The following is a 56,440-nucleotide window of genomic DNA, read 5'->3' as shown; positions in this document are numbered from 1 at the left end:
GAGGCGCTGCGGGAGGCTCTCGGCCATCGAAGCTACCTCCTGCTGACCGCCGGCTTCTTCGTCTGCGGTTATCAGGTGGCTTTCATCACCGCGCATTTCCCCGCTTATATCGGCGATATCGGCATCGACGCCCGCTATGCGGTGATCGCGCTGGCGCTGATAGGCTTCTTCAACGTCATCGGCTCGCTTGCCGCCGGTTTCATCGGCCAGCGCTATTCGAAGCCGTATTTCCTGGCGTTCATCTATCTGGCCCGCTCCGTGGCGGTGGCGGCCTTCCTGCTGCTGCCGCAGACGCCGGCCTCCGTCGTCGTTTTCGCCATCGTCATGGGACTGCTCTGGTTGTCCACGGTGCCGCCGACCAATGCGCTCGTCGCCATCATGTTCGGCACGCGCCATCTCGGCCTGCTGGGAGGCGTCGTCTTCCTGTCGCATCAGGTGGGCTCCTTCCTCGGCGTCTGGATGGGCGGCTATCTCTACGACCGTTTCGGCACCTACGATCCGGTGTGGTGGCTCGGCGTGGTGCTCGGCGTCGTCGCGGCGGTCGTCCACTGGCCGATCGAGGAGCGCGGCGTCCTGCGGCCGGCGGCGGCCTAAAAAATGATCGCCCTTTGCGATCTTTTCGGACGCGGCTGCTTGAAAACCGTCACAAAAGTTTTTAAATCGAAGCCACCGGCAGAGCCGGTTTTGTTTTACCGCTATTATGCTCATTTTGAGCAAAATGGCGCAGCCGCCTGAAATGCGGTGAAATGGAGGGCTCCATGACTACCCTGACCCAATCGCCCGCAACGGCCGGACGCGGCCATCCGCTCACGGCGGCGGAACGTTTCGGCGTCGTCGAGAAGCCCGATCTTTCCTTCACGCCGGCTGTCGCGCGCGAGACGGAGCATCTCTACGAGCGCGTGAAACAGTTCATCCCGGCTTTCGAATGGCCGGTCTACGCGCCTTATGTCCACGCCATCAACCGGCTGAAGAAGGAGCGCGGCGCGGTGATTCTGGCGCATAACTACCAGACGCCGGAGATCTTCCATTGCGTGGCCGATATCGTCGGCGATTCGCTGCAACTCGCCCGTGACGCCACCAGGGTCGACGCCGAGATCATCGTCCAGTGCGGCGTGCATTTCATGGCCGAGACTTCCAAGCTGCTCAACCCGGAAAAGACCGTGCTCATCCCGGACGCGAAGGCCGGCTGCTCGCTGTCCGATTCGATCACCGGCGCGGATGTGCGGTTGCTCAAGGAGCGCTATCCCGGCGTTCCGGTGGTGACCTATGTCAACACATCGGCCGAGGTGAAGGCGGAGACGGATATCTGCTGCACGTCCTCGAACGTTCTGGCGATCGTCGAAAGCCTGGAAAGCGACACGGTGCTCTGCATCCCGGACGAATATCTGGCGCTGAACGTCGCCCGCCAGACCAACAAGAAGATCCTGACGTGGAAGGGCCATTGCGAGGTGCACGAGCGCTTCACCGCAAACGAATTGCTCGCCTACAAGGAATCCCATCCCGGTATCGAGATCATCGGCCATCCCGAATGCCACCCGGATGTCATCGCCGTCTGCGATTTCTCCGGCTCCACGGCCGGCATGATCAACTACGTCAAGGACAACAGGCCGCAGCGCGTCCTGCTCGTCACGGAATGCTCCATGGCGTCCAACATCCAGGCGGAACTTCCCGGCGTCGACTTCGTCAAGCCGTGCAACCTCTGTCCGCATATGAAGCGCATCACGCTGCCGAAGATTCTCGACAGCCTTGTGACGATGACGGAGGAAGTCACGGTCGACCCGCTCATCGCCGGTCGCGCCCGGCTTGCCGTCGAGCGGATGGTGAACCTGAAGCAGTGATGCGGCATATTCCGCAGGCGATTTGGTAAGAGGCGGCGCGACGAAACAGCCGGTTTGCGATCAGGCATCTTTCGGCCTCTCCTTCGCCTCCTTGTGGGGAGAGGATGCGGCAAGGCGGCCGGAGGCGAGGCGGAAGACCGACGAGCGCCGGAGGAGAACGACATGCCCATGGAAAGTTTCCGCCCTGAATCCTGGAACGGCATCGACGATATCGTCATCGTCGGCGGGGGGCTTGCGGGTCTCTTCTGCGCGCTGAAGCTGAGCCCCCGCCCGGTGACCATTCTCGCCGCCGCACCGATCGGCCAGGGCGCGTCCTCGGCCTGGGCGCAGGGCGGCATCGCCGCGGCGATGAGCGCCGGCGACACCTTCGAAAAGCATGTGGCCGATACGCTGGAGGCGGGCGCCGGCATCGTCGACCGCAAGATGGCCTATTCTCTCGTCGCCGAGGGGCCTGCGCGCATCCACGACCTGCTGGAATACGGCGTGCCCTTCGACCGCGACCTCGAAGGCAAGCTGCTGCTTTCCCGCGAGGCCGCCCATTCCGAGCGCCGCGTCGTGCGGGTGAAGGGCGACATGGCCGGCAAGGCCATCATGGAGGCGCTGATCGCGGCCGTGCGAAAGACGCCGTCGATCCGGGTGCTGGAAGGCTATGTCGTCGAGGAACTGGTGCGCGAGGGCCGTTTCATCTCGGGCGTCGTGGCGCGTCCGGATGCCGGCCAGTCGAAGAAGCGTGTGCATTTTCCGGCCCGCGCCGTCGTTCTGTGCTCCGGCGGCGTCGGCCATCTCTATGCCGTCACCACCAATCCGTGGGAAGCCTGCGGCCAGGGCGTCGGCATGGCAGCGCGCGCCGGCGCGATCATCGCGGATCCGGAGTTCGTGCAGTTTCATCCCACCGCTATCGATATCGGCCGCGATCCCGCGCCGCTGGCCACCGAGGCATTGCGCGGCGACGGGGCGCATCTCGTCGATTCCGCCGGCCGCCGCTTCATGCTGGATATCCACCAGGACGGCGAGCTTGCGCCGCGTGACATCGTCTCGCGCGGGGTCTTCGCGCAGGTCCAGTCCGGCGGCGGCGCCTTCCTCGATTGCACCAAGGCGGTCGGCGCGCATTTCCCCGAAATGTTCCCGACCGTCTACGCCTCCTGCATGGCTGCCGGCATCGATCCGGTGACGCAGCCGATCCCGGTGGTCCCCGCCGTGCATTACCATATGGGCGGCATCCTGACCGACGGCGAGGGCCGCACCTCCATCGACGGGCTCTGGGCGGCCGGCGAGGTGACCTCGACCGGCGTGCACGGGGCCAATCGCCTCGCCTCCAACTCGTTGCTGGAGGCGGTGGTCTTCGCCGGCCGCATCGCCGAGAACATCAAGGGCATCCTGCCCGAGCCGAAGACCAACGACTGGGGCAAGAATGCCGGCGAGAGCGACGACCTTGTGACCGTCGAGGACAGCCCCGCGCTCACGCATCTGCGCCGGGTCATGAGCGATAACGTCGGCGTCATCCGCAATCGCCAGGGCCTGCTCTACGCGATCCGTGAAATCGCCGCGCTGGAGCGCGACAACAGCCGCATGCGCTTCCACAATATCGTCACGACCGCCAAGCTCATCGCCGTCGGCGCACTCTTGCGCGAGGAAAGCCGGGGCGGCCATTTCCGTTCGGATTTTCCCGAGCAGAAGGCCGGCTGGCAGCACCGCACCTTCCTGACGCTTGCCGACGCCGACCGTATCGTCGCCGAACTGGCGGAGACGGCGGCGGCCTGAGCCGATGACGACGATGCGGCCGACGGCGTGGGGCAGAAGATTGCGCCATGCCGCCGCCATGCCGGAGACAGGTCCGGCGCTTTCGCCAACCCGAAAAGGATCGATCCGATGACAACCTCCTACCGTCCCGTTCTTTCCCCGATCATGATCGAGGAACAGGTGCGCGCGGCGCTGGCCGAAGACCTGGGGCGGGCGGGCGACATCACCAGCCAGGCGACGATTGCGCCGGACATGCAGGCGCAGGCGGATATGAACGCGCGCGAGGAGGGCGTGCTTGCCGGCCTCGATCTCGCCCGCGCCGCCTTCCGCCTGATGGATCCGACGATCCGTTTCGAGGCCTTCGCCGAGGATGGCGACCGGCTTGCGCCCGGCACGGCGATCGCCCGGGTTTCCGGACCGGCGCGCGCGGTGCTCTCGGCCGAGCGCGTGGCGCTCAATTTCCTCATGCATCTGTGCGGCGTGGCGACGCATACGGCCCGTTTTTCCAGCCGCATCGCCGATACGCCGGCAAAGGTCTGCTGTACGCGCAAGACCATCCCCGGCCTTCGGGCGCTTGAAAAATACGCCGTGCGCATGGGTGGCGGCTCGTCTCACCGATACGGCCTCGACGATGCGATCCTCATCAAGGACAACCATATCGCGGTCGCCGGCGGCGTCGGCGGCGCCATCCGTGCGGCCCGCGCCTTCGCCGGCCATCTGGTGAAGGTCGAGGTCGAGGTGACGACGCTCGACGAACTCGAACAGGCACTGGAGGCGCGCCCGGACGTGATCCTGCTCGACAACATGGGGCCGGAGCTATTGCGCCGCGCCGTCGAGATCAACCGCGACTGCGCCGGCCTCGATGACGCGGCCTATGCCGCCGATCCGCGCCGTGTGAAGCTTGAAGCATCCGGCAACGTCGACCTCGATACCGTTCGCGCCATTGCCGAGACCGGCGTGGACTATATCTCCACCTCGAAGATCACCATGGCCGCGCCGACGCTGGATATCGGCCTTGACGTGGTGGTCGGCTGACGGGGCGGGAACACCGCGCAGGGCGACGCGTTCGGCTTCCATGGACAATGGATGACCGGAAGGACGCATCATGAAGAGGATGGTTATGCTCACCGTGGCGATTGCGACGGGAATGCTGGCCGGCCCGGTTCCGGCCGCCCTCGCGCAGCAGAAAAGCGATACCGCGCGGGCGGATTTCATCGGCCGCGACGGCAAGGAGACCGGTCGCGCCCAATTGACCGCCGGCAGCAACGGCGTGTTGTTCGAAGTGGAGATTTCGGGCCTGGAACCGCGCAAATGGATGGCGCTCCACATCCACGAGACCGGGACGTGCGATGCGGCGCACGGCCACGAATCGGCCGGCGGCCATTTCAATCCGGATGGCCGGGAGCATGGTTTCCTTGCCGCCGACGGTCCCCATGCCGGCGATCTGCCGAACCAGTATGTCGGCGACGATGGCGTGCTGCGCGCCCAGATCCATAGCGCGCTCGTCCGTCTCGACGATGCCGAACGCGGCATTCGCGGCCGGGCGCTGGTCCTGCATGCGGGATCGGACGATTATCGCACGGGGCCGGCGGGCGGGGCGGGCGATCGTGTCGCCTGCGCCGAGATCCGGTAGGAACCCGCCGCCAGCCTATCGCGCGCCGACCTTCAGGCCCGGCGCGGGCCGTTCCTCGAGGATGCGGCGGCGGAAGCGGAAAAGCGCGGCGGGACGGCCGCCGGTGGCGCTGGTCGTCGCCCCCGTCGGCTCGACGAGCTCCGCTCCCTCGACGAGGCGGCGGAAATTCTGCTTGTGCAGATGGCGGCCGGAAATTGCCTCCACGGTCGCCTGCAATTCCGTCAGCGTGAATTCGGGCGCCATCAGTTCGAAGATCACCGGGCGATACTTGATCTTCGCCCGCAGCCTCGCCATCGCGGTCGCCACGATGCGCCGGTGGTCATGCCGCATGGCGACCCCCGGCGAGGGCTGGCCCGGCTGCGCCCAGCCGTCGTTCACCGCCTCTTCCGCCAGACCGGCCTCGTAGAGCAGTTCGTAACGTTCGAGCACCCGTTCCTCGTCCCAGGGAAAATCGTCGAGGCCGAAGGCGAGGCGAAGCCGCCGCCGGCGCGCTGTGAGCGGGCCGGCCGGGTCCTCGCGCGAGGGGTCGGCGACCCAGGCGGCAAGCGCCGGCAGGATGATCTGGTCGATGACCGCAGGCCGTCCCTGCCGCCAGTCTTCCCAGGGCAGATAGGCGTACCAGTCGCGCCAGTGCGCGCCGGCGTCCTCCAGCCGTCGGCTGGCCTCGGCGTCCGTGCGGGTCAGCGCAAGATAGCCGACCGAGACCATGTGCGTCCCGGCCTCGTCGGGCAGCTTCTGGCGGCCCCGGTCGCCAAAGGTGTAGAGCTGTTCGATATAGCCGAGTTTCAACGCGGTCTGCGCCTCGACGCTCGCTTGAAGGCTCGTTTCGAAGGTGCGATGGTGGTACGGATCGAAGGGTCCGAAGGGCAATGCGTCGCGGGTCGCGTCCCCGTCGCCGATCGCCAGGATGCAGGGGCTGCGGCCACGAATCGCGACGATCGCCGCGTTGAGGCCGATTTCGACCGGCGGCCTGCCGGCGGCCTCGTTCATTTCACCGGCCCTTCCGGCAGGATGGAGAAGGTGAAGGGGCTGTCTCCCCTGTAGTCCGCCCCCCGGCCGATTGTCCTGACGGCGGCGACCAGCCGTCCGTTGCGGTGGAGCAGGTGATCGCCGATCTCGATCAGCCGGGCGTTGGGGGTGGCCTGCGGCGAGGCGCGGCGCAGTCTTTCGGCAAGCGCCCCCTCGTCCTGCTCCGGCGCGACGGCAAGGGCGGCGATCAGCGCCGCCGCCGGCGAGCGGGATACGCCCATCAGGCAGTGGACGAGCAGCGGCGAGCCCTGCTGCCAGCCGCACGCAAAACCGATGATCGCGTCCACATGTTCTTCTCCGGGGGCGACGAGGTCGCCGGTGCCGGCAAAGGTGATGTCGTTGACGCCGAGAATCAGGTGCCGGCCGGCGTCGATGACCGCCGGGCGGTGGAAATCCTGCTTCGGCGCGATGAGGCTCACCATTTCACGGCAGCGATGGCGAACCGCCAGTTCCGCGATCTTGCCGAGCGGGGAAACGACGATCGTCGCCATGGTCACACCTCCGCCACGGCGGGACGCGGCCCGCGCTCCCGGTCGAGGGCCATGAAGCGCGCCACGAAGCATCGTTCGGCCTCGACGGCCGGCAGCGGCGCGATTCCGATCATCTCCAGCGTGACGCCACGCGGCGCGCCGAAGAATTTCGTCGCCTCCTCGCGGGAAAAGCCGGCCAGTTCCGTCGCCTCGAAGAAGGCGGCCACCTGATCGGCTTTCTTGATCTTCGCCTTGAGCGCGGCCGGCGTGATGGCCGGCAGGCCGAAACGCAGATGCACCGCGGCTTCAAGCCGCTTCTCGACCGCCTTGTAGCCGCCGCCGACCACGGTCTTGAAGGGCGAGATCATGTCGCCGATCACATATTCCGGGGCGTCGTGCAGCAGCGCCATGAGGCAGTCCCCGGCGTCGCAGCGGTTCTGCCGCCGGAAGATCGTTTCGACCAGCAGCGAGTGCTGCGCCACGGAAAACGCGTGGTCGCCATGGGTCTGGCCGTTCCAGCGGGCGACGCGGGCAAGGCCATGGGCGATGTCGGACAACTCGACGTCGAGCGGCGAGGGATCGAGCAGATCGAGCCGGCGGCCGGACAGCATGCGCTGCCAGGCGCGCGGTGCGGCTTTCGGGCGGCTCGCTCCGCTCATGGCGTGGAGGTCTCCTCCGCCGCCGTGTCGGGAAAGGCAAGCCCTGTCCAGTCGGCAAGCGCAAGCCTCACCGGCGCGCCGTCTGCGGTGATCGGCGTGCCGGACTGCCGGGCGTCGGCCACGCGGTCGAGGCGCACCAGCGCGATGCCCTTTTCGCCGTGAACCGTGCCGAGCGTTCCGACGGGCTTGCTGCCGGCCAGCAGCTCCGTTCCGCCCGGCGCAAGCGCCGTCTCGCCGGTGACGATCACCGGCCGGCGGCGGGCCGTGCCGCGATGCTGCATGCGTGAGACGACTTCCTGTCCGACATAGCAGCCCTTGCGGAAGGAGAGCCCCTCCGTCAGATCGAGCAGGACGTCATGCGGGAAGGCGTCGGCAAGGGCGAAGTCGCGTCCGGCTTCCGGCAGGCCGGCCTCGATGCGCAGGGCGTCGTAAAGCGCTGCATCCTGCGCGCCGCCGCCGCCCGGCCGGCGCGTTACCGTAAGACCGGCGCGGCTGAACCGGGCGTCGCGCGGGCTTTCCGCTTCCGCAGGCTCCCAGCATATGGTGACCGTGTCTCCTTCGACCGGCGCGATCTCGACGGCGGCGCGCAGCCTGTAGAGCGTCAGGCGTCTGGCAAGGCCGTCGCGATCGCCTTGATCCGTCTCGATCAGGAAGGCGTCCGGCCCGTCGCGGCGGATCAGGAAGGAAAAGAGGATTTTTCCCTGCGGCGTGAGCAATGCGCCGGGCCGCAATTCGTCGACGGGCATGGAGGGGAGGTCCGTGGTGATCAGCGATTGCAGCAGGCTTTCGGCATCCGTGCCGGAAAGACGAAGAAACGCGCGGTCGGAAAGCGTGACGGAGGGCATGGTTCGGTCCAGGTTCTCGGCCGCAGGTGGTCCGGCGGCGGCGGCGCATGAAAGCGCCCGTTGAAACAGAGGTAGAACGCCCGGTCCGCTTTCGCAAGGTCGGAGGACCATGCCGCTTCAGCCGTATGCGGCGGGCCTGCTTCAGTCTCCGGCGAAGAAGAATTTCCACTGCCCGTCCGGCGTGATGCCGACACGGTAGAAATTATAGGCCCCGAGTTCCTGCATGTCGGCGACGTCGCCGGCTGTGACGATGCGCAGAAGCTCGACCTTTTCCGGCGGCGTCAGGGAGGCAAGCGGCTTTTCGGCGAAATAGGGCCAGACATAGAGATCGTCGGGCGTGCCTTCGCCGACATGCACGAAACCTGTCGCCAGGACGTCGAGCAGGATGGCGAGGATCTCGATTCCCTCGGGGTCGCCGGAAAGGCCTTTCAGCGTGTCGACGGGACTCTCGTTCGTCTCCACGCCGGAAACCTGCGTCTCGGTCAGGCCCTTGCCCAGCAGCGGTTCGAGACGCTGGATGTCGCCGGATGCGGCGGCCTCGACGATGAGCTGGCGCATGCGGCGCACCGGCTCGGGGGCCTTCTCGATGTCGTACAGCACCTCGACCGGCGTTTGCGGCTGGTCGGCGTCGTCACCCTCCGCGTCCGGCGCATCCTCGACGGGTTGCTGCGCCGATCCTTCCTCCCTGCGAATGAGCGGATCGGGCATCGGCAGCTGAAGGGGGTCGGAAGAGGCGTCCGGGGGAGCGGTTTTGCTTCCGGCGTCGGGATTTCCGGCCGTCTCGCCGGGGATCTGCTGGAGTTCGCTGAGCGCAAGGACGGGAGCCGGCGTCAGGGGAAGCGCCGCCCCGGCCAGAAGAAGGCACAGGATGAGGCTGCCGCGTCGCAGCCTTTTTGCGCCAGACATGACCATCGTTCCGTCTTCCTGCCTATTGCAGCTTGCGCTCGGGAGAGAACTCGCCGGTCAGCATGCGCTCGCGCAGCGATTCCAGCATTGCTTCCGCGCCGCTCTCGCCGTGGATGCGGATGGTTTCGCGCATGGCAAGAGCGATTGCCGCGTCGGCGATGATTTCCGGCTCGATGCCGTCCGCCATACCGTCGGCCCAGGCTTCGTTCTGGTACTCCAGAGCGGCCTGCATCTTCTCGTGCACGATCATCTCGTCGATATCGGTCAGAGTGGGTTCCATCGATCGGTCCATGAGGGCATCAAACCTTACTGCACTGTTAACGACCTTAGCAGCCTTTTCCCAAAACGGCACCGGCTCCCGCGAAAAGAGGTTAATTAACCCCTAATTTCCAAAACGGGTGGTAATTTCGAGGGCCAGTGTTGCTCCTTCGTTACGGTATCTGTCTTCTGCGACAACCGCCGATTCCGTGCAAGCGGTATAGATGGCGGCGAAGGAGCGATAGCCGCGGTTGAAGGACGCCGTCAGCCGCTCCTGCCGCGCCGGTTCGCCGGCGGTCTCCAGATCGAGGAGTTTCTGCATGGAGACGCGCCAGTCGTTTTCCTCGCCGCCGGCGCACAGGTTGCGCAGATAATGCACCGCTCCGAGGATTTCCGAAAGCCGCTCCAGGCGGTCGTCATAGGGGGCGGGGGGAGGCGCGGGAGCCTCGGCCGTCTCGCCCGGCGTCTGGGCAAGCGCCGGCGGCGCGGCAAGGACCGACAGCGGTATCATGCAGGCAAGGGCGCGAATCATCCTCATGAGGCGATTGTCACCCGTGCCTCTTCCAGGCGGCGAATGCATTCGCGCACGCTTTCGGGGGCGGGCAGGCGGGCGATCTCGTCGGCGGTGTACCAGCCGGCCTCGACGGCATCGTCGGCGGCCACGGCCTGCGCCGAAGCGTCGGCTTCGACCCGGAATACCGACAGGAAATAGGTGGGGGCTGCCGGTCCGTCCTTGCGCCGTCCGGGCAGCAGATAGGTTTCGAAGAGCCGCGGATTGGAGGCCTTGATGCCGGTTTCCTCGAAAAGTTCGCGCAATGCCGTCTCGGCTGCCGTTTCGCCCGCCTCGCCGCGTCCGCCGGGGAAGGCGTACATTTCCGCGGCCGGCGGATTGCGCCGGAGGACCAGCAGGTAGCGCCCGTCGCGTTCGACGATGGCGGAGGAGGCGGGCTTGGCGTTCTTGTGCGGCATCGGGGCTCCCGTTTGCATGGCTCGATTGACCCTTTATAGGCAAAGTGCGATGACGACGCCATGTGTGGACGGTTTGCACTGGTGGCGAAAACGGATGCGGCGCGCGATTATTTCGGCGGTGTCGATTTCGGCGACTTCGCGCCCCGCTACAATATCGCGCCCACCCAGCCGATTCTCGTGGTGGTTGCCGGCGAGCGGGCCGATCCCCGCAGCAACCTGCCCGAGCGCCGGGCCGTTCTGGTGCGCTGGGGTTTCCTGCCGGGCTGGGTCAAGGATCCGCGCGACTTTCCCCTTCTCATCAACGCCCGCGCCGAAACGGCGATCGGCAAGGCGTCGTTTCGCGCGGCCATGCGCCACCGCCGCATTCTGGTGCCGGCGTCCGGCTTCTTCGAATGGCGTCGGCCGGAGGGAAAGGGAGAGGGCAAGGGCGCACGGCCGCAGCCCTATTGGATTCGCCCGCGCAAGGGAGAGATTCTCGCCTTCGCCGGCCTGATGGAGACCTGGTCCTCGCCCGATGGCTCCGAAGTGGACACCGGCGCGATCCTCACCACGGCCGCCAGTGGCGATATCGCCCCGATACACGAACGCATGCCGGTGGTGATCCATCCGGAGGATTTTTCCCGCTGGCTCGACTGCAAGACGCAGGAGCCGCGCGATGTCGCCGATCTCATGAAGCCGGCCGAAGAGGGCTTCTTCGAGGCGATCCCGGTCTCCGACAAGGTGAACAAGGTCGCAAACATGGGGCCTGATCTTCTGGAGCCGGCAGAAGAACGCTCACGGGAGGTTCCCGCTCCCGCAAAGGCGGACATGAAGAGCCAGCCCGATCCCGCCCAGCTTTCGCTGTTCTGATCGCCGGCATGCCGCCCGGCGGCTTGTCTCTTATTTGGGAAGAGGACGCAGGATAGCGGGAAGTTCGTGCTTTCCGGCCTCGGTCTCGCGGCGTGGAGCCTTCTTGGCCTGCAAGGCGGCGGCCACGACGGCCCGCAGAGCGAGCGGCTTGTAGCGGTCCTCCAGCTTCGGAGAAATCTCGGCCGGCTGCCTGATTGGTTTCTTCCCCATGCGCTTCATTTCGATCCTCCTGACCAGTGTCTGCGCTGCCCGCCCATTCCCGCATTTTTCCCCTTGCGCGGCGGACGACGGGCTTATGCCTGCGACACTGGTCCAAACTATGCCGGAAAGGTGGTTTCAAGGGGGCAAAAACCGTGCTTTTCCGGCCGCTTGCGATCAAGAATTGTGACGGTCTCTAACAATCCCGTTCCTGGCCGTCACAAGGATTTCGCGTTTGCGGTGGGCAAGCCGGCTTGACCGGGCGCGCCGGCGGCGCGATAAAGCGGACATGAAAACGGTACTCTGCATTTGCCGGAGCATTATTCGCTAGCGCCCGCGCTGGCCCGGCCGTTTTCGTCCTTCAAAATCCCCGGATGACAAACGCCCCGGCCAGCCGGGTCTATGCATTTCGGGAGATTCCTATGGCCGACACGCCGGTCCTGACGCTTTACAACACACTGACGCGGACGAAGGGGCCGTTCACGCCGATCGATCCGCAAAACGTGCGCATGTATGTCTGCGGGCCGACGGTCTATGATTTCGCCCATATCGGCAATGCCCGGCCGGTCATCGTCTTCGACGTCCTGTTCCGGGTGCTGCGCCATGTCTTTGGCGAGACCGCCGTCACCTATGCGCGCAACATCACGGACGTCGACGACAAGATCAACGCGCGGGCGCTGCGCGATTTCGGCGCGGAGATCGAAAGCGGCAGGCTCTCCCTCAACGCGGCGATCCGCCAGGTGACGGAGAAGACGGCGAACCAGTTCCACGCCGATGTCGCCGCCCTCGGCTGCCTTGCGCCGACCCATGAGCCCCGCGCCACCGAATTCGTGCAGCCGCGCGACGACGGCAAGGCGGACATGATCACCCTCATCGGCCGCCTCGTCGAGCGCGGCCATGCCTATGAGGCGGCCGGAGAAGTGCTGTTCGACACGGGCTCCATGGCTGACTATGGCCAGCTGTCGAAGCGCAATCTCGACGAGCAGCAGGCCGGCGCGCGCGTCGCCGTCGACGGACACAAGAAGAACCCCGGCGACTTCGTGCTGTGGAAACGCTCTTCGCCGGAGGAACCGGGCTGGGAGTCTCCCTGGGGTCGCGGCCGGCCGGGCTGGCACATCGAATGCTCCGCCATGTCCGCCGCCTATCTCGGTGAAACCTTCGATATCCACGGCGGCGGGCTCGATCTCATCTTCCCGCATCACGAAAACGAGATTGCCCAGTCGCGCTGCGCCCATGGCACCAGCGTCATGGCCAATGTCTGGATGCACAATGGCTTCGTGCAGGTCGAGGGCCGCAAGATGTCGAAGTCGGAGGGCAATTTCGTCACCATCCATGAACTTCTGCACGAAGACAGCTTCGGTGCGCGCCAGTGGCCGGGCGAGGTGCTGCGGCTTGCCATGCTGATGACCCATTATCGCGAGCCGATCGACTTCAGCGTCAAGCGGCTGGAAGAGGCCGAGCGGCTGCTCGCCCGCTGGCCGGCGGAGGGCAGGGCGGAGCGCGGCCGGGTGGACGACGCCGTGCTTGCCGCGCTTTGCGACGATCTCAACACGGTGGCCGCCGTGCAGGCGCTGCACGGACTGGCCGGCCGCGCCGCCCAGGATGCCGCGCTGCTCGACGATTTCGCCGCCAGCGCCGCCCTGCTCGGCGTCGTGCCGCGCAAGGTCGAGGTCTCCGGCGCGCTGGAGGCGGAGGTGGAGGCGGCCATCGCCGCCCGCCTCGCCTTGCTCAAGGCCCGCGATTTCGCCGCGGCCGACCGGATCCGCGACGATCTCTCGGGCCGGGGCGTCCAGCTTAAGGACGGCAAGGACCCGCAGACCGGTGAACGGGTGACGACCTGGGAGGTGAAGCGGTGAGCACGCCCCATTATACCGGCGGCTGCCAGTGCGGCGCGGTGCGCTTCCGGGTGGAAGGCGCGCTCGGCGACGCCTCGGTCTGCCATTGCCGCATGTGCCAGAAGGCGAGCGGAAATTTCTATCTGCCGCTCGTGTCGGTGCGTCAGGCGCGGCTGATCTGGACGCGCGGCGCGCCGAAACGCTTCCGCTCCTCCAGTATCGCCTTTCGCGGGTTCTGCGCGGAATGCGGCACGCCGCTGACCTACGAAGCGCCCGACGGGCTGGCGCTGACCATCGCCGCCTTCGACGATCCCGCCGGGATCGCGCCGCGCATCCAGTGGGGCGTCGAGGCGAAACTTCCCTATGTGGACACGATCCATCGTCTTCCGGGCGAGGACACGATGGCGGATGCGGAGGCGGCGTCCTTCCTTGCCGATCTCGTTTCCTATCAGCATCCCGATCACGACACCGACCAATGGCCTTGCGAGGGACCGACATCATGAGCGAAGACTTGCGCACCCTTTATCCCGAAATCGAGCCCTATGCTCGCGGCCATCTCGACGTGGGCGACGGTCATGCGGTCTATTGGGAGCGCGTCGGCACGCCGGGCGGAAAGCCGGCGGTCTTCCTGCATGGCGGACCGGGCGGCACGATTTCACCGAGCCATCGCCGGCTGTTCGATCCGGCGCTCTACGACGTCCTGCTCTTCGACCAGCGCGGTTGCGGCAAATCCACGCCGAACGCCTGTCTCGACGCCAATACGACCTGGCACCTCGTCGCCGACATCGAGCGTTTGCGCGAGATGGCGGGCGTGGAGAAATGGCTGGTTTTCGGCGGCTCCTGGGGTTCGACGCTGGGGCTGGCCTATGCGGAAAAGCACCCCGAGCGGGTTTGCGAACTGGTCCTGCGCGGCATCTATATGCTGACGAAGGCGGAACTCGACTGGTATTACCAGTTCGGTGTCTCGGAAATGTTTCCCGACAAATGGGAGCGTTTCGTCGCGCCGATCCCGCCTGCCGAGCGCCACGAGATGGTGCTCGCCTACCATCGCCGGCTGACGAGCGAAGACCGGGCCACACGCGTCGCCGCCGCCCGGGCCTGGAGCCTGTGGGAGGGCGAGACGATCACCCTGCTTCCCGAACCGTCGACCAGCGACCCCTTCGGCGAGGACGATTACGCCCATGCCTTCGCCCGTATCGAGAATCATTTCTTCGTCAATGCCGGCTGGCTGGAAGAGGGGCAACTGCTGCGTGACGCCCACCGGCTCGCCGGCATCCCCGGCCTCATTGTCCACGGCCGCTATGACATGCCCTGTCCGGCCAGACAGGCCTGGGCGTTGCACAAGGCCTGGCCGGACGCGGAGTTCCATCTCATCGAGGGGGCGGGCCACGCCTATTCGGAACCGGGGATCCTGGATCGCCTGATCCGTGCAACCGACACGTTCGCGGGAAAACAGTGAGCCTCGTGCCCGCCGCTTTCACCCCCTTTGGCTTTTGCGCCGCAGGCGGCAGGGCCGCCGCCATGAATGACCGTCCGCCGGGAGAGACGACATGAAAAAAGACCGGATCCACCTTTTCGACACCACGTTGCGCGATGGCCAGCAGACGCCGGGTATCGATTTTTCCCTTGAGGACAAGATCGCCATCGCCGCCATGCTGGACGACATCGGGCTCGACTATGTCGAGGGCGGCTATCCGGGGGCCAATCCGACGGATACGGCGTTCTTTCAGCAGAAGCGGACGCAGCGTGCCCGCTTCGTCGCCTTCGGCATGACGAAACGGGCCGGCGTCTCGGCGTCCAACGATCCGGGGCTGGCAGCGCTTCTCGCCGCAAGGAGCGATGTCATCTGTCTCGTCGCGAAGAGCTGGGATTATCATGTCAGCGTCGCGCTCGGCTGCACCAATGCGGAAAATCTCGAATCCATCGCCGAATCGGTGAAGGCCGTCACGGCTTCGGGGCGGGAGGCGATGGTCGACTGCGAGCACTTCTTCGACGGTTACAAGGCGAACCCGGACTATGCACTCGCCTGCGCCAAAACCGCCTTTGCGGCCGGCGCGCGCTGGGTCGTTCTCTGCGACACCAATGGCGGCACCCAGCCCTCGGAGGTCCGGGCGATCGTCGCGGCGGCGATTGCCGCCGGCGTGCCGGGAGACTGTCTCGGCATCCATGCCCATAACGATACCGGACAGGCCGTGGCCAATTCGCTTGCCGCCGTCGAGGCGGGCGTGCGTCAGATCCAGGGCACGCTGAACGGCATCGGCGAGCGTTGCGGCAACGCCAATCTGGTGACGCTGATCCCGACGCTGGCGCTGAAGGACACCTATCGCGACCGCTTCGAGATCGGCATCGATCGCGATGCGCTTTCCGGCCTGACGAAACTGTCCCACACCTTCGATGAACTGCTGAACCGCCCGCCGGAGCAGCAGGCGCCCTATGTCGGCGCCTCGGCCTTCGCCACCAAGGCGGGTATCCATGCCTCGGCGCTCCTGAAGGATCCGCGCACCTATGAGCATGTCGAGCCCGAAAGCGTCGGCAACCTGCGCAAGGTCATGGTGTCCGATCAGGGCGGCAAGGCCAATTTCATCAATGCGCTGAAGCTGCGCGGCATCGCGGTGGCCAGGGACGATCCGAAGCTCGACCGCCTGATCCAGATCGTCAAGGAGCGCGAGGCGACGGGCTATGCCTACGAAGGAGCGGATGCAAGCTTCGCGCTGCTTGCCTATCGCACCCTCGGCAGCGTGCCGGAGTTCTTTCACGTCGACAGCTTCCGCGTGATGGTCGAGCGGCGCTATGACGCCAACGGCAATCTCAAGACGGTCTCGGAGGCCGTGGTGAAGGTGATCGTCGACGGGGAGACGATGATGTCGGTGGCCGAAGGGCAGGGCCCGGTCAACGCGCTCGATCTGGCGCTGCGCAAGGATCTCGGCAAATATCAGGGCGAGATCGCGGATCTGGAATTGAGCGACTACAAGGTGCGCATCCTCAACGGCGGCACCGAGGCCATCACCCGCGTCCTGATCGAATCGACCGACGGCAGCGGCGCGCGCTGGTGGACGGTCGGGGTGTCCGACAATATCATCGACGCGTCCTTCCAGGCGCTGATGGACTCCATCGTCTACAAGCTGCTGAAGAATCGCGGCGCGGCGGGCAGGATCGCCGCCGAATAGGCGCATCCTGGCCGTCCGGCCGGATTTGATCCAACCTTCACCGGAATGAATTGGTCTATTCACGCCCCTTGGGATAGAGGCATGGACGGATGGAGAGGCCGGCGACCGCCGCCGCCTTCCGGAAACGACGGAATGACCCATGGCTGATCAACTCCCGACCCCAGCGCCGGAAAACGGTGACACGCCGCGCGGCTTCGCCTTCGCGCTGACGGCCTATCTGCTGTGGGGCTTCCTGCCCTTCTTCATGAAGGCGGTCGCCCATATACCGGCGGCGGAAGTGGTGGCGCATCGCATCGTCTGGTCGGTGCCGATCGCCGCCGCCGTGCTTTTCTGGTTCGGGCGCACCGGTGACATCAAGGTGGCGCTGCGCTCGCCGCGCATGCTCGCCATGGCCACGCTGACCGCCGTGCTGGTCACCATCAACTGGGGCATCTACGTCTGGGCGATCGCCGCCGACCGGGCGATCGAGACGGCGCTCGGCTATTATATCAATCCGCTTTTCTCGATTTTCCTCGGCGCGGTCCTGCTCAAGGAGATGCCGACCCGCGCCCAGATGGTGGCGATCGCTCTGGCGGCCTGCGCCGTGGCGATTCTCGCCTTCGATGCCGGCGGCCTGCCGTGGGTGTCCATCGGCCTTTGCTTCAGCTGGGGTTTTTACGCTTTCTTCCGCAAGACGCTGCCGATCGGCCCCAACCAGGGCTTTTTCCTTGAAGTCCTCCTGCTCAGCATTCCGGCGTTCTTCTATATCGTCTGGCTCGAGGCCACGGGGCAGGGCCATTTCGGCGATACCGGGGCGGGCGACGTGGCGCTGCTTTTATCCTGCGGCCTCGTGACGGCCGTGCCGCTGATGGTCTACGCCAACGGCGCCAAGCTGCTGCGCCTTTCCACCATCGGCATCATGCAATATATCGCGCCGACCATGATCTTCCTGATCGCGGTCTTCGCTTTCGGCGAGCCTTTCGGCACGATGAAACTCATCGCCTTCACCTTCATCTGGGCGGCGCTCGTGCTTTATTCCGGTTCCATGCTCCATTCGGCGCGCCGGCGTCGCTTGTCCCGGGTCGAGGCGGCGCAGTAGCGCCGCCGGCCGGGGATTCGCCCCGGCGGTCAAGCCCGCGCCGGCGGCCGTCGCCGATTTGTGGGGCTTGTGGCCTTTCGACGTCTGTGGAAAAGTCTAACAACGCGCTTAACCCGTTTCAGCCGGACGAAGCGCTTGACCCCCGTCGGCAAACGGTCGAAACCGGCGTCTTTCGAGACAGGGCAGGGAGAGATTCGGAACCATGAACGAGGCCGCGCGAAAACTCAGCCAGCCGCAGCGTGACGCCGCGGAGCCGCATCATCGCGAAGCCCCGAACAACGTCGAGGCCGAACAGGCGCTGCTGGGCGCCATCCTCGTCAACAACGACGCCTATTACCGGGTCTCGGATTTCCTCAAGCCGATCCACTTCTACGAGCCGCTGCATCGCAAGATCTTCGAACTGGCGGGCGATACGATCCGCATGGGCAAGATCGCCACGACGATCACCCTCAAGACGCATCTTCCGGCCGACGGGCGGGTAGGGGATCTGACGATCCCGCAATATCTGGCGCGGCTGGCCGCCGAGGCCGTGACGATCATCAACGCGGAGGACTACGGCCGCGCGATCTATGACCTGGCGCTGCGCCGCTCGCTGATCACCATCGGCGAGGACATGGTCAACATCGCCTATGACGCGCCGCTCGACATGCCGCCGCAAAACCAGATCGAGGACGCCGAGCGGCGCCTGTTCGAACTGGCCGAGACCGGCCGTTACGACGGCGGTTTCCAGTCGTTCAACGATGCGGTGGCGCTGGCGATCGACATGGCCGGCCAGGCGTTCGAGCGCGACGGCCACCTGTCGGGCGTGTCCACCGGCATCCATTCGCTCGATTCCAAGATGGGCGGCCTGCAACGGTCGGACCTGATCATCCTTGCCGGCCGTCCGGGCATGGGCAAGACGTCGCTCGCCACCAATATCGCCTATAATATCGCCGCCTCCTACGAACAGGAGGTCCAGGCGGACGGCTCCTATAAGGCGAAAAACGGCGGCGTCGTCGGTTTCTACTCGCTCGAAATGTCGTCGGAACAGCTCGCCACCCGTATCATTTCCGAGCAGACGGAGGTTTCCTCCTCGAAGATCCGCCGCGGCGACATCTCCGAGGCCGATTTCGAAAAACTCGTCGCCTGTTCGCAGATGATGCAGAAGGTTCCGCTCTATATCGACCAGACCGGCGGCATCTCCATCGCCCAGCTTGCCGCCCGCGCCCGCCGGCTGAAGCGCCAGCGCGGCCTCGATGTGCTGGTCGTCGACTACGTCCAGTTGATGACGGGCTCCAAGAAGTCCGGCGAGAACCGCGTGCAGGAAATCACGGAAATCACCACCGGCCTCAAGGCGCTCGGCAAGGAATTGAACGTGCCGATCATCGCGCTTTCCCAGCTCTCCCGTGCCGTGGAAAGCCGCGAGGACAAGCGTCCGCAGCTCTCCGACCTGCGCGAATCGGGCTCGATCGAGCAGGACGCCGACGTGGTGCTCTTCGTCTTCCGCGAGGAATACTATGTGAAGAACATGGAGCCGCGCGACGAGTTCGATCCGAAATACGAAGAATGGAAGATGCAGTTCGAGAAGGTCAAGGGCACGGCCGACGTGATCATCGCCAAACAGCGCCACGGTCCGACCGGTACGGTGAAGCTCTCCTTCCAGTCGGAATTCACCCGCTTCAGCGATCTGGCCGATCCGTCGTTCGTCCAGTACGAACATTGAACCGGCCGGCCGGCCGCGCCGTCACCCGGGCTGTAGCGCCGTGATCCGGCAGGTCCGGCCGGCGGCGGCAAGAGCCGCGCGGCCGCGGGCGCGCTGCTCCTCGTCGATCATGGACAGGTCTATGCGATCGCCGCATGTGGTGCGGCTTGCCCCTTCGTCATTGGCAAGCGGAATGCGGCTGCCGCAATAAAGGCCGTCGCCCGTCAGCACGACCTGCGCGGCGCGCGGATCGTCGTAGCGCAGCGGATTGCGCTTGCGGATCATGTCGTCCACCGAGGCATAGGCGGCAACGCCGGTGATGCGGCGCAGGTCGGCGAGCGCCAGCGTAAGGCCCGCCCACTGGCCGGGAAATTGCAGCGCCGCGATGGTCCGCGACCGGCAGGGATCGATGGCGACCTCCAGCCGCGTCACCAGTCGCGGGGCGGCGGGGTCGTCGAGGACTGACGTATAGATATCGGCCGCACCGTCCGGCAGCGGCGTCTCGCCGTCGATGGCAAGGCCGAGAAGGATGGCGTGGACCTCGCGCATGTCCGGCCGGGATGCCGTTTCCTGCGCTGCGGTCGGAGCCGATGTCGCGGCGAGACCGGCCGCAAGCAATATCATTGTCGTCCACAGCATCGTTCCGCCCCCTGTCGGGCGCGAACCATATCCGCGACAGCCCGCCGCGACAACGGCCGGCTCCATATTGCTGCCGGAAAGAACTGGCTGTATCTGAAGGTCATGACGAAGAGCCACACCTTCTCCCGCGCCACGCTTCCGGTTGCCGGCGAGCAGCATGCCCGCCTGACCGTCGATCTGGCGGCGCTTTCGGAGAACTGGCGCACCATGGCCCGGCGTTCGGGCGCGGCGCGGGCCGGCGCGGTGCTGAAGGCCGATGCCTATGGCGTCGGTCTGGAACCGGCGGCCCATGCGTTTTATCAGGCGGGTGCGCGCGACTTCTTCGTGGCGACCCCCGGCGAGGGCGCGGCGCTGCGGCCGCTGGTGCCGGACGGGCGTATCTTCGTCCTGTCCGGCCTGTGGGCGGGGGCCGAGCGGCTGTTCTTCGATTTCGATCTGGTGCCGGTGCTCGCCTCCGAGGAACAGATCGCCGTCTTCATGGCCGCGGTCGCCGACGGGCGGGAGCACCCCTGCGCGCTGCATGTCGATACCGGCATGAACCGGCTCGGGCTTCGTAGCGAGGATGCCCTGGCGCTGGCGGGCGATCCGGCGCGGCCCGCCGGTTTCTCGCCGGTGCTGCTGCTCAGCCATCTTGCCTGCGCCGACGACCCCTCCCATCCCCACAACCGCCAGCAACTCCAGCGCTTCCGCGCCGTCGTCGCGGCCTATGACGGGATCGAGGCGAGCCTTGCCAATTCGGCCGGCGTCTTTCTTGGTGAGGATTATCATTTCGACCTCACCCGGCCGGGCATTTCGCTTTATGGCGGGGCCGCCGTCAACGGCGTGCCCAATCCGATGCGCTGCGTCGTCACGGCGGAAGCGCGCATCCTGCAAGTGCGCGAGGCGAAGGCAGGCGAAAGCGTCGGCTATGCCGCCGCCGCGGTGCTGACGCGCGACAGCCGCATCGCCATCGCCGCGATCGGCTATGCGGACGGCTATATGCGCAGCCTCTCCGGGGCGGGCGTGCCGCTGCGGCGCACCGGGCTTGCCGGCGCGAGCGCGGTGCTGCACGGCCGGCCGGTTCCGCTGATCGGCCGGGTGACGATGGATCTCACCCAGTTCGACGTGACCGATCTGCCGCCGGGCAGCGTGCGCGCCGGAGACTTCATCGAGCTGTTCGGCCCGAACATGCCCTTGCAGGATGTCGCCATCGCCAGCGGCACCGTCGATTACGAACTGCTGACCGGGCTCGGCCGGCGCTACGAACGCTATTATCAGGCCGTTCGGAAATAGGCGGCGTTCCTGTTTTGTGCTAATGGCTTCGGAGCGATTCCCCCATACGCGCCGAAAGCGAGATCCAATGGCGAAAGCCCGCACCCAATTCGTCTGCCAGAACTGCGGCACCGTCCATTCCCGCTGGGTCGGGAAATGCGAAGGATGCGGCGAATGGAACACCGTCGTCGAGGAGGACCCGATGGGCGGCATCGGCGCCGGTCCGGGCCGGGTGCCGAAGAAGGGCCGGCCCGTCGCGTTGACGACGCTGTCGGGCGAGACCGAGGAAGCGCCACGCATCCATACCGGCATCGCCGAACTGGACCGGGCGACCGGCGGCGGCTTCGTTCGCGGTTCGGCGGTGCTGATCGGCGGCGATCCCGGTATCGGCAAGTCGACGCTGCTGATGCAGTCGGCGGCCGCTCTTTCCAGAATGGGGCATCGCGTCATCTATGTCTCGGGCGAGGAGGCGGTGGCGCAGGTGCGCCTGCGCGCCCAGCGTCTCGGCGCGGCCGAGACCGACGTTCTGCTCGCCGCCGAGACCAATGTGGAGGATATCCTCGCGACGGTCGGGGAGGGCCGCCGGCCCGATCTCGTCATCATTGATTCGATCCAGACGCTGTGGAGCGACACGGCCGAGGCGGCGCCCGGCACCGTGACGCAGGTCCGGACCGGCGTGCAGGCGATGATCCGCTTTGCCAAGCAGACGGGCGCGGCGATGGTTCTGGTCGGCCATGTCACCAAGGAAGGCCAGATCGCCGGCCCGCGCGTCGTCGAGCATATGGTCGACGCCGTGCTTTATTTCGAAGGCGATCGCGGCCACCATTACCGTATCCTGCGCACCGTCAAGAACCGCTTCGGCCCGACCGACGAGATCGGCGTCTTCGAAATGTCCGATATCGGCCTGCGCGAAGTCAGCAATCCGTCCGAGCTCTTTCTGGGCGAGCGCAATGCGAAAGCGCCCGGTGCCGCCGTCTTCGCGGGCATGGAAGGGACCCGGCCGGTGCTGGTGGAGGTGCAGGCGCTGGTCGCTCCCACCTCGCTCGGCACGGCGCGGCGGGCGGTGGTCGGCTGGGATTCGCCGCGCCTCTCGATGATCCTTGCCGTGCTGGAAGCCCATTGCGGCGTGCGGCTGGGCAGTCACGACGTCTATCTCAACGTTGCCGGGGGCTATCGTATCTCGGAGCCGGCGGCCGATCTTGCCGTTGCCTCCGCGCTCGTTTCATCGCTTGCCGGTCTTGCCCTTCCGGCGGATTGCGTCTATTTCGGCGAAGTCAGCCTGTCGGGCGCCGTCCGACCGGTTGCGCACACTGCCCAGCGTCTCAAGGAGGCGGAAAAACTGGGGTTCTCGCAGGCCGTTCTGCCTGCCGGTGCTGCCGATCTGCCCAAGGGCGGCGGCGGCCGGTGGACCGAGATCGAAGGCCTGCCGGATCTGGTGGCGCGCATCGCCGGTTCGCGCGGCGCTCTCGGGAAGAGCGACGAGGACGTTTGACGCCGCCGCCGGTTGGCGGTTCCGTGGAAACGGCGTCCGCCGGGGAATTCTGTGATCGGGTGGAAGCATCCGGCCGTAGACAGGATACCCGGATTGAAGGAGGTAGAGCGTCCTTTGCGCGTCGGGACCGGCGCGCGGCGCTCTGGAATGCGCCGCCGCCGGACATCGCGGGGGCGCCCGAGCATATTCCGGGTTTGGAGTAGGACGAACATGCCCATCACAATTCTCGACGGTATCGTCATCGGCGTTGCCCTGTTTTCGGCCGTGCTGGCGATGGTTCGCGGTTTCTCGCGCGAGGTGCTGTCCGTCGCAAGCTGGATCGGCGCGGCGGCCGCGGCCTATTTCCTCTATCCCGTGCTGCTGCCCTATGCGAAGAACTACACGACCAGCGACACGGTCGCGCTGGTGGGATCGGCGGCCGCCGTCTTCCTGGTCGCGCTCGTCGTGGTGTCCTTCATCACCATGCGGATCGCCGATTTCATCATCGACAGCCGCATCGGCGCGCTCGATCGCACGCTGGGCTTCCTGTTCGGCGCGGCGCGCGGCATCCTGCTGGTCGTCGTCGCCATGCTGTTCTTCAACTGGCTGGTCGCGCCGCAGCAGCAGCCGGTATGGATCACCACCGCCAAATCCAAGCCGCTGCTCGACAATCTCGGCGCGCGCCTCGTCGCGCTGCTGCCGGAAGACGCCGATGCGACGATTCTCGACCGCCTGCGCGGCAAGCGTGCGGATGAAGGCGTGCAGGATCCCGATGCCGCTCCCGGCGGCGGGGAACAGCCGCCGGCCGAAGACGGCTCGGCGACCAACGGATGATCAGGGCCGCGCTTGCGCCGTCTGCGAAAGGGCGGGCGGGGCTTCGGCTTTTCTGCTAGAATGAACCCGACGCCGCCGACGGTTGCAACCGCGGTGGCAGATGCTTTAGGCCATATCCATATGAACGGGATCGACAGAAGGAAGACGGGCGCGGCGTCATTGTTCCCGCTCCTCGCGCCGTCTCCCGCCAGGCGTCACGATCCCGCGCAACCGCATACCGTCCCGAGCAAAGGCTTGCAGCAATGAGCGATTTCCAGTTTCCCGTCCGCCCCTCCCATGACGATCCTGGCAACGATCTCGACGGCGACACGCTGCATGAGGAATGCGGCGTCTTCGGCATTCTCGGCCATCCGGAGGCCGCTACGCTGACGGCGCTCGGGCTGCATGCGCTGCAACATCGCGGGCAGGAGGCGGCCGGCATCGTCTCTTTCGACGGCAGGCAGTTCCATACCGAAAAGCAGATGGGGCTCGTCGGCGACCACTACACGAATCCGGCGACGATCGCCAAGCTGCCGGGGAACCTGGCGATCGGCCATACCCGCTATTCGACCACCGGCGAGGTGGCGCTGCGCAACGTCCAGCCGCTCTTTGCGGAGCTGGAGGTCGGCGGCATCGCGGTTGCGCATAACGGCAATTTCACCAACGGGCTGACGCTGCGCCGCCAGCTGATCGCCGGCGGCGCGATCTGTCAGTCCACCTCCGATACCGAGGTCGTGCTGCATCTCATCGCCCGTTCGCGCTACACCAGCACGATGGATCGCTTCATCGACGCCATCCGCCAGATGGAGGGCGGCTATTCGATGGTCGCCATCACTCGCACCAAGCTGATCGCCGCGCGCGATCCGACGGGCATCCGCCCGCTCGTCATGGGGGAACTGGACGGCCGGCCGATCTTCTGCTCGGAAACCTGTGCGCTCGATATCATCGGGGCGAAATTCGTCCGCGACGTCGAGAACGGCGAGATCATTGTCTGCGAAATCCAGCCGGACGGATCGATCACCACCGAGGCGATGAAATCGGGCAATGCGCAGCCGGAGCGGCTCTGCCTGTTCGAATATGTCTATTTCGCAAGGCCCGATTCCGTGGTCGGCGGCCGCAGCGTCTATGTCGCGCGCAAGAACATGGGCGCAAATCTGGCCCGCGAGGCCCCGGTCGAAGGCGATGTGGTCGTTCCGGTGCCCGACGGCGGCACGCCCGCGGCGCTCGGCTATGCGCAGGAAAGCGGCATCCCCTTCGAATACGGTATCATCCGCAACCACTACGTCGGCCGCACCTTCATCGAGCCGACGCAGCAGATCCGCGCCTTCGGCGTGAAGCTGAAGCATTCCGCAAACCGCGCGATGATCGCCGGAAAGCGTGTCATCCTGGTGGACGATTCCATCGTGCGCGGCACGACCTCGCTGAAGATCGTCCAGATGGTCCGCGACGCCGGTGCGAAGGAAGTCCATGTCCGTGTCGCCAGCCCGATGATCTTCTATCCGGATTTCTACGGTATCGACACGCCGGACAAGGACAAGCTGCTCGCCAACCAATATGCCGACGTCGAGGCGATGGCGAACTATATCGGCGCGGATTCGCTTTCCTTCCTGTCGATCGACGGGCTGTATCGCGCGGTCGGCGGAGAGGCCCGCAATCCCGCCCGGCCGCAGTTCACGGACCATTACTTCACCGGCGACTATCCGACGCGCCTCCTTGACAAGGAGGGCGAGACGATGGGACGGAAGGTCTCGGTTCTGGCAAGCAACGGATAAGCGAAAAGAAGCATGAGCATCGATCTGAAAGGCCGCATCGGGCTGGTCACCGGCGCGTCGCGCGGTATCGGCTATTTCACCGCCCTTGAACTGGCGAAGGCGGGAGCGCATGTCGTCGCCTGCGCCCGCACGGTCGGCGGCCTGGAGGAACTGGACGACGCGATCAGGGCGGAAGGCGGCACGGCGACGCTCGTTCCCTTCGACCTCGCCGACATGGCGGCGATCGACAAGCTCGGCGGCTCGATCTTCGAGCGCTGGGGCAAGCTCGACATCCTCGTCGCCAATGCCGGCGTCCTCGGCACCATTTCGCCCATCGGCCATGTCGAGGCGAAGGTTTTCGAGAAGGTGATGACGATCAACGTCACCGCCACATGGCGGCTGATCCGCTCGGTCGAGCCGCTGCTTCTGAAGTCGGACGCCGGCCGCGCCGTTGTCCTGTCCTCAAGTGCTGCGCACAAGTGCAAGCCGTTCTGGGGTCCCTATTCGGCGTCCAAGGCGGCCGTCGAGGCGCTGGCGCGCACCTGGGCGGCGGAAACGCAGCGCACGCCGCTGCGCGTCACCGCCTTCGATCCGGGCGGCACCCGAACGGCCATGCGCGCGCAGGCGATTCCCGGCGAGGACCCGATGACGGTGCAGCATCCCGGCGATGTGGCGAAGGCCATCCTGCCGCTGGTCTCGGCGGATTTCAGCGAGACCGGCAAGCTCTACGAGATGCGCAAGGGCCGCCTGCTGGATTACCGCCTGCCCGAATAGACGGCGCGGGTCGGTCATCCTCCGCCCAGAGGTTTTGTCAGGGCTCCTAGTCCTCCACGACCGTTCGCACTTCGACCGAAAAGCCGGGCGCGAGGCGTACCGCCTGCTCCTGGCCGGCGTCGATGGCGATGCGCACCGGCACGCGCTGGGCGATCTTGGTGAAATTGCCTGTGGCGTTGTCCGGCTTGATGACGCTGAATTCCGATCCGGCGGCCGGTGAGAAGCGCTCGACGTGGCCGGCCAGTTCCACATGATCCAGCGCGTCGACGCTGACGATCACCTTCTGTCCCGGCCGGATGCGCGAGAGCTGGGTTTCCTTGAAATTGGCGATCACCCAGGTGTCGTGCGGCACGACGGCCATGAGCTGGCTGCCGGCGGAGACATATTGGCCGAGCTTCACGCCGACTTCCCCGACGATGCCGTCGCGCGGCGCGGTGATGACGGTATTGGAAAGGTCGATCGCCGCCAGTTCCACGGCCGCCTCGGCGCCGGCGACCGCGGCTTTCAGCGAATCGCGGCCGACGATGATCGTTTGCAGGTCCTGACGGGTCACTTCCAGCGCCGCTTCGGCCTGCGAGACGGCCGCCTCCGCCTGATCGAGCGTGGTGCGCGCCTGTTCGCGCCCGCTTTCTGCGACGATGCCCTTGCCGGAAAGCGTCTCCACCCGGTGCCAGTTTTCCTTCGCCCTGCGCAAGGCGTAGCGTGCGCTGTCGAGCGCCGCCTGGCTGGCGGCGATGCCTGCCTCGGCGGATTTTTCCTGCTGCGCCGAGTTGGAAAGGGCGGCCTGCTGGCCGGCGAGCGTCGCCCGCGCCTGCGCCACCTTCTGCCGGTAGATGCGGTCGTCGAGGCGGGCGAGCACCGCGCCCTGTTTTACCGTCTCGTAGTCCTTGACCGGCACGTCCGTGACATAGCCCGAAAGCTGCGGGCTGATCAGGGTCACATAGCCGCGCACATAGGCGTTGTCGGTCGTCTGGGACCTGCTGGAGAAGGGCGGAAGCTGCCACGCGTAAAGCACGGCGCCAATGCCGGCGAGCCCGAGCAGGACGGCAGTGGCGGTGGCGGTGTTGCGGATATACTGCTTCATGGGATCAACCTTGTAGAGCCGTTTCGCCGACGTTGCGGGACCCGGCTTCCTTGATGCGAAGAACGATCATGTGGATGGCGAGCGCGACGGCGGCCGTCGCCGCCATCAGCGAAATCATCAGGAAGGCATCGTTATGCGCGAGGATATTGGCCTCGCGGGTGATCTGCTGACCAAGCAGGCTCACGCCTTGCGAGCGCAGCAGCGCGCCATCGGTGACGGTGTGTCCATAGGCGGCGGAAAGCTGCCCGATCCGCGCGGCGACGAGGGGATCGCCAAGCGTCATATGCGCGGCGAGGATATTGGCGTGGAATTTCTCGCGCAGCGTGATGAAGGAGGTGAAAAGCGCCGAACCGGCAAGTCCGCCGAGACTCTGCGTCATGAGGAACACGATGATGAAGCTGAAGATATATTGCGTTCCCTTGCGCAGCGTCATGGTGAAGCCCGAGGCGATGGCCGGCGGCAGGAACAGGCTGCCGCCGGCGGCGATCATCGCCTGGCTCCAGTACATCTGTTCCGGCCGCGTGAGGCCGGTGCCGCGGCTGTCGAGCCAGGCGCCGGTCATGATGAGGATCAGCGCCAGCATGTGCAGCGCCGGCTCCCGTCCCGGACGGAAGGTGGCGGCGCAAAACAGGCCGCCCGCCACGGTCGCCAGCGTGACGACGGTATAAAGACCGGTGAGCTGGGCGTTCTGCAAGCCGATGGTCTGGAAGAAATTGCCGGCGACCGATGTCTGTTCCGTCAGGATCAGCCGGAAGATCAGCAGCACGGCCGCGACATGCAGGATCTGTGGGCTCACCAGCCAGCGCAGGTCGATGAACGGCGTCTTGCGGTTGAGCTCGATCAGCGCGGCGACCGTGAGGGCGGCGATGCCGACGACCAGCGTCACCCCGAGCCATGGCGCTTCGGTCCACCAGTATTGCTTGCCGGCGACGAGCACGACCGCGAAGGCGCCGAGCCCGATGGCGATCAGCGGATAGCTCAGGAAATCGAGCCGCTCGATGACCTTCACGCGCGGCGGCGGCGTCAGCGGCAGCAGGTAGATCGCGCCGAAGGACAGAAGGGCGAGCGCCAGTTCGAAGTGGAACAGCGCGGGAACGCCGCCGAGATCGATGAGCGGCGGCGAGACGAGGCGGGTGAGCGATGGCGCAAGCGTGATATTGGTGAGCGCCAGCGACAGGCCGACGGTCAGCTTGCGGGCAGGGGGAAAGGCTTCCAGCATGTAGAGGAAGCCGAGCGAGGACATCGGCGCGGCGGCGATTCCGGCGAAGAAACGCAGCACGATGACGCTGCGCAGATCGGTGACGAAGAGATGCATCACCGAGACGACGAGAAACACCGCGATGCCGAGTTCGGCGAAGTGGCGAAGGCCATACTGGTTGCGGATCTTCAGGAGGGCGAGCGATAGCGAGACATTGGGCGCCATATAGGCGGCGATCAGCCAGAGCGCTTCCGCGCCCGTTGCGCCGAACGGCCCCTGGAGTTGCGGCAGATTGGCCGTCACGAGGTTCATGCCGAAGCCCTGCGTCATGGCAAGCAGCGTCGCGGCGGCCATATAGGCGGCGGCCCGGCGCGCCGGCATCGGCAGTGGTGGCGGCGGTGGCGCGGGCGGGGAGACGTTCCCCGTCGCGGCCGGCACGGCCGGCGCCGCGGCTTCAGATGTCATGGATCGACGCTTTCCCGGCAGGATGAGGCGATATTCGCCGTCATCGTGGCGAAGACCCGCACGGTGGCGTTGAGATCGTCGGGGCTCAGTCCCTTGAGAATATCGCTGCGCAACGCGCGCGCGAGCGTCTGCACCTGTTCGGCGACATGAACGCCATGGCCGGTGAGGACGATCTGCTTGGCGCGGCGGTCGCCCGCCACGGCATGGCGTTCGATGAACCCCTGCTTTTCCATGCCGTCGAGCAGGCGCACGAGCGTTGGGGTCTCGATGTCCAGTTCCTTGGCAAGTTCGCGCTGGTTGAGATTGGCGCTGCGCCCGAGAACGAGCAGGGCGCGGGCGCGCGGCAGCGTCAGGCCCTGTTCCTTCACGCGGGCGTCGAAAAGGGCGCGCATCTTGCGTTGCACACGGGAGAGGTCGTCAAGGACGCGCTCGCGGTTTTCGATCGTCGTCATGGGTATCCGGAATTCAAGTTGGGTGAATTATTATTAGCATGCTATCTATACGCTCGCTATTTAATTTGCGAAACGGCGAAAATCAAGCCCTGCCACAGCATTTCCAGCAAAAATGCGCAGCGGTCTTGCGTCCGGAAATGCGGCTGGAACAAAGAGCTGGAGCGGCTCCACCGTACCGGTGAAAACCGGAACGGTGGAACCGGGCGGGGCTTGGAAAGAAATATCCGTCAGGCGGGACGGGCCTCAGGGGCCGTCGTGTTCTTCGGGAAATTCACTGGCGCAGGAATTTGCCGGCGGCGCGGTCCAGCCGCCGTATTTGCGCTGCCAGGAACGGGCGCCGAAGGGCAGGGTGGTCAGGTAGACGACGACCGTGATCACCATCGTTTCCCATGTGAAGCTCATGAGGATCGCCACATAGAGCACGACGAGCAGGATGGCCGGCAGAACAAGATCGCGGCGGATGCGGCTCCCTTCCGATTTTCCGGACCAGACCGGCAGACGGCTGACCAGCAGGAAGGCGATCAGCACCGTATAGGCCGAGGAAAGAAAGGCAAAGAGGGCGGAAGGGGCAAGCCCGAGAAACCCGAGATAGACCGGTAGCAGCACCAGCATCGCGCCGGCCGGCGCGGGAACGCCGACGAAATACTCCGTCTGCCAGTTCGCCTTGGTCTCCCGTTCGGCCATCACGTTGAAGCGGGCGAGCCGGAGGCCGGCGGCGATGGCGTAGATCAGCGCCGCGATCCAGCCGAAGGAGCGGGCCTGATCGAGGATGAAGACATAGAGGACGAGGGCGGGCGCGACGCCGAAATTGACGATGTCGGCAAGCGAATCCATCTGCCCGCCGAACTTCGAGGTGGCCTTCAGCAGGCGCGCCACGCGGCCGTCGATGCCGTCGAGGAAAGCGGCGAGCAGTACCATGCCGACCGCAAGCTCGTAGCGGTTCTCGAAAGCCAGACGGACGCCGGTGAGGCCGGCGCAAATCGCAAGGACCGTGATGACGTTCGGAACGACGAGCCGCAACGGGATCTGTCGCAGCCGTGGACCCCGCGCCTCGTCGTTGGGTCCATTGGGTTCAAAAGGCGGGAAGGGCGCTTCCATCGTTCCTCGCTTGTCTTGCCGTCGCAGCTTATCCGCGGCGGCTGATCACCGGGCCTTTGGCGGAGCCGAATTCCGCAAGCACCGTCTCGCCGGCGACCGCCGTCTGGCCGACACTGACGCGCGGTTCCGCGCCCGCCGGCAGGAAGACGTCGAGGCGGGAGCCGAAACGGATGAGCCCGAAACGCTCCCCGGCTTCCAGATGATCGTTGATGGCTGTCCAGGACAGGATGCGGCGCGCCACGAGCCCGGCGATCTGGACGACGCCGATGGAACCATGGGCGGGCGTGTCGATGACGATGGCGTTGCGCTCGTTCTCCTCGCTCGCCTTGTCGAGTTCGGCGTTGAGGAACTTGCCCGGGCTATAGGAGATCCAGGAAACCCGGCCGCGCATCGGGGCGCGGTTCACATGGCAGTTGAAGACGTTCATGAAAACCGAAATGCGCAACATCGGTTCGCTGCCGAGTTCCAGTTCCTGCGGCGGAACGACATGGACGATCGCCGAGACGCGTCCGTCGGCCGGACTGATGACAAGATCGTCGTCCTGCGGCGTGAAACGCTGCGGATCGCGGAAGAAATAGGCGCACCAGGCCGTGAGCAGGAAGCCGATCCACATCAGCGGTTCCCACAGAAAGCCGAGCACGAGGGAGACGACGAAGAAGGCGGCCACGAATTTCCAGCCTTCCCGATGGATCGGGACAAACGTGCTGCGTATCGTGTTGACCAAGCTCATTGCCGATATCTCCTGACTGAATTTCGCCCTGAACTAGCCTGAATTGACGGCGGGAGCAATGTTTTCCGGGCAGGAACCGCATCGGCGCCGGCGGAGCGGGCATCAAGGTTTCGTGTAGGCCGGCCGTTTCCGGCCGGCCGGTCACTGTCCGGCCGGCGGATGGCGCACCACCAGGCCGAGATCGTCGCTTTCGCGCACCTGCTTCAGCCGCTCCTCGGCCTGTACGGCTTCGAGCTGGCGGGCCCACATCGATGCGTAGAGCCCGTCCTCGCGCTGCATGAGTTCGCCATGCGTGCCGCGTTCGGCGATCGTTCCGTCCTTGAGGACGATGATTTCGTCGGCGGAAATCACCGTGGAAAGCCGGTGTGCGATGACGAGCGTGGTGCGGTTGCGCGACACCACGTCCAGCGCCGCCTGGATCTCCTGTTCGGTGCGCGTGTCGAGCGCGGAGGTCGCCTCGTCGAGGATCAGGATCGGCGGGCTCTTCAGGATGGTCCGCGCGATGGCGACGCGCTGTTTCTCGCCGCCCGACAGCTTCAGGCCGCGCTCGCCGACCATGGAGCGATAGCTCTCCGGCAGGTGATGGATGAAATTGCCGATCTGCGCGGCCTCGGCGGCTGCCTCCACCTCGGCTTCCGTCGCCGAAGGCCGGCCGTAGCGGATGTTATAGGCGATGGTGTCGTTGAAGAGCACGGTGTCCTGCGGCACCATGCCGATGGCGGTCCGCAGGCTTTTCTGCGTCACGTCGCGCACATCCTGCCCGTCGATGGTGATCGCGCCCTCCTGCACATCGTAGAAGCGGTACAGCAGGCGCGACAGCGTCGACTTGCCCGCGCCGGAAGGGCCGACGATCGCCACGGTCTTTCCCGCCGGAACATCGAAACTGATGCCCTTCAGGATCGGCCGTGCCGGATCATAGGCGAAGTGCACGTCCCGGAAGGCGATCGCGCCCTTGCCGACATCGAGTTCGACGGCGTCCGGCCGATCCTTCACCTCTTCCTCGACCTCCAGCAGATCGAACATCTGCTCGATGTCTGTGAGACCCTGACGGATTTCGCGATAGACGAAGCCGATGAAGTTGAGCGGAATGGCGAGCTGGATCAGCATGGCGTTGATGAAGACGAAATCGCCGACGGTCTGTTCGCCGCGCCCGACGGCGAGCGCCGACATGGCCATCATCACCGCCATGCCGACGCCGAAGATCAGCGCCTGGCCGAAGTTCAGCCAGCCAAGCGATGTCCAGACCTGGGTCGCGGCCTTTTCGTAGCGCTCCATCGACCGGTCGAAACGGCGCGCTTCCATGTCCTCGTTGCCGAAATACTTCACGGTTTCGAAATTGAGCAGCGAATCGATGGCCTTGGTGTTGGCGTCGGTGTCGCTGTCGTTCATCTCGCGGCGGATGGCGATGCGCCAGTCGCTCGCCCGCACGGTGAACCAGATGTAGAGACAGACCGTGATCGCGGTGACGAGCAGGTAGTCGAAGCCGTAACCCCACCAGAAGATGATCGCCGTCAGCAGGAATTCCACCAGCGTCGGAACGCTGTTGAGGATGGTGAAGCGAACGATCGTTTCGATGCCCTTGGTGCCGCGCTCGATGACGCGGGAAAGGCCGCCGGTGCGCCGTTCCAGATGGAAGCGCAGCGAAAGCCTGTGCAGGTGGACGAAGGTGCGATAGGCAAGCTGCCGGACCGCATATTGCCCGACACTGGCGAAGAGCGCGTCGCGAAGCTGGTTGAGGCCGGCTTGCAGGACGCGGGTGCCGTTATAGGCAAAGACCAGCATCACCGCGCCCAGCATGAAGCCGGGCAGCAGCGTGACGGTGTCCGGCGTGCCGGCCAGCGCATCGGTCGCCCATTTGAAGAAATAGGGCACCAGCAGCAGCACGACCTTCGAGGCGAGGAGGAACACCGTCGCCCAGACCACCCGGCGCTTCAGGTCCGGCCGCTCCGATGGCCACATATAGGGCCAGAGGTTGACGATGGTCGCCAGCAGGTTGCTGGTATCGGAGGAAACGGTCTTGCGCGCCGCGGCCGTCGCGTTGGCCCCGGCCTTGATGGATTTGTCGTTCAATGTTCTGTCATCCAATGAAAATACGGCGCCCAACGGACGCCGTACTTATGAGATAGGGGCTGGCAGCGACGGCTGCAACCGGCCGGAAAGGTTTTACCCGTCAGTTGCCATGCCCGTCGGTCGCCGTGCCAGTCGGTCGCCGTGCCCGTCAGTCGCCGTGAAGGTGCTTGCGGTGCAGCGCCTCGGCGTCGGCGTCGGATTCCGTCGTCTCTTCCGGCACCCCGAAAATCTGGCCGGGAATGATCAGGTCCGGATTGCTGATCTGGCTCTGGTTCGCGAGATAGATCGTCGTATAGCGGATGCCCTTGCCGTAGATACGGCGGGAAATCTGCCACAGCGTGTCGCCGCGCCGGATGATCACCGAGGAGTTGCTCGGCTGTAGCGGCGCTTGCTCGACCGTTTCCGGTTCGTCGGCGGCCTCCGGCTGCGCGACGTTCGCGTCGGCGCTTGCTACGGCGTCGCCCGGGGAAGTGACGGCGGGTGCGCCCGACGTCGCCGTGCCGGCCGGCGGCGCGGGAACTTCGCCCGTTTCGCCCGCGGCAACCGCCTGGCCCTCGGTGTCGTCTCTTTCAAGCGCCGGCGTCAGCACGGTCTGGACCGATGTTTCGATGGCGTCCAGTGCGGTGCGGATGCTTTCGGCATCCTGCGGCAGCGCCTGCAAGCGTGCGAGTGCTGCTGCGGCGGCGGTCGCGGCGCGGCCTGCCATTTCGCTCGCGGCCGAGCCCTCGTTCACGCCCGGCTTGAATTCGGCGAGAGACTTCAGGGCGATCTCGGTCGCCGACCGGGCGGCGGCCAGTTCTTCGGCCGTCGGTGTCCGGCCGTCGGCGTAAAGCCCCTTGAGAAGCGCCAGCGCCATGCCGGCCTCGTCGCGCAGCTTGTCGAACGTTCCGTCGCCCACCGGGCCGAGCGTCGGCGCCGCCTGCGCGGAGGCGTCCGTTCGCGCCACCACGGCGACCTGCTCGCCTTCCGGCCGGTCGAAGGGAACGGACGCGCGGAACGCGACCTTGTCGCCCCCGGCGCTCATCACATCGGCGCGGATGGTATGGCGGCCCACGGAAAGATCGATGGTGCCCTCGATGACGTAACGGCCCTCGGCATCCGCCTTCTGTTCGCCGATCAGCCTGTCGTCGGCGTAGATACGGATGAGCGCGCCCGGCCGGGCGTTGCCGGCCACGAAGATGCGATCGCCTTCCAGCTCCACCGCGGCGACGCGGACCGGCGCTTCGCCGGCCGCCGCGCCATTCTCCGTAGCGCCCGGATCGCCTTGCGCCGTCGCAGGCGCGGCATCGGTCGTCGTCTGGCTGGCGGAAGCGTCTCCGCCGGCCGGCGTCGGCGTGCTGCCGGCCGCTTCCGCGACCTGTGTGGCCGGTTGCGCCGTCTCCGGTGCCGCTTCCGTCTCCGGAACGGTTATCAGGCGGCTGGCCTCGCCCGGTCTGGAGACCATGGCGAGAAGGTCGCCCCGGGCGTTTTGCGGCACGGAGATGGTGGCCACCTCCTCGGAGGCTTTCGTCGCGCCCTTGTCGTCGCGCGCCGTCAGGGTCAGTTGATAGTCGCCGGCGGCAAGCGGCTCGTCGAGCACCACCGCGAAATCGCCGGAGGGACCGACGTCGGCCGTGGCGATCACCGTCTCGCCGTTGTGTACGTCGATCGTGGTGTCGGGCTCGGCGCGGCCGGCAATCACCGTGGAGCCGTCCGGTTCGACGCGCAGCAGGTCGAAGGCCGGCTCGGTCCAGTCGGCCGTCGGATCGGCGGCGGGCGTCGTTTCCGTTTCGGGCGTTGTAACGGTCTGCGCGTCGTTTTGGGCGCTTGCGTCCGCCGTGTCCGGAGAAAGGGGAGCGTCCTGCGCTGCGCTATCGGGCGGAAGCGCGCCGTCGCCGGCTTCGGTTGCCTCGACGGCCTGCGGCGCGCGCGCCTGCTTCCCGTCGGCCGGGGCGATGTCGTCCGCCGCCTGCGTCGACGTATCGGCGCCCGCGGCAACAGGTGTCTCGGCCGGTTTTTCCTCCTTCATGTTGGGCAGCACGAAGAAAACCATCAGCAGCGTCGCCACCGCCAGCACGATCAAGGTCACGAGACCCGTCCTGTTGCGCATCGTCCACTCTCTCTTTGGCCCGGATTTCCGGGGTTGCTTTAGAAATTGCTACCGATTTCCATGGCCCACCACAAGCGTCCGGGGGCGTTCAGGCGCGGGCGGGACGCTTTTTCCGCCATTATCCTTGACGGTCACCCGGTGTGATGGCTGAATCCGGTCATGAACGAGAAAAATCTGCCGATTCGATCCATCTGTGTTTACTGCGGCTCCCAGTCGGGCCGCGATGCCGCTTACGTGACGGCCGGCCGTGCGCTTGGCAAGGCCATGGCCGAGAATCATTTCCACCTCGTTTACGGAGGCGGAACCAAAGGCATCATGGGCGCGGTCGCCAGCGGCGTCCTTTCCCATGGCGGCCGCGTCACCGGCATCATACCGCAATTCCTCATGGATATGGAGGCGACGCGTCAGTCTCTCGGCCAGTTGAGCGAATTGATCGTCACACCGGACATGCATGAGCGCAAGCACAAGATGTTCGAACGGGCAGACGCTTTCGTGGCGCTGCCCGGCGGCATCGGCACGCTGGAAGAGATCGTCGAGATCATGACCTGGGCGCAGCTCGGCCGCCATCGCAAGCCGATGATCTTCGCCAATATCGGCGGCTTCTGGGACCCGATGCTGAAGCTCATCCGTCACATGTCGGACGAGGGTTTCGTTCACGCGGCGCATCTCGTGCAACCGCTCGTCATCGACGAGCCGGAAGAAATCGTGCTGACGCTTCAGGCCCATTGGGCAAGCGAGATTGATCGCGAGGGAGAGCCCGGCATCATCGCCCGGCTCTGAGAGCCGGGGCGAAAGCCCCCCGCAACCGTTCCAGGGGGCTTCTCCGATTTCCACATGAGCCCTGTTTCCGCCGGCGCTCCTGGATCAGAGCGAGGCTTCCTGCGGGAACTGCCGTGCGCCTTGCGGCCTGCCCTTCGAAGAGGCTTCGTGCTGACGCAGGCAGTCTTCGCCCCGGCCGATATAGTCGCGCAGCAGCGGCACCGCCTCCTGATCGTGGACGAGCTGGATCTGGAAGACCACGAGGTTCTGCCAGCGGAAGGCGCTTTCGGACGCCGCCAGATAGAACTCCCAGATACGGCAGAAGCGTTCGTCGTAGAGCGCCTTCGCCTCTTCGCGTCGCGCCATGAAGCGCTCGCGCCAGTGGCGCAGCGTCTCGGCGTAGTGCAGGCGGAGAATTTCGATGTCGGTGATGGCAAGGCCGCTTTTCTCGATTGCCTGCATGACTTCCGACAGGGCCGGGATATAGCCGCCGGGGAAGATGTATTTCTCGATGAAGGGATTGTTGGCCGTCGGCTGGTCGGTGCGGCCGATCGTATGCAGCAGCATGACGCCGTCCTTCTTCAGAAGCGATGCGCTCTTGCGGAAGAAGGTGAGATAGTTCGGCCGTCCCACATGCTCGAACATGCCGACGGAAACGACGCGGTCGAACGGACCTTCGGTGTTGCGGTAGTCTTGCAGCAGGAAATGGACGGTATCGTCGAGCCCGCCGTCCGTCGCCCGCTGGCGGGCAAGGGCATGCTGCTCGTCGGAAAGCGTGACGCCTGTCACCTTCGCGCCGAGATGACGGGCAAGATAAAGCGCCATGCCGCCCCAGCCGCAGCCGATGTCGAGCACGGTCTGGCCCGGCCGGTTGATGCAGAGCTTGGAAGCGATGTGCCGCTTCTTGGCCAGTTGCGCCTCGTCGAGGGTCTGGTCCGGCCGCTCGAAATAGCCACAGGAATATTGCCGGTCCTCGTCGAGGAAGAGATCGTAGAGAGCGCCGGTCAGGTCGTAGTGATGCTGGACGTTGCGGCGCGACCGGCCGATGCTGTTCTTCTCGCGGAACCAGCGCAGCACGTAGCGCAGGCGCTCCAGAACCTTGTTCCAGGCCGTGTCGTAATAGCGAAAATCGGGATTGCCGGTGAAGATCGTCCGCAGAAGGGCATACATGTCGCCTTCCGCAAGCTCGATATCGCCGCTGCCGTAATAATGGCCGAGATAATAGGCGGGATCGATCGCCAGGCCCCGCACCGCCCTTTGCGTCTTCAGCCGCATATGGACGGGCGTTCCGCTGCCGTCGCCGTAGCTGCCGCTGGACCCATCCGGATAGGAGATCGTGAGATTGCCCGTCCGGACAAGACGGGACGCTAGATTATCGACAAGAAATTTCATCCGCTAACTCCGTCACGCAATTGGTGGCGGAGCGGGTCTGGTCGGAAACCGGCCTGGAAGCGGCCCGACCGCCAATCCAGCTTAATGATGGATAAGATAATAGCGGAAAAATACGGATTTCAACCCGCATTTTTTTGTAATGAACAACGGGCCGGCCGGGGCCGGCCCGTCATCGGTATCAGGCTTCGGCGTCGTCGCGATCGTCGTCGCGGTCGGCGTCCGGATCGAAGAAGTCTTCTGCCGTGAGGGCGTCTTCGTCGACACCGTAGATGGCGTCGGCCGAGGTCAGGCTTTCGCCCTTGGCCTGGCGTTCCGCTTCGTCGGCGGAGCGGGCGACGTTCACTTCGATCGCGATCTCGACTTCCGCATGGAGGTGAAGGGCGACCTTGTGCAGGCCGATGGACTTGATCGGCGTGTTGAGCTCGATCTGGTTGCGGTCGAGGTTGAAGCCTTCGGCGGCCAGCGCCTCGATGATGTCGCGGGCGGCGACCGAGCCGTAGAGGTGGCCGGTTTCGCCGGCCGAACGGACGATGATGAAGGACTTGCCGTCAAGCTGTTCGGCAACCTTCTGGGCTTCCGACTTGCGCTCGAGGTTGCGGGCTTCGAGCGTGGCGCGCTCGGCTTCGAAGCGCTTCTTGTTGGCTTCGTTGGCGCGCAGCGCCTTGCCCTGCGGCAGCAGGTAGTTACGGGCGAAGCCGTCGCGGACCTTTACGGTCTCGCCCATCTGGCCGAGCTTGGCGATGCGTTCGAGAAGAATGACGTCCATCGTGAGGTTCCTTTCCTGGGTTCAATTGTCTGGGTTGTCGTTTGCCGCCGGGCCGCCGGGCGTCAGCGCGATGGTGCGCCGTGTGTCCGTCAGGCCCAGAATGAGGATGGCGATGAGCGGCACCGTGAAGAGCAGTACCGAGAGATAGGCAAGCCACAGGAGAGCAAGCCGCCAGGGTTTGCCTCTTGTTCGGAAATGCAGGCTTGCAAAGCCGGCGAGAACGAATCCGGCCCCGAAGGCGCCGCATGCGAGCGCGCCGACAAGCGCAGGCACGCCGCCGAGGAAGGCAAGCACCAGCCCGGCGAGAAAGACGAAAATGGCGTTGCGCGGCATGCGCAGCGCGGAAGGCATGTCCTCGCGCGGGCGCAGATTGCGGCCCGACAGGCGCAGGATGAAGGATGCGACGTAATAGGCGGCGAACAGCAGGAACACCCACAGCGCGCCCTGGACGAGAGGCAGCGCCAGCGCGAAGGCGGCCTTGAGCTGGGCAATGGCGGCGGCGTCCGGATCGTAGAGCGGCTCCTGCGCCTTCAGGGTCTCGATGACGATCTCGACGAGACGCCCCGCCATGGTGCTGTCGTAGCCGACGATGGTCCCGACGGCGATCATGCCGAGCGTCACGAGCGCGGCCAGATGGACGAGGATATTGGGAAGCGGATACCAGGCGAGCGCATCCTCGGGGCCGCCGAGTTCTGCGGCGGGACGCGCAAGATTGGCGAGATGGCTGAGCCAACCGGCCGGAACGAGCGTGATGATGGTGATCAGCAGCGCGAAATGCGAGGACACCATCGTGGCGGCGGTCGCGCCGGCCGCCAGAATGGCGATCACGGCGCTGGCGTTGCCCCAGCCGAGGCCGGCGATCAGGACGGGCAGGGCGGAGGCCGCATAGAGCACGATCGCGAAGGACGATTGCGCATTCGCGCTCAGCGAAAGCAGAGCGGCGGTCACACCGGCGACAAGGCCGGTCGCAATCGAGGCTGGCGTCAGGGTCTTCACGATTCGCTGTCCTGTCCGTCGAGACAGTTAGAGGAGTTTTCTAAAGCGTCGCTTCAGGAAAGGCTCCCCAACATGGGGTTTGCGCGCCGCCCGGCCGGGCGATGCGGGTGGTTCCGATCCGCGCCCATCGCGGAAGGGAGGGGAACGGCGGCAGAACCGCCGTCCCTTGAAGATCTCGCCGCCGGCGGGGCCGGCCGCGTCGGTCCATCGATTACGATACGATGTAGGGCAGCAGGCCGAGGAAGCGGGCGCGCTTGATCGCCTTGGCGAGTTCGCGCTGCTTCTTCTGGGAAACCGCCGTGATGCGGGACGGGACGATCTTGCCGCGCTCGGAAATGTAGCGCGACAGCAGACGGACGTCCTTGTAGTCGATCCTCGGGGCGTTGGCGCCGGAGAAGGGGCAGGTCTTGCGGCGGCGGTGGAACGGGCGGCGAACCGGAGCGGAAGAAACTTCAGCCATTGTCTTTATCTCCTTCAGCTTCGATTAAGCGCGTTCTTCGCGCGGCGGACGCTGGTCGCCATCGCGACGCGGGCCACGGTCGTTGTCGCGGCGCGGGCCACGATCGCCGAATCCGCGATCGGGACGGTCGCCATCGCGGCGCGGACGGTCGTCGCGGTCGCGCTTCTGCATCATCGCCGACGGGCCTTCCTCGTGGGCTTCGACCGCAATGGTCATGTAGCGAAGAATGTCTTCGTTGATGCGCATCTGGCGCTCCATCTCGTGGATGGCGGCGGCCGGAGCGTCGATGTCCATCAGCGCGTAATGGGCCTTGCGGTTCTTCTTGATGCGGTAGGTGAGGGACTTGAGGCCCCAGTTCTCGATCCGGCCGACCGTGCCGCCGTTCGCTTCGATCACGCCCTTGTACTGTTCGACGAGAGCGTCGACCTGCTGGGCGGACACGTCCTGGCGGGCCAGGAATACATGTTCGTAAAGAGCCATGTGGCTTTGCCTTTCTTGCGTTTGCTATCCACCCGAAGCCGGCGCCAAGCCTCAACGACAGTTCTCAAGGGCGTCTGCCCCGGCAAGAAAAGCGTTTCATCCAGACGGTCGAGAGCGGAGACACGGGAGGCTGGAGCCCTTGGCCCCGAGCGGCGATCCGCGAAGATCGGCAGCCCTCCGTTCAGCCACCAGCCGGCAGACCGGGTGTTTTGAACAGCGCGCTTATACGCATTCTGGCGGCGATTGCAAGGCCCGCTCCCCGATCCGCCCCATTTCCGGCCGTCACGGGAACCTAACGGCGCGGGATGCGTTTGCCGACGGATGGAACCAAGATGGAGTATCAACCATGCAGGACCCGAATCCCACTCGTCCGCCGGAAGACCGTCTGACGCCGCCGCCGGGGGAAGGGGCAGGCCCGACCGTCGTCACCACCCAGAAGAGCAGCGGCAATACCGGGGGATGGGTGATCGCCGTCATCCTTGCCGTGCTCGTCGTGATCGGCATCTACTATTTCGCGGCAGGCACATCCGGCACGGATGTGGAGCCGGGCGCGAATGCGCCGGCCGCCGGCACGGAAGAGACCGCCCCCGCTCCGACGGACACCACTCCCGCTCCGACAGACACGGCTCCCGCTCCGACGGAAAATCCTCCGGCGCCGACCGAAAGCGCACCCGCGCCGACGGAGAGCGTGCCCGCGCCGGCTGAGACGACGCCGGCTCCCGCCGAGACCGCGCCGGAAGCTCCGGCCGGCCAGACGGACACGGCTCCGGCTCCGACCGAAAGCCAGCCGGACGGCGGTACGACGACGCCGTAAGCGACGTCGTGACGATGCATGGACGAGAGGAAACGGCGACGGATTTTCCGCCGCCGTTTCCGGCGTGTTCAGATGGGCGCGGGATAGAGGCGATGGATGCGGGCGATCCCTTCCAGCACCTCCGGCGAAAGCGTGAGATCGGCCGCGCCGATGTCGGTGGCGAGCTGGTCCAGCGATGTGGCCCCGATGATGACCGACGTCGTGAAGGATCGGCTCAGGCAGAACGCCAGCGCCATCTGCGCGGGGTCCAGCCCGTGTTCGGCCGCAAGCGCGACATAGGCGCGAACCGCCGGTTCCTGATGCGGCTGGTAGCGGCCGCCCAGATCGGCATTGTAATTGCGCCGGGAACCGGGCGGCAGCCGGCCGTCCAGGTATTTTCCGGTGAGAAGCCCGACGGCAAGCGGCGAATAGGCGAGCAGGCCGACATCTTCCTGATGCGCGACCTCGGCGAGATCGAGGTCGAAGGTGCGATAGAGGAGATTGTATTCGTTCTGGATCGAGGCCATGCGCGGCAGCCCCTTTTCCTCCGAATGCCGCAGGAAGCGCATCACGCCCCAGGCGGTCTCGTTGGAAAGCCCGACCGCGCGGACCTTGCCGGCCTTGACGAGTTCGTCCAGCGCTTCGAGCAGTTCCAGCAGTTCGTCCTCGACTTTCCGCCGGTCCTGCGTGAAGGGCGTATATGTCCACGAACGGCGGAAATGATAGTGGCTGCGATTCGGCCAGTGAAGCTGATAGAGATCGACATAGTCGGTGCGAAGGCGCGACAGGCTGGCGTCGAGCGCGGCGATCGTGCCGGCCCGGCTGGCGGGCGCGCCATCGCGGATATAGTCGCGTCCGGGGCCGGCGACCTTGCTGGCCAGCACGATGCGCTCCCGGTCGGACCGGCCTGCAAGCCAGGATCCGATGAAGCGCTCGGTGTCGCCGTAGGTCTTAGCTCCGGCGGGGGTCGTCGGATAGAGCTCCGCCGTGTCGATGAAGTTCACGCCATGGTCGAGAGCATGGTCAAGCTGCGCATGTGCCTCGCGTTCGTCGTTCTGCGAACCCCAGGTCATCGTGCCGAGGCAGATTTCCGACACGCGGATACCGGATCTGCCGAGCGGATTGTATTTCATGGGCGGATATTTCCTTCGCTAAAGCGGCGCGAATGTACGGCGCGGGCGGGGAAGTGCAAGGCGAAAGCCGATATCGGCGCGGATTCCCTGTGCAAGGCCGGTGGAATGGTGCTTCATGCATGGCTGCCGGCGGCACGACGCCTTGACTTGGCAAAGAGGAATGTGAAGGAAAGGGAAAATGAAAGACGGGAGACAGCCCCAGATGAGCGTTGCATTCACCTTTCCCGGCCAGGGCAGCCAGGCCGTCGGCATGGGCAGGGACCTTGCGGAGACCTTCCCCGAGGCCCGCGCCGTGTTCGAGGAAGTCGACGAGGCGCTCGGCCAGAAGCTCTCTGCCGTCATGTTCGACGGGCCGGAAGAGACGCTGACGCTGACGGCGAACGCCCAGCCGGCGCTGATGGCCGTGTCGATCGCCGTCATGCGGGTGCTTGAGGCGCGCGGCCTGTCGCTGGCCGGCAAGGTCGCCTGTGTCGCGGGCCATTCGCTCGGTGAATATTCCGCGCTTTGCGCCGCCGGTTCCTTTTCTCTTGCCGATACGGCGCGGCTCCTGCGCATCCGCGGCAACGCCATGCAATCGGCCGTCCCGGTGGGCGAAGGCGCGATGGCGGCGATCATCGGCCTCGAACAGGCCGATGTGGAGGCGGTGTGCGACGAGGCCTCGAAGGGCGGAACCTGCCAGATCGCCAATGACAACGGCGGCGGCCAGCTGGTTATTTCCGGCTCCAGGCCGGCAGTCGAGGTTGCTGCGCGGCTGGCGACGGAAAAGGGCGCAAAGCGCGCGCTGATGCTGTCCGTCTCCGCGCCGTTCCATTCCGCCCTGATGGGGCCGGCCGCCGAGGCGATGCGCGATGCGCTGTCGGGCGTTGCGGTCAAGGCTCCGGTCGTGCCGGTGATCGCCAACGTGCGCGCCGCCCCGGTCGGGAACCCGCAGGAAATCGTCGATCTCCTCGTCGAACAGGTGACGGGCCAGGTGCGCTGGCGCGAGACCGTCGAATGGTTCGCGAGGAACGATGTGACGACCTTGTATGAAATCGGCTCCGGCAAGGTGCTGACGGGCCTTGCCCGCCGCATCGACAAGTCGCTCACCGGCTTTGCCGTCAATACGCCGACCGATATCGACAGCGCGCTTGCGACGCTTCTCGGCTGATCCGCTCAAGACAACAGGAACTGGACCATGTTTGATCTTTCCGGCCGCAAGGCCCTGGTTACCGGCGCATCCGGCGGCATCGGCGAGGAAATCGCCCGTCTTCTGCACGCTCGCGGCGCCATCGTCGGCCTGCACGGAACCCGTGTCGAAAAGCTCGAAGCGCTGGCGAAGGACCTCGGCGAGCGCGTTCATATCTTCCCGGCCAACCTGTCCGACCGCGCCGAGGTCAAGGCGCTCGCCGAGAAGGCGGAAGCCGAACTCGGTGGCGTCGACATTCTCGTCAACAACGCCGGCATCACCCGGGACGGCCTGTTCGTGCGCATGAGCGATGACGACTGGGACGCGGTTCTGGAAGTGAACCTGACGGCGGTCTTCCGTCTGACGCGTGAACTGACCCACCCGATGATGCGCCGCCGCTTCGGCCGTATTATCAACATCACGTCGATCGTCGGCGTCACCGGCAACCCCGGCCAGACGAACTATTGCGCCTCCAAGGCGGGCATGATCGGCTTCACGAAGTCGCTGGCGCAGGAAATCGCGACCCGCAACGTCACCGTGAACTGCGTTGCGCCCGGCTTCATCGAAAGCGCGATGACCGGCAAGCTGAACGACAAGCAGAAGGAGGCCATCATGGGGGCCATCCCCATGAAGCGCATGGGCAGCGGCGCGGAAGTCGCCTCCGCCGTTATCTATCTGGCGTCCGACGAGGCCGGTTACATGACCGGTCAGACCCTGCACGTCAACGGCGGCATGGCGATGATCTGACAGCCGGGACAAAGGCCCGTCCGGCTTGCGGAAATAGCATGTTGACCATCGCCTTGCCCGCCAATTTGAGGCTTTGCGGCGGACATAAACCGTGTTAATCGGGCCATGACTGTCAGCAGTCGACCGTGGAATGCCGGTGCTGCCGGGCGAAGCGCAAGCCTATCGCCGAAGCCGCATTGCCGGTTGAAGGGTTTGCCGGATGTGCCACAAGGCATGTCCGGCGTTGTAAATGTCCGGCGTTCCGCAAGGAACGTCGATCAAAACAAAGGTCGAGGAATCCGACATGAGCGATATCGCAGAACGCGTAAAGAAAATTGTCATTGATCATCTGGGCGTTGACGCCGAAAAGGTCAGCGAAGGCGCAAGCTTCATCGATGATCTTGGCGCGGACTCGCTCGACACCGTCGAACTGGTCATGGCGTTCGAAGAAGAATTCGGCGTCGAGATCCCCGACGATGCCGCTGACTCGATCCTGACGGTCGGCGACGCCGTCAAGTTCATCGAAAAGGCGCAGGCCTGATCCAGGCATGATGCCCGACGGGCCGCCAGGCGGCCCGTCCCGGTCTTCCGTTCGGGGAGGCCGCACCGGCTCCCGCCGGAAGAGCAACCGAACAGGTAAGGTGGATCACGGACGATGAGGCGTGTCGTTATCACGGGTACCGGCATGGTATCCCCGCTAGGCTGTGGAACCGAGGTAACCTGGTCCCGGCTTCTCGAGGGTCGCAGCGGCGCCGTGAAGGTGACCGGCTTCGAGGTCGACGACCTGCCTGCGCGGATTGCCTGCATGATTCCGACCGGCGACGGAACGGACGGCACCTACGATCCCAACCAGTGGATGGAACCGAAGGAGCAGCGCAAGGTCGATCCGTTCATCGTCTATGCGATGGCGGCGGCCGATATGGCGCTCGACGACGCCGGCTGGCATCCGCAGACGGACGAGGACCAGATCGCCACCGGCGTGCTTATCGGCTCCGGCATCGGCGGCCTGGAAGGCATCGTCGAGGCGGGCTATACGCTGCGCGAAAAAGGTCCCCGCCGCGTTTCCCCCTTCTTCATTCCCGGGCGGCTGATCAATCTCGCCTCCGGCCAGGTGTCGATCCGCCACAAGCTGCGCGGGCCGAACCATTCGGTCGTGACCGCCTGCTCCACGGGTGCGCACGCCATCGGCGACGCCAGCCGCCTCATTGCGCTCGGCGATGCCGACGTGATGGTGGCAGGGGGCACGGAATCGCCCGTATGCCGTATTTCGCTTGCCGGTTTTGCCGCCTGCAAGGCGCTTTCCACCGCCCGCAACGACGATCCGACCGCCGCGTCGCGCCCCTATGACCGCGACCGCGACGGCTTCGTCATGGGCGAGGGGGCAGGTATCGTCGTTCTGGAGGAACTGGAACACGCCAGGGCGCGCGGCGCGAAGATCTACGCCGAGGTGGTCGGTTACGGCCTGTCCGGCGACGCCTACCATATCACCGCGCCCTCCGAGGACGGCGACGGGGCCTATCGCTGCATGCAGATGGCGCTGAAGCGCGCGGGAATTTCCGCAAGCGAGGTCGATTACATCAACGCCCACGGCACGTCCACGATGGCCGACACGATCGAACTGGGCGCGGTGGAACGGCTGGTCGGAGACGCCGCTCCGCGCATCTCCATGTCGTCCACCAAATCGGCGATCGGCCACCTTCTCGGGGCTGCCGGCGCGGTCGAGGCGATCTTCACGGCGCTGGCCATTCGCGACAATATCGCGCCGCCGACGCTCAATCTCGACAATCCCGATGTCGAGACGGCGATCGATCTGGTGCCTCACAAGGCCCGCAAGCGCGAGATCAACGTGGCGCTATCCAATTCGTTCGGTTTCGGCGGAACGAATGCGTCGCTGGTTCTCAGGCGCTATGAGGCCTGAGCCGGGCCGGCGTTGCCGGTGGAAACCGGCCCGCAGCCTGTTTGAAACGAAAAGATGGGGCTGACTGCCGGAAACGGGGTGACGCCGCGACCTGCTGGACAGGCGGGCCGATCCTGCTTTTTGCCGCATTGCTCTGTTGCAAGACACATCGAGCGATGCCTGAATGAATGAGGAAAATCCGTGAGCGAGACGAACGATTCCGGCGAGACGCAGTTTGGTCGCGGCGACAATGCCGCGCGAGGACCGATCATCCCGAAATCAGCCAGCGAGGCCCTGCGCCCGGAAAAGGTGCCGCAGCCGCCGCGCCGGTCGCGCAAGGCGCGCAGCCAGGTGGTGATCTTCCTGAATTTCGTGATGACCGTGCTGGTCTTCGTGACGATCGCCGCCGTCGGCGTCTTCTATTACGGCCTGAAGAGCTTCCAGGAGCCGGGTCCGCTCGTCGCCAACAGCAATTTCATCGTCCGCAATGGCGCCGGCCTCAACGAGATCGCCGCCAGCCTGGAGCGTAACGACATCATTACCGACAGCCGGGTCTTCCGCGTCCTCACCCGCATCTATCTCGACGGGGAGACGCTGAAGGCGGGCGAATACGAGATCAAGGCCGGCGCGTCCATGCATGACATCATGGACCTGTTGCATTCCGGCAAGTCCATCCTCTACAGCGTTTCCGTGCCCGAGGGCCTGACGGTCAAGCAGATCTTCAAGCGGCTTGCCGACGACCCCGTTCTGGAAGGCGACCTGCCGGGCGACCTGCCGGCGGAAGGCTCGCTGATGCCGGATACCTACAAGTTTTCCCGCGGGACCAAGCGGGCCGATATCCTCCAGCAGATGCTCGCCGCCCAGCAGGCGCTGATCGACCAGATATGGGAAAAGCGGGACGCCGACCTGCCGATCGCCACGCGCGAGGAATTCGTGACGCTGGCCTCGATCGTCGAGAAGGAGACGGGCCGCGCCGACGAGCGCCCGCGCGTCGCCTCGGTCTTCCTGAACCGGCTGGAGAAGGGCATGCGATTGCAGTCCGATCCGACGATCGTCTACGGCATCTTCGGCGGCGACGGAAAGCCTTCCGAGCGGCCGATCTATCAATCGGATCTCGAAAAGCGGACGCCCTACAATACCTATGTCATCAACGGCCTGCCGCCCACGCCGATCGCCAATCCGGGGCGCGCGGCGCTGGAGGCGGTCGCCAGCCCGTCGCGCACCGCGGACCTCTATTTCGTGGCGGACGGCACGGGCGGTCATGCTTTCGCCGAGACGCTCGACGAGCATAACCAGAATGTCCGCCGCTGGCGCAAGATCGAGGCCGAGAAGGCGGCGGAGGCCGCCCGGCAGGCGCAGGAGGCCCCCCAGTGAAAGGGCGGCCGGCCGTTGCGGCCACAGGCGTGCTTTGATGTGGATCGTCGCGCTTTGCGGCCCGAAACCCGTTTCCAACCCCGTGAAATTGCTGCACTTTGAACCCGGGAACCGTATGGCCGGACGCCCGTGGGGGGCATGGCCGCGCCTGTCCCCTCCATCCGGCCGGGGGAGAAGCGCAGCCGATGGAGGGTGAAATGTCATTGCAGTCGATGACCGGTTTTGCGAGGGCCGAAGGCACCAGCGGCCGGACGCGCTGGGCCTGGGAATTGCGCTCGGTGAACGGCAAGGGCCTCGATCTGCGGCTGCGGCTGCCGCCCGGTTTCGAGGCGATGGAGGTGGAGGCCCGCCGACTGGCCGGCGAGGCCTTCACGCGCGGCAACATGCAGGTCGCGCTCAGCGTCAGCATCAGCGAGCCGCAGGTGGAAGCGGTCGTCAACGAGCAGGCGCTGGCCGCCGTGGTCGCCCTGCGCGAGCGGCTGGCGGGCATCGTCGATCCCGCCCCGCTCCGGCTGGATGCGCTGCTGTCCCTTCGCGGCGTCGTCGATTTCCGGGAGGTCGAGGAAAGCGGAGACGAACGCGTAAGGCGCGACGAGGATATCCAGGCCGGCCTTGCGGAAGCGGTGGAGCGGCTTGCCGCCATGCGCCGCCAGGAAGGTGCGGCGCTGGCGGACGTGCTGCTGGACCAGGTTGGCCGCATCGAAACGCTGACGCTTGCCGTCGAAAGCGATCCCTCGCGCAGTGTCGCGGCGATCGCGGAACGCCTTTCGGCGCAGGTCGAACAGCTTCTTCAGGGCGCAACGGCGCTCGACCGCGATCGCCTGCATCAGGAAGCGGCGCTGCTTGCGACGAAAGCGGATCTGCGGGAGGAGGTCGACCGGCTGAAGGCGCATGTGCGCGCCGCGCGCGATCTTATCCGCAACGGCGGGCCGGTCGGGCGCAAGCTCGATTTTCTCGCGCAGGAGTTCAACCGGGAATCGAATACCATCTGTTCCAAGTCCAACGCCGCCGCCATCACGGCGGCCGGCATCGAACTGAAGGTCGTCATCGACCAGTTCCGCGAACAGGTTCAGAATTTGGAGTAGGATCATGGCCGAAACGGGAAAACATATCGAGATCGCCCGGCGGGGGCTGATGCTGGTGATCTCCTCTCCCTCCGGGGCGGGCAAATCCACCATCGCTCGCAACCTGCTGGAAGCCGACCCCGGCCTCAGCCTGTCGGTGAGCGTCACGACGCGGCAGCGCCGGGCAAGCGAGATCGCCGGCCGCCATTATCATTTCATCAACCAGCGCGAGTTCGAACGGCTGCGCGATTCCGACGCCTTGCTCGAAGACGCCGAAGTGCATGGCAATTTCTACGGAACGCCGCGCGAGCCCGTGGAGGAGGCGATGGCCGCCGGCCGCGACATGCTCTTCGATATCGACTGGCAGGGCGCGCAGCAGTTGCAGGAGAAGATGCCGGCCGACGTCGTCTCGATCTTCATCCTGCCGCCCTCGATGACCGAACTGCAATCGCGCCTGCACCGGCGTGCCGAGGATACGGAAGACGTCATCCAGACACGTCTCGCCAATTCCCGCGCGGAGATCGAACACTGGCGGGAATACGACTATGTCATCCTCAACGATGATCTTTCCGTCGCCTTCGACGCCGTGCAGAGCATCGTCAAGGCCGAGCGCCTGCGCCGTGACCGGCGCCATGGCCTGTTCGATTTCGTGACCCAGCTGGTGACGGAAACGCCGGAGCGTCCTTCCTGACCATCGGGTCATCCTGATCATCGGGTAAGGGAAATAGGGGCGATCCCGGCGGAAACCGGTCTGCCTTAAAGCGCGTTCGCCAGCCGGACGAATTCCTCGACGCTCAGCGTCTCGGCGCGCCGTTGCGGATCGATGCCGGCGCGCGCCAGCAGGGCCTCGCCGCCGAGCGGCTTCACGCTTTGACGCAGCATCTTGCGGCGCTGGCCGAAGGCGGCCTGGGTCACCCGTTCGAGCGCCGCGGCCTCGCAGGGCAGGGGATGGGCGCGGGGCTCCAGATGCACGACGGAAGAGGTGACCTTCGGCGGCGGCGTGAAGGCCTGTGGCGGAATGTCGAAGGCCATATGCGCCTCGGTCCGCCAGCCGCAGAGCACGCCGAGGCGGCCGTAATGACCGTCGCCTTCCCGCGCCACGATGCGCAGCCCGACCTCGCGCTGGAACATCAGCGTCAACGATTGCCAGAACGGCGGCCAGACCTTCGGCAAAAGCCAGTTCACCAGCAGTTGCGTACCGACGTTATAGGGCAGGTTGGCGATGATGCGGACCGGTTCGCCGGCCGCCAGCGCCTCGAAGTCCGTCTTCAGCGCATCGCCCTCGATCACCGTCAGGCGGCCCGGATAATGAGCGGCGATTTCCGCAAGCGCCGGCAGGCATCGCGCGTCCCGCTCGATGGCGATGACCCGCTTTGCGCCCAGCGCCAGGATCGCCCGCGTCAGCCCGCCGGGACCCGGGCCGACCTCGATGATCGTCTGGTTTTCGAGATTGCCGGCCGTGCGGGCGACCTTCTGCGTCAGGTTGAGATCGAGCAGGAAATTTTGCCCGAGCGCCTTGCGGGCATCGAGCGCGTGGCGCTGGATCACTTCGCGCAGCGGCGGCAGGCCGTCGAGCGCCGCCATCAGGCCGCAACCCCTTCCGTCCGCTCGTTGAGGGCGAGCGCGGCCGCAAGCCGGAGCGCGGCAAGCAGGCTGTCCGGTTTCGCGCCGCCCTTGCCGGCGAGGGCGAAGGCCGTGCCGTGGTCGGGCGAGGTGCGGATGAACGGCAGGCCGAGCGTCGTATTGACGGAATCGTCGAAGCCGAGCGCCTTGGCGGGGATCAGCGCCTGATCGTGATACATGCAGAGCGCCACGTCGTAGGTGGCGCGCGCGGCGTCATGGAACATGGTGTCGGCCGGAAGCGGCCCGATCGCCGCGATGCCGCGTGCGACGAGCCGCTCGACGGCCGGGCGCACGATGGCGTCGTCCTCCGCGCCGAGCGCGCCGCCTTCGCCGGCATGCGGATTGAGCCCCGCGATGGCGAGCCGGGGCCGGGCAATGCCGAAGCGCCGGCGCAGATCCTGCTCCGTGATGACCGCCGTCTCGACGATGAGGTCCTCGGAAAGCGCTGCCGGAACGTCCTTGAGCGGGATATGAATGGTCACGGGAACGCTGCGCAGCTTCGGCCCGGCAAGCAGCATGACCGGCGTGAAGGCCCGTCCCGTCGCCTGCGCCGCAAGGGCGGCGAGGAATTCGGTATGGCCGGGATAGGAGAAACCGGCGTCATAGAGCATGGCCTTGGCGATGGGATTGGTGACGACCGCCGCGGTCCGCCCGGCCAGCGTCAGCGATACCGCCGTCTCGATCGCATCGGTGACGGCGGGCGCGTTGCGTGGTTCCGGCACGCCGGCGACGGCTTCCGCCGGGCAGGGGACGGCGAGCACCGGCAGTGCTGCGGAAAAATGTCCGGCTGCATTCTCGGGTGTCGCCCGGACAAGGGGAATGTCGAGGCCGAGCGTGGCGGCGCGCCCGGAAAGTGCCGCCGGGCAGCCGATGAACAGAAACGGCGGCAGCGAAAGCTGTTCCCGTTCCGCCCACAGAGCGAGCGTGATGTCGAGGCCGATCCCTGCCGGATCGCCCATGGTCAGCGCCAGCGGCGGATATGTCGTCGTCATCGGTAAACCTGCCGCATGGCCTGCAAGAGCGGAAAAGAAGCGCCGTGCGTCTCAGCGCTCGATGATCGTCGCATTCTTGCGCAATTCGGCGATATACTTCTTGCTGTTCTCGTCGTTGTCGTTCGTCTGTTTTTCGAGGTCCTCGGCCCGGAAGACCATTTCGCCGGCATAGTCGTCGTTGACTTCACGCTTGTTGCAGATGGCGAGATATTCGACGCCGCGCTCGGTGACACGGGTGCCGGTCGTCTGGCCGGTCGTCTTTTCGATGAGCGGCTTCCAGTCGTCCGGCATTTCCACCGCGAGAACGCGGCCGAGGTCGCGCACGGAAACGTCATGCATGGTCGCGGCGAAAGCCTTGATATTGTCGCATCCCGAAAATTTCGAGCGCGAGGCTTCCGCCTCCTGCCTGCGTTTTCCGAGAATGGCGTTCCGGCGCTTTTCGGGCACGACGAAGATGACCTGCTTCAGCAGATATTCCGTGGTGACGGGTTTCTTGCCGCCGTTTTCCTGCACCCGCTGCATGAAGGTCTTTTTGGAGCTGTTGCCGTAGCGTGCGGAGACGACGCGCGGCCAGCTCATCTGGACGGCGATATATTTCTTGAAATGTTCCGCGCCGACGCCCGCGCGGTCGAGGAGCTGGCCGAGCTGGGTGGTGCTCATCTTGTTCGAGGCCGCAAAGCGCGCATAGGCGGCGTCCACGTCGCCGGTGCTGACGGACATGCGGGCGCGGGTGATTTCCGTGCGCTTCAGCATCTCTTCGATCAGTTGTTCGCGCGCGACCGCACGCAGGTTGCCACGGGTGTTCTGCAGCTTGAGGAAGGCGATCCGGCGGTTCAGGTCCCCGGAGGTGATTGCGGTGTCGTTGACGACGGCGATCACGCCGTTTGCGGCCTGCACCTGCCCGGCCGGCGTGACAACGACCGCGCAGGCCGCGATCGCGGCCGCCAGCGTCATGCCTCGCATCCAAGATTTGCTGCCCATCATGCCAGTCCCTTTTTCCAAAACCGTGCCTCGCGGTTGCGCCGCCTGGCGGCGTCGGGCCGCGGGCCTCCCCCCGACGTGCATAATACATGCGGCCAAACGATGACAAGAGCGCACAAAGCGGCTTTCGCCGGCCGGACGGGGCGCTCAGTCGAAGCCTTCGATCGTCGTGTCGCCCACCTTGATGTCGCCGAGCGTACGGAAGACCAGCCGCGCGCCGATCGACCAGTCGTTCGCCACGCTGCCCGATTTGTCGCGGGTCTCCTCATAGACGATGGAGAAGATCGTATCGCGGTCGTCATAGGACAGGCCGATGCCGCTGCGCGAGACGATATCCTGATTGATGTCGTAGGTCAGCGCGCCGAAGACCGACCAGTAGTCGCGGAACTTGAACGCCGCCGCCGTCTGGATCTCGTCCTGCGCACGGTCGAAGCCGTAGTCGAGCTGCCGGGCAATGCGGGTGTAGGTCAGTTGCGATTCGAAATGTGCGCCGTCGAAGCGCAGTGACGTGTCGGTCCGGCGCAATGCCAGGTCGTCCTTGTCGAGCCGCATGCTCGACGTCAGGGAAAGCCCGTTCGGAAGACCGAAGCCGGCCAGGCCGACATAGTCCGAAGCGTCGTTCTCCAGCCCGGAATTGGCGCCGGCGTGCACGAGATCGGCGGTGGCGAAGGAATTCAGGCCGCCCAGATGGAAGGACTGGCCGAAAATACCGTGCAATTGCGCCCCGTTGTCGAAGGTGCCGGTGTAGCGAAGGCCGAGATTGGCGCGTGTCCCGCCCTCGATCCGGTCGAAGCCGGAGAACTTGTCGCGCTCGAACAGCGAGGTCGCATCGAACACGAAGCTCTGGGCGTCCTCGTTCGGCAGGCGACCGGCAAGCTGCTCGTCCGGCCGCGCATAGATCTGGGCGATCGGCTCGAAGAGGTGGGTGCTGTTGGCGGTGGTGGCGAGGATCGGATAACGCGCCTCGAGGCCCGCCGTCAGCATGGCCCGGGTCGCCGAATCGTCCGTCTCGTAAATGCCGGTGTAACTGGTCGGCGCGGCCATCTGGAGGCGATGGACATCGCCCCGCGCCGCCAGCATCGGCGTCAGCACGAGGCCGCCCGGCACGATGAACTGCCGTTTCCACTCGATTTCGCTCGTCAGGCGCGTCGTTCCGCCTTCGAGACCGGGGAACCGGTCGGTGACGCCGAGAAAATAGGTGTCCGCCAGATCGCGCTCGACATTGGTGAGATTGGTCGTGACGCTGAGCTCGCCGCCGAAGACCGGCTGCGGCGCGATATACTGATAATCGAGGGTCTGGGCGATGGCCTGCTGGCGTTCCAGCTGGTCGCCGGGATCGGCGTCCTGAACGTCGAAATAGAAGGCGCGCAGGTCGAAGCTGTTGCGGCGGCCGAGCCCTGACAGATAGACCTGATTGGCCTGAATGCGGTCGTCCAGCCGGTCGAGATCGTAGGTGCGCGAGAAGTTGTTGTCGCTTTGCAGCATCACGTCCCAGCCGAAGGCCCAGCGGGGATTGATCTGGAAACGGCCTTCGGAGGCCACCATGCCGCGGAACTCTTCGAGCTGGTCGCTCGTGCCGGCGGAGAAGCTGTCGGGATTGTTCTGGTTGATGCCGGCGGCGCGCAGCGTCACCTCGCCATTGTGGAAACGCTTGCGGAACTCGGCTTCCAGCATGAAGCCCTGCCGGGTCAGTCCGGTCGGCGTCACCGTCGCGTCCATGTCGGGAGCGATGGCGAAGTAATAGGGTGTGCCGACCCCGAGGCCGAGCTTCTGCGCGTAGTTGAAGCGCGGGAACAGGAAGCCGCTCTTGCGCTTGACCGTGTGGTCGGGAAGGCTCAGCACCGGCAGATAGGCGATCGGCTTGCCGAACATCTCGAAGCGCGCGCGTTCGAGGCGAACCGTATGCGTGCGGCCGTTCTGCACGACGCGCTCGGCCTTGATCTGCCAGAGCGAGCGGTGTGTCGGGTCCGTGGCGCAAGGGGTGCAGGCCGTGTAGACGGCATTGTTGAGGATCATCTCCTCGCCGTTCACGCGCTCGCCGCTCTCCGCCGCCAGCTTGGTGAGATCCGTCGTCTCGATTCGCAATGCATTGACAAAGCCGTTGGCGAAATCGTCCGACAGGTCCATCTCGTCGCCATAAAGGCGATTGCCGGAGGGCTCCACCAGTTCGATGTCGCCGAAGGCTGTCAGCCGGCCGGTCTCCTGATTGTATTCCACCTGTCGGGCAACGAGCTGGTAGCCGCCGTAGTTGATCTGCACCGCGCCGCGGGCGATCACCTTGTTGGTGTCCCGGTTGTAGACGAGTTCGTTGGCCGCCAGCATCAGCCTGGCATCCTGCGGGATGTTCGGCTCCATGGCGTCGAGATCGGGGGCCTGGGCACGCGCCGGCAGGGCGCCGGCGGACACGATGGTACAGCAAGCCGCGCCTGCAAGCAGGGCGATCTTCAGCCACCGGGTCAATTTGCGGTCGCCTGCCGCCACTAGCCGTCCTCCTGATGCAGAAGAATCGTCGCTCCGAGGGACATTGCGACGACCACAGGGAGCCAAGCCGCAACGAACGGAGGGACGACACCGCTGCTTCCGAATGCCTTTACAAGCACGGTCACGACATAAAGCATGAAGCCCGAGAGGATTCCACCCAGAATCACCGCGCGCGATTGGTTAAACCGGCTAAATTTCAGCGATACACAGGCCGCGATCAGCGTCATCGCAACCAGAAGCAGCGGCATCGACAGCATCGAGTGGAACTGCGTTTCCATCGCATAGGTTGGAAAACCGAACGAACGGGCGGCCTCGATTTTCCGCCCAAGGCTGAAAAATGGAATGGATTCAGGCTTTTCGAGGCTTTCCTGAACGAATTCCTGTTTCAGATTGGTACGAAGCTGCACCTCGGCGAGACGTTGCGGCAATTCGCCGATGCGGGTCTCCACGACGTTCTTAAGCAGCCAGTAACCATCTTCCAAAGTCGCCGAATCAGCGTCCTGGCGAAGGGAGATCCGATTGTCGGCGTCGAAGTGCAGGATCGAGACGTTGAGAAGCCGCGTACCGTTGTCGAGGACGGCCTTCGCGCCGATGATCGCCTGGTCGTCTCCGTAGATCTGGCGGATCCAGGGAACGGCGGTTTCGACGCGCGAGGCATTGGTCGCTCCCCAGGAGGCTTCCAGCTCCTGCGACTTCCTGTTGCCCCAGGCGGCGACGGGGTTGATGGCGACCACGGTCAGCACGCCGAGAAGGAAGGCGCCGATCGCGAATGGCCGCAGGAACTGCCAGACCGAGATGCCGGCGGCGCGCGTCACCACGAGTTCATAGCGGCGGTTGAGCGAGATCAGGGAGGCCATGCCCGCGAAAAGGGCGACGAAGGGGACCGTCTGCACCAGGATCATGGGAATGCGCAGCGCCGTCACCAGAAGGCCGCTGGCGATCGTGTAGTCCGGGAGGACGCCGACGCGATTCGCCATTTCGCTGAAGTCGATGATGAAGATGAGGGAGAAGATGCCGACGAGGAACCAGAAGGTGGTGATCACATAGCGGCGGAAGAAATAGCGGCCGAGCGTGGGGATCATGACTGGCTCCGTCCATCGGAGGAGGGAGAGGAGAGCCGTGCGAGGCGCGCGGTGATACGGTCGCGCAGCTCGATCAGCCGGCCGGCGGCGGTGACCGGGATATCGAGGTTCTTGTTGCGCCCGAGATAGCGCACGGCGAGCGCGCCGGCCACGATGGGAATGAGATACATGAGCGGGATGAAATAGCCGGAAGCCTCGGCCCGGCTGGCAGCGTAGAAGCCCGCCCAGCGCACGACGAGCGCCGTGACGAGCGCCGTGATCATCGGATGGACCCGCGCCTCGCGATGCGAGCGCGCATCGCCGCTGACGACGAGCGCGATCAGGCCGAAGACCGCCGGAAACAGCCATTCCGTGAAGCGGCGGTGCATCTCGGCGGTGAAGGCCTGGGGATTTCGCTTGTATTGCGGATCCTCGGGGTCGGGATCGAGGAGGTAGAAGAGATCGCGGTCCTTGGCGCGCAGGTTGGCCGCGCCCGCGCTCTGCGTCAGGTCGGCGAGGTCGAAGGCGTAGGAATCGAACTGGATGATCGAGACGTTGCCATCCGGCAGCTTGCGGTGGACTTCGCCCTCCTTCATGACCAGCGCGGCGCTGTTTTCGTCCACCGCGCCCTCGCGCGCATAATAGACGAGTTCGAAACGCGGATCGCGGGTATCGGCGACGAAAAGGCCGCGCAACACGCCGTTGTTGCGCCGTTCGGCCACCTGCACGTAAAGGCCGTCGGCGATCTTGCGGAACGTATTTTCCTGCACCACGGAGGACAGCATGTCGGCATGCGCGGTGGCGATCATCTTGCGCACCGCCATGCGCGAATAGGGCTCCACGAAATTGTCGACCGCGAAGGAGACGAAACTCAGCGAGATCGCGAGAATCATCACCGGCCGGATGATCGTCATGCGCGAGCTGCCGGCGGAATTCAGCACCGTCAGTTCCGAATCGGCATTCATCGCCGTCAGGGTCTGGGCGACGCCGATGACCAAGGCGAAGGGCAGGATGATCGGCACGACCGACGGCAGGATCATCGTCGCCAGCTTGAGAAAGGCGAAGATCGACTGGCCGCTGTCGGTGACGAGATTGATGCTGGTGAGCGCCTGGGTCACCCAGACGATGCCGAGCAGGGGCAGGAGCGTGGCGACGAACATCAGCGACGCCCGCCGCAATATATAGCGCTCGATCAGCTTCATCTTCGTGTCCGCGTTCCGGCAGCCCCGGTTTCGTGCTCGCGCGCCCGCCGGGCCG

General features: G+C 65.6%; 55 protein-coding genes (1 of these 55 only partly in view). 26 read left to right on the top strand and 29 right to left on the bottom strand.

What is annotated here, in order from left to right:
- From KYK29_RS12510 to KYK29_RS12490, 5 genes are all read left to right on the top strand, one after another.
- Nucleotides 1-594: the 3' portion of an MFS transporter gene (locus KYK29_RS12510; RefSeq protein WP_254691223.1), read on the top strand. Its footprint begins 624 nt before the window's first position; the window shows 594 of its 1,218 coding nt (coding positions 625-1,218); its start codon lies beyond the left edge, outside the window; its stop codon occupies nt 592-594.
- A 164-nt stretch (nt 595-758) separates the two neighbouring features.
- Nucleotides 759-1,838, top strand: coding sequence for a quinolinate synthase NadA (gene nadA, locus KYK29_RS12505; RefSeq protein ID WP_254691222.1), 1,080 nt, complete (start codon nt 759-761; stop codon nt 1,836-1,838).
- Nucleotides 1,839-2,000: 162 nt separating this feature from the next.
- Nucleotides 2,001-3,599 carry an L-aspartate oxidase gene (locus tag KYK29_RS12500; protein WP_254691221.1) on the top strand — a complete coding sequence of 533 codons (1,599 nt, stop codon included), beginning with the start codon at nt 2,001-2,003 and terminating at the stop codon, nt 3,597-3,599.
- A gap of 108 nt (nt 3,600-3,707) precedes the next feature.
- The gene (nadC, locus tag KYK29_RS12495) at nt 3,708-4,613 is read left to right on the top strand and encodes a carboxylating nicotinate-nucleotide diphosphorylase (RefSeq protein WP_254691220.1); all 906 of its coding nucleotides are present in this window, start codon (nt 3,708-3,710) and stop codon (nt 4,611-4,613) included.
- A 79-nt stretch (nt 4,614-4,692) separates the two neighbouring features.
- Nucleotides 4,693-5,211, top strand: coding sequence for a superoxide dismutase family protein (locus KYK29_RS12490; protein ID WP_254691282.1), 519 nt, complete (start codon nt 4,693-4,695; stop codon nt 5,209-5,211).
- Between the two features lie 15 nt (nt 5,212-5,226).
- Here the strand turns inward: KYK29_RS12490 and KYK29_RS12485 are convergent, their stop codons facing one another.
- The 8 genes from KYK29_RS12485 to KYK29_RS12450 form a co-directional block, all read right to left on the bottom strand.
- Nucleotides 5,227-6,201, bottom strand: coding sequence for an NUDIX hydrolase (locus tag KYK29_RS12485; protein ID WP_254691219.1), 975 nt, complete (start codon nt 6,199-6,201; stop codon nt 5,227-5,229).
- Nucleotides 6,198-6,731, bottom strand: coding sequence for a tyrosine phosphatase family protein (locus tag KYK29_RS12480; protein WP_254691218.1), 534 nt, complete (start codon nt 6,729-6,731; stop codon nt 6,198-6,200). The genes KYK29_RS12485 and KYK29_RS12480 overlap by 4 nt, the downstream gene beginning before the upstream one ends.
- Nucleotides 6,732-6,733: 2 nt before the next feature.
- Nucleotides 6,734-7,369, bottom strand: coding sequence for a YfbR-like 5'-deoxynucleotidase (locus tag KYK29_RS12475; RefSeq protein ID WP_254691217.1), 636 nt, complete (start codon nt 7,367-7,369; stop codon nt 6,734-6,736).
- Nucleotides 7,366-8,214 carry a CAF17-like 4Fe-4S cluster assembly/insertion protein YgfZ gene (gene ygfZ / locus KYK29_RS12470; RefSeq protein ID WP_254691216.1) on the bottom strand — a complete coding sequence of 283 codons (849 nt, stop codon included), beginning with the start codon at nt 8,212-8,214 and terminating at the stop codon, nt 7,366-7,368. Before ygfZ ends, KYK29_RS12475 begins: the two co-directional genes overlap by 4 nt.
- A 141-nt stretch (nt 8,215-8,355) precedes the next feature.
- Nucleotides 8,356-9,126, bottom strand: coding sequence for a hypothetical protein (locus tag KYK29_RS12465; RefSeq protein WP_254691215.1), 771 nt, complete (start codon nt 9,124-9,126; stop codon nt 8,356-8,358).
- 16 nt (nt 9,127-9,142) lie between these two features.
- Nucleotides 9,143-9,412: a hypothetical protein gene (locus KYK29_RS12460; protein WP_254691214.1), complete on the bottom strand. Its 270-nt coding sequence runs from the start codon at nt 9,410-9,412 to the stop codon at nt 9,143-9,145.
- 90 nt (nt 9,413-9,502) lie between these two features.
- Entirely contained in the window at nt 9,503-9,910 is a 408-nt protein-coding gene (locus tag KYK29_RS12455) for a TIGR02301 family protein (RefSeq protein WP_437437251.1), read from the bottom strand.
- 2 nt (nt 9,911-9,912) lie between these two features.
- Entirely contained in the window at nt 9,913-10,347 is a 435-nt protein-coding gene (locus tag KYK29_RS12450) for an NUDIX domain-containing protein (RefSeq protein WP_254691212.1), read from the bottom strand.
- 60 nt (nt 10,348-10,407) lie between these two features.
- Between KYK29_RS12450 and KYK29_RS12445 the strand changes: the two genes are divergently transcribed.
- Entirely contained in the window at nt 10,408-11,196 is a 789-nt protein-coding gene (locus tag KYK29_RS12445) for an SOS response-associated peptidase (protein ID WP_254691211.1), read from the top strand.
- Nucleotides 11,197-11,226: 30 nt separating this feature from the next.
- Here the strand turns inward: KYK29_RS12445 and KYK29_RS12440 are convergent, their stop codons facing one another.
- Complete coding sequence (locus tag KYK29_RS12440; RefSeq protein ID WP_254691210.1) at nt 11,227-11,415, bottom strand: hypothetical protein; 189 nt, start codon at nt 11,413-11,415, stop codon at nt 11,227-11,229.
- Nucleotides 11,416-11,816: 401 nt separating this feature from the next.
- On the opposite strand from KYK29_RS12440, the gene cysS reads away from it, so the two are divergent.
- The 6 genes from cysS (at nt 11,817) to KYK29_RS12410 (ending at nt 19,176) form a co-directional block, all read left to right on the top strand.
- A complete protein-coding gene (gene cysS, locus KYK29_RS12435) occupies nt 11,817-13,250 on the top strand; it encodes a cysteine--tRNA ligase (protein ID WP_254691209.1) in 1,434 nt (477 codons plus the stop codon).
- Complete coding sequence (locus KYK29_RS12430; RefSeq protein WP_254691208.1) at nt 13,247-13,732, top strand: GFA family protein; 486 nt, start codon at nt 13,247-13,249, stop codon at nt 13,730-13,732. The genes cysS and KYK29_RS12430 overlap by 4 nt, the downstream gene beginning before the upstream one ends.
- A complete protein-coding gene (gene pip / locus KYK29_RS12425; protein WP_254691207.1) occupies nt 13,729-14,688 on the top strand; it encodes a prolyl aminopeptidase in 960 nt (319 codons plus the stop codon). Before KYK29_RS12430 ends, pip begins: the two co-directional genes overlap by 4 nt.
- A gap of 91 nt (nt 14,689-14,779) precedes the next feature.
- Nucleotides 14,780-16,396 (top strand): citramalate synthase, encoded by a 1,617-nt coding sequence (gene cimA, locus KYK29_RS12420; protein ID WP_254691206.1) that lies wholly within the window; start codon nt 14,780-14,782, stop codon nt 16,394-16,396.
- Between the two features lie 139 nt (nt 16,397-16,535).
- A complete protein-coding gene (gene rarD, locus KYK29_RS12415; RefSeq protein ID WP_254691205.1) occupies nt 16,536-17,474 on the top strand; it encodes an EamA family transporter RarD in 939 nt (312 codons plus the stop codon).
- Nucleotides 17,475-17,676: 202 nt separating this feature from the next.
- Nucleotides 17,677-19,176 (top strand): replicative DNA helicase, encoded by a 1,500-nt coding sequence (locus KYK29_RS12410; RefSeq protein ID WP_254691204.1) that lies wholly within the window; start codon nt 17,677-17,679, stop codon nt 19,174-19,176.
- Nucleotides 19,177-19,197: 21 nt separating this feature from the next.
- Here the strand turns inward: KYK29_RS12410 and KYK29_RS12405 are convergent, their stop codons facing one another.
- Nucleotides 19,198-19,794, bottom strand: coding sequence for a hypothetical protein (locus tag KYK29_RS12405; protein ID WP_254691203.1), 597 nt, complete (start codon nt 19,792-19,794; stop codon nt 19,198-19,200).
- Nucleotides 19,795-19,896: 102 nt separating this feature from the next.
- Between KYK29_RS12405 and alr the strand changes: the two genes are divergently transcribed.
- From alr to KYK29_RS12380, 5 genes are all read left to right on the top strand, one after another.
- Nucleotides 19,897-21,066: an alanine racemase gene (gene alr, locus KYK29_RS12400; protein WP_254691202.1), complete on the top strand. Its 1,170-nt coding sequence runs from the start codon at nt 19,897-19,899 to the stop codon at nt 21,064-21,066.
- A 67-nt stretch (nt 21,067-21,133) separates the two neighbouring features.
- Nucleotides 21,134-22,537, top strand: coding sequence for a DNA repair protein RadA (gene radA, locus KYK29_RS12395; RefSeq protein WP_254691201.1), 1,404 nt, complete (start codon nt 21,134-21,136; stop codon nt 22,535-22,537).
- Between the two features lie 210 nt (nt 22,538-22,747).
- A complete protein-coding gene (locus KYK29_RS12390) occupies nt 22,748-23,350 on the top strand; it encodes a CvpA family protein (protein ID WP_254691200.1) in 603 nt (200 codons plus the stop codon).
- Between the two features lie 242 nt (nt 23,351-23,592).
- On the top strand, nt 23,593-25,101 hold the full coding sequence (gene purF / locus KYK29_RS12385; protein ID WP_254691199.1) for an amidophosphoribosyltransferase: 1,509 nt from the start codon (nt 23,593-23,595) through the stop codon (nt 25,099-25,101).
- A gap of 12 nt (nt 25,102-25,113) precedes the next feature.
- The gene (locus tag KYK29_RS12380) at nt 25,114-25,854 is read left to right on the top strand and encodes an SDR family NAD(P)-dependent oxidoreductase (RefSeq protein WP_254691198.1); all 741 of its coding nucleotides are present in this window, start codon (nt 25,114-25,116) and stop codon (nt 25,852-25,854) included.
- Nucleotides 25,855-25,900: 46 nt separating this feature from the next.
- On the opposite strand, the gene KYK29_RS12375 is transcribed toward KYK29_RS12380, so the two are convergent.
- From KYK29_RS12375 to KYK29_RS12345, 7 genes are all read right to left on the bottom strand, one after another.
- Complete coding sequence (locus KYK29_RS12375; RefSeq protein ID WP_254691197.1) at nt 25,901-26,938, bottom strand: HlyD family secretion protein; 1,038 nt, start codon at nt 26,936-26,938, stop codon at nt 25,901-25,903.
- A gap of 4 nt (nt 26,939-26,942) precedes the next feature.
- The gene (locus KYK29_RS12370) at nt 26,943-28,517 is read right to left on the bottom strand and encodes an MFS transporter (protein WP_437437250.1); all 1,575 of its coding nucleotides are present in this window, start codon (nt 28,515-28,517) and stop codon (nt 26,943-26,945) included.
- 80 nt (nt 28,518-28,597) lie between these two features.
- Complete coding sequence (locus KYK29_RS12365) at nt 28,598-29,053, bottom strand: MarR family winged helix-turn-helix transcriptional regulator (protein WP_254691195.1); 456 nt, start codon at nt 29,051-29,053, stop codon at nt 28,598-28,600.
- A 243-nt stretch (nt 29,054-29,296) separates the two neighbouring features.
- A complete protein-coding gene (locus tag KYK29_RS12360; protein ID WP_254691194.1) occupies nt 29,297-30,151 on the bottom strand; it encodes a CDP-alcohol phosphatidyltransferase family protein in 855 nt (284 codons plus the stop codon).
- Nucleotides 30,152-30,179: 28 nt separating this feature from the next.
- The gene (locus tag KYK29_RS12355) at nt 30,180-30,890 is read right to left on the bottom strand and encodes a phosphatidylserine decarboxylase (RefSeq protein WP_367880991.1); all 711 of its coding nucleotides are present in this window, start codon (nt 30,888-30,890) and stop codon (nt 30,180-30,182) included.
- Nucleotides 30,891-31,022: 132 nt separating this feature from the next.
- Nucleotides 31,023-32,951 carry an ABCB family ABC transporter ATP-binding protein/permease gene (locus tag KYK29_RS12350; RefSeq protein ID WP_254691192.1) on the bottom strand — a complete coding sequence of 643 codons (1,929 nt, stop codon included), beginning with the start codon at nt 32,949-32,951 and terminating at the stop codon, nt 31,023-31,025.
- A 148-nt stretch (nt 32,952-33,099) separates the two neighbouring features.
- The gene (locus KYK29_RS12345) at nt 33,100-35,040 is read right to left on the bottom strand and encodes an Ig-like domain-containing protein (RefSeq protein WP_254691191.1); all 1,941 of its coding nucleotides are present in this window, start codon (nt 35,038-35,040) and stop codon (nt 33,100-33,102) included.
- Between the two features lie 159 nt (nt 35,041-35,199).
- Between KYK29_RS12345 and KYK29_RS12340 the strand changes: the two genes are divergently transcribed.
- Nucleotides 35,200-35,820 (top strand): LOG family protein, encoded by a 621-nt coding sequence (locus KYK29_RS12340; protein ID WP_254691190.1) that lies wholly within the window; start codon nt 35,200-35,202, stop codon nt 35,818-35,820.
- A gap of 84 nt (nt 35,821-35,904) precedes the next feature.
- Here the strand turns inward: KYK29_RS12340 and KYK29_RS12335 are convergent, their stop codons facing one another.
- The 5 genes from KYK29_RS12335 to rpsF form a co-directional block, all read right to left on the bottom strand.
- Nucleotides 35,905-37,191, bottom strand: a complete 1,287-nt coding sequence (locus KYK29_RS12335; protein ID WP_254691189.1) for a cyclopropane fatty acid synthase — start codon at nt 37,189-37,191, stop codon at nt 35,905-35,907.
- 178 nt (nt 37,192-37,369) lie between these two features.
- Nucleotides 37,370-37,957: a 50S ribosomal protein L9 gene (rplI, locus tag KYK29_RS12330; RefSeq protein WP_254691188.1), complete on the bottom strand. Its 588-nt coding sequence runs from the start codon at nt 37,955-37,957 to the stop codon at nt 37,370-37,372.
- 21 nt (nt 37,958-37,978) lie between these two features.
- Nucleotides 37,979-38,953, bottom strand: a complete 975-nt coding sequence (locus KYK29_RS12325) for a DUF2232 domain-containing protein (protein WP_254691187.1) — start codon at nt 38,951-38,953, stop codon at nt 37,979-37,981.
- Nucleotides 38,954-39,164: 211 nt separating this feature from the next.
- Entirely contained in the window at nt 39,165-39,413 is a 249-nt protein-coding gene (gene rpsR / locus KYK29_RS12320; RefSeq protein WP_254691186.1) for a 30S ribosomal protein S18, read from the bottom strand.
- A gap of 24 nt (nt 39,414-39,437) precedes the next feature.
- Complete coding sequence (gene rpsF, locus KYK29_RS12315; protein WP_254691185.1) at nt 39,438-39,893, bottom strand: 30S ribosomal protein S6; 456 nt, start codon at nt 39,891-39,893, stop codon at nt 39,438-39,440.
- Nucleotides 39,894-40,239: 346 nt separating this feature from the next.
- Between rpsF and KYK29_RS12310 the strand changes: the two genes are divergently transcribed.
- Nucleotides 40,240-40,707: a hypothetical protein gene (locus KYK29_RS12310; protein WP_254691184.1), complete on the top strand. Its 468-nt coding sequence runs from the start codon at nt 40,240-40,242 to the stop codon at nt 40,705-40,707.
- Nucleotides 40,708-40,775: 68 nt separating this feature from the next.
- Here the strand turns inward: KYK29_RS12310 and KYK29_RS12305 are convergent, their stop codons facing one another.
- Nucleotides 40,776-41,819, bottom strand: coding sequence for an aldo/keto reductase (locus KYK29_RS12305; protein ID WP_254691183.1), 1,044 nt, complete (start codon nt 41,817-41,819; stop codon nt 40,776-40,778).
- 202 nt (nt 41,820-42,021) lie between these two features.
- Between KYK29_RS12305 and fabD the strand changes: the two genes are divergently transcribed.
- From fabD to gmk, 7 genes are all read left to right on the top strand, one after another.
- On the top strand, nt 42,022-42,966 hold the full coding sequence (fabD, locus tag KYK29_RS12300; protein ID WP_254691182.1) for an ACP S-malonyltransferase: 945 nt from the start codon (nt 42,022-42,024) through the stop codon (nt 42,964-42,966).
- Between the two features lie 27 nt (nt 42,967-42,993).
- Complete coding sequence (gene fabG, locus KYK29_RS12295; protein WP_254691181.1) at nt 42,994-43,731, top strand: 3-oxoacyl-[acyl-carrier-protein] reductase; 738 nt, start codon at nt 42,994-42,996, stop codon at nt 43,729-43,731.
- Nucleotides 43,732-44,014: 283 nt separating this feature from the next.
- Nucleotides 44,015-44,251: an acyl carrier protein gene (locus KYK29_RS12290; protein WP_003531676.1), complete on the top strand. Its 237-nt coding sequence runs from the start codon at nt 44,015-44,017 to the stop codon at nt 44,249-44,251.
- Nucleotides 44,252-44,365: 114 nt separating this feature from the next.
- Nucleotides 44,366-45,628 (top strand): beta-ketoacyl-ACP synthase II, encoded by a 1,263-nt coding sequence (gene fabF, locus KYK29_RS12285; RefSeq protein ID WP_254691180.1) that lies wholly within the window; start codon nt 44,366-44,368, stop codon nt 45,626-45,628.
- Nucleotides 45,629-45,808: 180 nt separating this feature from the next.
- Entirely contained in the window at nt 45,809-46,981 is a 1,173-nt protein-coding gene (mltG, locus tag KYK29_RS12280) for an endolytic transglycosylase MltG (RefSeq protein ID WP_254691179.1), read from the top strand.
- Between the two features lie 197 nt (nt 46,982-47,178).
- On the top strand, nt 47,179-48,066 hold the full coding sequence (locus tag KYK29_RS12275; RefSeq protein WP_254691178.1) for a YicC/YloC family endoribonuclease: 888 nt from the start codon (nt 47,179-47,181) through the stop codon (nt 48,064-48,066).
- Nucleotides 48,067-48,070: 4 nt separating this feature from the next.
- Complete coding sequence (gene gmk, locus KYK29_RS12270; RefSeq protein WP_254691177.1) at nt 48,071-48,736, top strand: guanylate kinase; 666 nt, start codon at nt 48,071-48,073, stop codon at nt 48,734-48,736.
- 65 nt (nt 48,737-48,801) lie between these two features.
- Here gmk and rsmA read toward each other — a convergent pair whose 3' ends face one another.
- The 6 genes from rsmA to lptF form a co-directional block, all read right to left on the bottom strand.
- Complete coding sequence (gene rsmA / locus KYK29_RS12265; RefSeq protein WP_254691176.1) at nt 48,802-49,629, bottom strand: 16S rRNA (adenine(1518)-N(6)/adenine(1519)-N(6))-dimethyltransferase RsmA; 828 nt, start codon at nt 49,627-49,629, stop codon at nt 48,802-48,804.
- Nucleotides 49,629-50,660: a 4-hydroxythreonine-4-phosphate dehydrogenase PdxA gene (gene pdxA / locus KYK29_RS12260; protein WP_254691175.1), complete on the bottom strand. Its 1,032-nt coding sequence runs from the start codon at nt 50,658-50,660 to the stop codon at nt 49,629-49,631. The genes rsmA and pdxA overlap by 1 nt, the downstream gene beginning before the upstream one ends.
- Before the next feature lie 51 nt (nt 50,661-50,711).
- On the bottom strand, nt 50,712-51,644 hold the full coding sequence (locus KYK29_RS12255; protein ID WP_254691174.1) for a SurA N-terminal domain-containing protein: 933 nt from the start codon (nt 51,642-51,644) through the stop codon (nt 50,712-50,714).
- A 144-nt stretch (nt 51,645-51,788) separates the two neighbouring features.
- The gene (locus KYK29_RS12250) at nt 51,789-54,122 is read right to left on the bottom strand and encodes an LPS-assembly protein LptD (RefSeq protein ID WP_254691173.1); all 2,334 of its coding nucleotides are present in this window, start codon (nt 54,120-54,122) and stop codon (nt 51,789-51,791) included.
- Nucleotides 54,122-55,204, bottom strand: coding sequence for an LPS export ABC transporter permease LptG (gene lptG, locus KYK29_RS12245; protein ID WP_254691172.1), 1,083 nt, complete (start codon nt 55,202-55,204; stop codon nt 54,122-54,124). The genes KYK29_RS12250 and lptG overlap by 1 nt, the downstream gene beginning before the upstream one ends.
- Nucleotides 55,201-56,385, bottom strand: coding sequence for an LPS export ABC transporter permease LptF (lptF, locus tag KYK29_RS12240; RefSeq protein WP_254691171.1), 1,185 nt, complete (start codon nt 56,383-56,385; stop codon nt 55,201-55,203). The genes lptG and lptF overlap by 4 nt, the downstream gene beginning before the upstream one ends.
- Nucleotides 56,386-56,440 lie beyond the last annotated feature (55 nt).

The organism is Shinella daejeonensis (assembly GCF_024281235.1).
In the GTDB taxonomy this organism is placed as follows: Bacteria; Pseudomonadota; Alphaproteobacteria; order Rhizobiales; family Rhizobiaceae; genus Shinella; species Shinella daejeonensis.
The sequence above is the reverse complement of the archived record's forward strand: the minus strand, read 5'-3'. Positions and strand labels throughout refer to the sequence as shown.

Bases quoted from the DNA above. Each gene is read 5' to 3' on its own strand.
- KYK29_RS12335 (WP_254691189.1), bottom strand. From the start codon at position 37,191: ATGAAATTTCTTGTCGATAATCTAGCGTCCCGTCTTGTCCGGACGGGC.
- fabD (WP_254691182.1), top strand. From the start codon at position 42,022: ATGAGCGTTGCATTCACCTTTCCCGGCCAGGGCAGCCAGGCCGTCGGC.
- KYK29_RS12390 (WP_254691200.1), top strand. From the start codon at position 22,748: ATGCCCATCACAATTCTCGACGGTATCGTCATCGGCGTTGCCCTGTTT.
- rsmA (WP_254691176.1), bottom strand. From the start codon at position 49,629: ATGGCGGCGCTCGACGGCCTGCCGCCGCTGCGCGAAGTGATCCAGCGC.
- pip (WP_254691207.1), top strand. From the start codon at position 13,729: ATGAGCGAAGACTTGCGCACCCTTTATCCCGAAATCGAGCCCTATGCT.
- gmk (WP_254691177.1), top strand. From the start codon at position 48,071: ATGGCCGAAACGGGAAAACATATCGAGATCGCCCGGCGGGGGCTGATG.
- KYK29_RS12375 (WP_254691197.1), bottom strand. From the start codon at position 26,938: ATGAAGCAGTATATCCGCAACACCGCCACCGCCACTGCCGTCCTGCTC.
- nadC (WP_254691220.1), top strand. From the start codon at position 3,708: ATGACAACCTCCTACCGTCCCGTTCTTTCCCCGATCATGATCGAGGAA.
- KYK29_RS12455 (WP_437437251.1), bottom strand. From the start codon at position 9,910: ATGATTCGCGCCCTTGCCTGCATGATACCGCTGTCGGTCCTTGCCGCG.
- KYK29_RS12500 (WP_254691221.1), top strand. From the start codon at position 2,001: ATGCCCATGGAAAGTTTCCGCCCTGAATCCTGGAACGGCATCGACGAT.
- KYK29_RS12490 (WP_254691282.1), top strand. From the start codon at position 4,693: ATGGTTATGCTCACCGTGGCGATTGCGACGGGAATGCTGGCCGGCCCG.
- KYK29_RS12465 (WP_254691215.1), bottom strand. From the start codon at position 9,126: ATGGTCATGTCTGGCGCAAAAAGGCTGCGACGCGGCAGCCTCATCCTG.
- rplI (WP_254691188.1), bottom strand. From the start codon at position 37,957: ATGGACGTCATTCTTCTCGAACGCATCGCCAAGCTCGGCCAGATGGGC.
- KYK29_RS12310 (WP_254691184.1), top strand. From the start codon at position 40,240: ATGCAGGACCCGAATCCCACTCGTCCGCCGGAAGACCGTCTGACGCCG.
- ygfZ (WP_254691216.1), bottom strand. From the start codon at position 8,214: ATGCCCTCCGTCACGCTTTCCGACCGCGCGTTTCTTCGTCTTTCCGGC.
- KYK29_RS12480 (WP_254691218.1), bottom strand. From the start codon at position 6,731: ATGGCGACGATCGTCGTTTCCCCGCTCGGCAAGATCGCGGAACTGGCG.
- cysS (WP_254691209.1), top strand. From the start codon at position 11,817: ATGGCCGACACGCCGGTCCTGACGCTTTACAACACACTGACGCGGACG.
- rpsF (WP_254691185.1), bottom strand. From the start codon at position 39,893: ATGGCTCTTTACGAACATGTATTCCTGGCCCGCCAGGACGTGTCCGCC.
- lptF (WP_254691171.1), bottom strand. From the start codon at position 56,385: ATGAAGCTGATCGAGCGCTATATATTGCGGCGGGCGTCGCTGATGTTC.
- pdxA (WP_254691175.1), bottom strand. From the start codon at position 50,660: ATGACGACGACATATCCGCCGCTGGCGCTGACCATGGGCGATCCGGCA.
- KYK29_RS12340 (WP_254691190.1), top strand. From the start codon at position 35,200: ATGAACGAGAAAAATCTGCCGATTCGATCCATCTGTGTTTACTGCGGC.
- KYK29_RS12485 (WP_254691219.1), bottom strand. From the start codon at position 6,201: ATGAACGAGGCCGCCGGCAGGCCGCCGGTCGAAATCGGCCTCAACGCG.
- rarD (WP_254691205.1), top strand. From the start codon at position 16,536: ATGGCTGATCAACTCCCGACCCCAGCGCCGGAAAACGGTGACACGCCG.
- KYK29_RS12290 (WP_003531676.1), top strand. From the start codon at position 44,015: ATGAGCGATATCGCAGAACGCGTAAAGAAAATTGTCATTGATCATCTG.
- KYK29_RS12370 (WP_437437250.1), bottom strand. From the start codon at position 28,517: ATGCCGGCGCGCCGGGCCGCCGCCTATATGGCCGCCGCGACGCTGCTT.
- KYK29_RS12445 (WP_254691211.1), top strand. From the start codon at position 10,408: ATGTGTGGACGGTTTGCACTGGTGGCGAAAACGGATGCGGCGCGCGAT.
- nadA (WP_254691222.1), top strand. From the start codon at position 759: ATGACTACCCTGACCCAATCGCCCGCAACGGCCGGACGCGGCCATCCG.
- KYK29_RS12255 (WP_254691174.1), bottom strand. From the start codon at position 51,644: ATGATGGGCAGCAAATCTTGGATGCGAGGCATGACGCTGGCGGCCGCG.
- KYK29_RS12475 (WP_254691217.1), bottom strand. From the start codon at position 7,369: ATGAGCGGAGCGAGCCGCCCGAAAGCCGCACCGCGCGCCTGGCAGCGC.
- fabF (WP_254691180.1), top strand. From the start codon at position 44,366: ATGAGGCGTGTCGTTATCACGGGTACCGGCATGGTATCCCCGCTAGGC.
- KYK29_RS12380 (WP_254691198.1), top strand. From the start codon at position 25,114: ATGAGCATCGATCTGAAAGGCCGCATCGGGCTGGTCACCGGCGCGTCG.
- rpsR (WP_254691186.1), bottom strand. From the start codon at position 39,413: ATGGCTGAAGTTTCTTCCGCTCCGGTTCGCCGCCCGTTCCACCGCCGC.
- cimA (WP_254691206.1), top strand. From the start codon at position 14,780: ATGAAAAAAGACCGGATCCACCTTTTCGACACCACGTTGCGCGATGGC.
- KYK29_RS12275 (WP_254691178.1), top strand. From the start codon at position 47,179: ATGTCATTGCAGTCGATGACCGGTTTTGCGAGGGCCGAAGGCACCAGC.
- KYK29_RS12460 (WP_254691214.1), bottom strand. From the start codon at position 9,412: ATGGACCGATCGATGGAACCCACTCTGACCGATATCGACGAGATGATC.
- KYK29_RS12305 (WP_254691183.1), bottom strand. From the start codon at position 41,819: ATGAAATACAATCCGCTCGGCAGATCCGGTATCCGCGTGTCGGAAATC.
- radA (WP_254691201.1), top strand. From the start codon at position 21,134: ATGGCGAAAGCCCGCACCCAATTCGTCTGCCAGAACTGCGGCACCGTC.
- KYK29_RS12440 (WP_254691210.1), bottom strand. From the start codon at position 11,415: ATGAAGCGCATGGGGAAGAAACCAATCAGGCAGCCGGCCGAGATTTCT.
- KYK29_RS12410 (WP_254691204.1), top strand. From the start codon at position 17,677: ATGAACGAGGCCGCGCGAAAACTCAGCCAGCCGCAGCGTGACGCCGCG.
- KYK29_RS12450 (WP_254691212.1), bottom strand. From the start codon at position 10,347: ATGCCGCACAAGAACGCCAAGCCCGCCTCCTCCGCCATCGTCGAACGC.
- KYK29_RS12405 (WP_254691203.1), bottom strand. From the start codon at position 19,794: ATGCTGTGGACGACAATGATATTGCTTGCGGCCGGTCTCGCCGCGACA.
- KYK29_RS12365 (WP_254691195.1), bottom strand. From the start codon at position 29,053: ATGACGACGATCGAAAACCGCGAGCGCGTCCTTGACGACCTCTCCCGT.
- alr (WP_254691202.1), top strand. From the start codon at position 19,897: ATGACGAAGAGCCACACCTTCTCCCGCGCCACGCTTCCGGTTGCCGGC.
- purF (WP_254691199.1), top strand. From the start codon at position 23,593: ATGAGCGATTTCCAGTTTCCCGTCCGCCCCTCCCATGACGATCCTGGC.
- lptG (WP_254691172.1), bottom strand. From the start codon at position 55,204: ATGATCCCCACGCTCGGCCGCTATTTCTTCCGCCGCTATGTGATCACC.
- fabG (WP_254691181.1), top strand. From the start codon at position 42,994: ATGTTTGATCTTTCCGGCCGCAAGGCCCTGGTTACCGGCGCATCCGGC.
- KYK29_RS12360 (WP_254691194.1), bottom strand. From the start codon at position 30,151: ATGGAAGCGCCCTTCCCGCCTTTTGAACCCAATGGACCCAACGACGAG.
- KYK29_RS12345 (WP_254691191.1), bottom strand. From the start codon at position 35,040: ATGCGCAACAGGACGGGTCTCGTGACCTTGATCGTGCTGGCGGTGGCG.